This window comes from Actinomyces oricola (genome assembly GCF_004104015.1).
In the GTDB taxonomy this organism is placed as follows: domain Bacteria; phylum Actinomycetota; class Actinomycetes; order Actinomycetales; family Actinomycetaceae; genus Actinomyces; species Actinomyces oricola.
Genome location: NZ_RYFV01000027.1, coordinates 1 through 43602, shown reverse-complemented (window position 1 = coordinate 43602; position 43602 = coordinate 1). Strand labels below are relative to the sequence as shown.

Here is a 43602-nt window from a genome sequence, read left to right as displayed (position 1 = left end):
ACGCAACCAACGCCCAAGCTCCTCACCATCACCATCACGAAGCACAAGACCAGGAGCACCAGGATGAGCCATACCCACATACTCCCAAACACCCAACCGTCTAGACACTAACGACACGCGACACTAGCTCCAGGTCGCAGGAGCCGACGCTGCGGTAGTTCGTGAGCCGGAGGCGCCGGATACGAACGCCTGGAGTCGTTGTCATGGCCTCAGCCTATCGGGCGCCCTCGGCCCGCGGCTGAAGGCGTGGGCGACCCTGGCGCCGTTGACATGGGCGGCGACGGCGTCGACCCTACGGGTCAGCGCGCACCACGGATCGTCCCCGACATCCTCAGCATCGAGTCGTGACCATCTGAGGAACATCTCAGACATCTCAGGGGCATCCGCGGATCACAGCCCCGCGCCCTCAGATACCCAGGCGGCGGCGCAGGTCCTCGGGCAGGGCGGCCATGGCGTCGGCAACCTCGTCACCGCTGTCGGCCCCGCCCATGGCGGGCGCCGCCTTCGGGGCCTTCCCGGCCGGGGCCCCTTGGCCCGGCATAATCCCGTAGTTCGCGACGGGGGCCGGGGAATCTTGGGCGCCCAAGCCGAAGGCGCTTCCGGGCGCGGGGGCACTGGGAGCGGCCTGCGCTCCGCCGGCCCTGGCCTGGCGCGCGGCTTTAGCGGGGTTGCCGCTGCGCCCCTTCCTGCCCCCCTTACGCCGCTTGCCCTTGGGGGCCTGCCGAGCCTTGGAGCGCTTGCCCACCGGGGGCAAGGACCCCATGCCGGCCATGGCGCCACCGGGACCGCCCATCGCTGTCGGGGAACCGCCGGCCGCCATGAGCTCCATCATCTTCTTGGCGGCCTCGAAACGCTCCACCAGCCCGTTGACGGCCTGGACGGTGGTGCCCGAGCCCTTGGCAATGCGGGTGCGGCGCGAGCCGTTGAGAATGGACAGGTCCGCGCGCTCCGCCGGGGTCATGGAGCAGACAATGGCCTCAATGCGGTCCACCTCGCGCTCGTCGAAATTCTCCAGGGCCTCCCGCATCTGCCCCATCCCCGGCATCATGCCCAGGATTTTCTTCATGGAGCCCATCTTGCGCAGCTGGCGCAACTGGGAAAGGAAATCGTCGAGGGTGAACTCGCCGCTGGCGAGTTTGGCGGCCGCATCGGCGGCCTCCTTCTCATCGAAGGTCCGTTCGGCCTGCTCAATGAGGGTCAGCAGGTCACCCATGTCCAGGATGCGCGAGGCCATGCGGTCGGCGTGGAAGCGCTCGAAGTCCTCCAGGCCCTCACCGGTGGAGGAGAAAAGCACCGGCGCCCCGGTCACACCGCGCACCGACAGGGCGGCGCCGCCGCGGGCGTCGCCGTCGAGCTTAGAGAGCACCACGCCGGTGAAGCCCACCCCGTCGCGGAAGGCCACCGAGGTGTTGACGGCGTCCTGGCCGACCATGGCGTCCAGGACGAAAAGAGTCTCGTGGGGGCGCACGGCATCGCGGATACGGATGGCCTGATCCATCATCTCCGCGTCAATGCCCAGGCGCCCGGCGGTGTCAACCACCACCACGTCGTAGCCGTGGGTGCGCGCCTGCTCCACACCGGTGCGAGCCACCCGCACCGGGTCGCCCACACCGTTGCCCGGTTCGGGGGCCCACACGTGGACCCCGGCGCGCTCAGCGATCACGCTCAGCTGGGTGACGGCGTTGGGGCGCTGGAGGTCGGAGGCCACCAGGAGCACCCGCTTGCCCTGGTCGCGCAGCCAGCGGCCGAGTTTGCCGGCCAGGGTGGTTTTACCGGCGCCCTGGAGGCCGGCGAGCATAATGATCGTGGGGCCGTGGGGGGCCCAGTTCAATTCGCGGGCCGCCCCGCCCAGGACCTCGATGAGCTCGTCGTTGACGATCTTGACGATCTGCTGGGAGGGGTTGAGGGCTTGGGAGCGGGCGGCGTCCTTGGCCTTGTCCCGCACTGAGGCGGTGAAGGCGCGCACTACTGGCAGGGCAACGTCGGCTTCAAGGAGGGCGCGACGGATTTCGGAGACAGTGGTGTCAATATCGGCGTCGGTGAGCCGGCCCTTGCCGCGCAGATTGTTGAAGGAAGCGGTGAGGCGGTCAGAAAGGTTGCCGAACACGCGGTGGTCCAATCAAGTCGTTGATGCCTCCCGGAGGTCACCGGGAGAGGTGCCGGCCCCAGAATAGCGGCAGTGCTTGACCGACTCGTGCCGGCTCCGGCCTCATGTGCCGGGCCGGGCGCCCACCGCGGCTCTCATCGCCGCGCCCAGCCGCCCGGCCCAGAACCTCCGAAGACTGAAAAGGCGGGCGGGTCGGTGGGCGGTCATCACCGTGGTGCTCACGCGGCCGCCGCTGCGGTGTGCAGCTCAGGCCAGCTCAGGCCAGCAGGGCGTCGACGAATCCCTCGGGGTCGAAGGGGGCCAGGTCGTCGGCGCCCTCCCCCAGGCCCACGAGCTTGACGGGCACGCCCAACTCCTTCTGGACGGTGACCACAATCCCGCCCTTAGCCGTGCCATCGAGCTTGGTGAGCACAATGCCGGTAATACCGACGGCCTGGGAGAACACCTGGGCCTGGCGCATGCCGTTCTGACCGGTGGTGGCGTCCAGGACCAGGAGGATCTCCCCCACCGGGGCGATCTTCTCCATGACGCGCTTGATCTTGCCCAGCTCGTCCATGAGCCCGGCCTTGGTCTGCAGACGCCCGGCAGTATCGACCACCACGACGTCCACACCCTGAGCGGCGGCCTCGCGCACGGCGTCGTAGGCCACGGAGGCCGGGTCGGCGCCCTCGCGCTCGGAGCGCACCACGCTCACGCCAACCCGCTCGCCCCAGGTGGTCAGCTGCTCGGCGGCGGCGGCGCGGAAGGTGTCGGCGGCCCCCATGAGAACGGTCTTGTCCTGGGCGAGCAGGACACGGGCCAGCTTGCCGCAGGTGGTGGTCTTGCCGGTGCCGTTGACACCGACCATGAGAACCGCCGCCGCTGGGGCGCCGTGGGAGGGGTCCGTGGGCCGGGGGTGGTCCAGATTCAAGGAGCGGTCCAGGCCGGGATCAACTAGGGCCAGCAGCTCGGAGCGCAGGACGGCGCGCACAGCGGCGGGATCCGAGGTGTCCAGGACCTTGGCCTGGGTGCGCAACTCGTCCATGAGGGCGGTCGTCACCTCAATACCCAGGTCCGAGGTCAGAAGGGTGTCCTCGATCTCCTCCCAGTCGGCTTCGGTGAGATCGCCCCGGGACAGGACGGAGAGAATCGCCTTGCCGAAGGCGCCGGAGCCGGCCAGGCGCGCGCGCAGGCGCTGCATGCGGCCGGGGATGGACTCAGGGCGCTCCAGGGTCGGGGTAGGAATCTCGGCGGCGGTCTCAGGCTCGGGCTTGAGCTCGGGTGCGGGTGCGGGCAGGACGTCCTCAACGCTGGTGGGGGCGTGGGCGCTGACGTCGGGGGGGATCTGGCCGCGGCGGCGACCGCCTACGAAGTACCACAGGCCGCCCGCCACGGCGATGACGGCCAGGACGGCGAGGACAATGAGGATCGGCTCCATGGGCACATCATGCCTGATAGCCGCGCGCCCGCCGCGACCTTCGCCTGCGCGGAACCACGTCCGCGGGGCGGGTCGACGACGGGCGCGCTTACCTCGACGACGGGCGCGTTCAGCCCGGTGCCGGGCTCAGCGGGCGTCAGCTGGTGCCGGCCTTGGTGCGGCGCAGGCCGGCGGTTGTGGACTCCGCGGTGTCCATGGCCTTCTCCACAATGTGGACCAGGCCGCTAAAGGAGTCCGTCCCGGTGTAGACGGCGGTGTCGCCCTCGACCATGAGATCGTCGAGGCTGACATCCTGAGGTAGGACCTGAACAGGCTCCTCCTTCTGGCGGGCAGTGGCGCCCAGGGCCCGCAGGCCACCGCTCCAGGTGGAGACGGGGTAGCGCTCGGCGATAATGAGGCCCAGCACGAGGAGTCCAACGATAAGAACAACAGCAAGAGCAAGAATCATGGCTCCCATGGATGTCATTGTGCCCCGCACGGGCAGCACCGTCGCAGCCCGACGCGCCACAGAGCCGCCAAGTGTGACGCATTGACAACGGCGCCTCGCGCCGGCCGCCCGGGGAGCCGAATCGGTTACGAGACGCCCACCACGAGCGCAAACCACGGTGTGCGTCCTGGCCGGTGTGGTACCTGTGGGGTAAGCGGTTTTCACCGCGGGGAACTGGGCGCGGCGCCGTCGGCCCCGGCCCGGGTACGCAGGAGGAAGGAGCGAGGTGTGGCCAAGCCCAAGTACGACTCCATCTTCCATGTGCTCAGCGCGCAGATCGAGTCCGGCCAGTACCGGTTCCAGCAGCGCCTGCCCTCTGAGAACACCCTGGCCGAGGAGTTCGGCTGCACCCGCAACACAGTTCGCAAGGCGCTAGCGCTGCTGGCGGCACGCGGCTATATCCAGACCATGCAGGGGCGCGGGGTCCAGGTGATCTACCGGCGCCGCCGCACCTCGACCTTCCTGTTCGGCACCATTGAGTCCCTGCGCGAGGCCGCTGCCCGCAACGGCTTGTCGGCGCGCACCCGCCTGCTGTCCCTGGAGCAGGGCACGGTCGACGACGAGCTCGCCGAGGCCTCCGGCCTGGAGGCCGGTGCCGCCATCACCATGGTGCATCGCCTGCGCCTGCTCGACGACGTGCCGCTCATCGTGGACACCAGCTGCTTCCTGACCTCGGTGGTGCCCGACCTGACGGCCGAGATCGTGGAATCCTCCATCTACCTCCACCTGGAGGAGGACCTTGGTGTGGGGGTCTCCAGCGCCACCCGGTCCATTACGGTGGAGCGCGCCAATGAGGAGGACCGCAGCCTGCTGCACCTGGAGGGGATGGACTGCGTGGTCGTGGTGCGCAGCTCGACCTTCGACTCGGCGGGCAGCATTTTTGAGTTCACCTGCTCTCGCCATTCCCCGGTGGGCTTCGAGTTCCAGGCCACGGCTCAGCGCCTGCGGCCCCGGCGCTGAGCCGGGCTGTGCGCAGCCCCCGCTCCTCCTGGATGCCCGCCGGGGGAGATGGTGTGAACGCCCGTGCCTCTCACCCCGTGCGGGGTGAGAGGCACGGCTTGGTTGTGGACCCGGGAGCACGAGATATTCATGCCCCAGGTGAACACCAGGTGACCGGGTGCTACTACTGCTGTGGGCCCGGGAGCAGCAGTGGTGGGGCCTCAGTTGGCAACCGGGTCGCGCTTGCCCAGGCGCACCTTCTTGACTTCCTTCTCCTGCCCCTCCTCCAGTTCGGCTTCGTTGAAGCCGAAGAAGTAGGTGCACGCGAAGGCCACAATGAGCGCGGTGAAGGAGGCCACCCAGAAGCCCCAGAAGGAGGAGTCGATTCCCTCAGGGTTGACGAATGAGGGGAAGCCGACGAAAGCGCCGGTAAAACCCCACATATTGACGTCGAAGAGCCCCGTGACCAAACCGCCGGCGGCGCCGCCGATGGAGGCGGTCAGGAAGATGCGGCCGTACTTGAGGTTGAGGCCGTACATGGCCGGCTCGGTGACTCCGCACATGGCGGAGATGGTGGCCGGGCCTGCCATGCGCTTAATGCGCGGGTTCCTGGTCTTGAGCCACACCGCCAGGGCGCCGCCGCCCTGGGCGATCATGGTGGCTGAGACGATCGCGTTGAGCGGGGAGTAGCCGGGATCGGCGATCTGGGCCGAGATAATGGGAATGACCGCCCAGTGCAAACCGAAGATGACCAGGCACTGGTAGAAGCCGCCGATGAGGAGGCCCGCAATCGGGTAGTTCAGGTTCAAGACGGCATTGACGAGGGAAGCGATGCCACCGGAGATGAACATGACGATGGGGCCGAAGACCACCAGGATGAGGGCCGAGACCACGAAGATCTCGATCAGGGGCGCGAAGATCGGGCGCACGACCGCCGGGATGACCTTCTTGAGCCAGGGCTCGATCCGGGCGGCCAACCAGGCGCCCACAATAATGGGGAAGATCGAGTAGGCGTAGGCGTTGCCCTGGGGCAGGGAGACCGGGATGCCGAAGAACTCGGAGTTGAAGACGGTCCGCCCCACCTCGGCGACCACGTGGTAGCCCTCGGCGTCGGGGTTGGACATGGTCACGACCGAGGGGAAGCACAGGACCCCGCCGATAATGGCCACGATAATGGGGTCGGAGCCCAGCCGGCGTGCGGCGGTGAAGCCGATAATAATCGGCAGGAAGTAGAACATTGACGAGCTCATGGCGTCAATGAACTGGTAGGTGTCCGAGGAGCTCTCCACCACATTGAATTGGGTGAGCAGGGCCAGGATGCCCTTGAGGATTCCCGAGGCGGCCAGCATGCCGACCACCGGGATCATGGAGCCGGTGATGACACCGATGAGGGAGGAGAAACCGTACTTGATCCAGCCCAGGACCGTGGTGGGGCGCTCCACCGGCTCAGCGGCCTCCTCGTCGCCCCCGACGGCGTCCGAGGGCAGTTGGCGCACAATGGCGTCGTAGACGTCCCCGACCTCGGCGCCAATGACGACCTGGTACTGGCCCCCCGCCTTGGCAATGTCAATGACGCCGTCGAGGCCGGCGACCATTGCGTCATTGGCCAGGTCCTGGTCCTTGAGGTAGAAGCGCACGCGGGTAATGCAGTGGATGACCGAGCGGACATTGTCCGCCCCGCCAATCCCGGCAATGATGTCGGCGGCCGTCGCGTCATGGCCGCTGAGGCCGTCGGTGCGCGGGCCCCCGGCCGCGGGCACGGCTGAGGCCGGGGCCGTGCCCGCGGCCGGGGCGTCAGCGCCCTTGGCGATGGCGGTGGCCACCTGGTTGCCGGCGGCCGCCGGACCGGTGGTCACGCTCAAGCCGGCCAGGGCGGCGGCGGTATTGGTTACGACCACAATGGCGGTGGTGTCTTTACCGGCTGCGGCAATGGCGTTAACGTCCATGGACCCCAGGTCGTCCCCCGCCTCGACGCGGTCGCCCACGCGCACGGTCAGGGAGAAGGGTCCGCCATTGAGTTCGACTGTGTCGACGCCCAGGTGGAGGAGTACTTCCAGGCCGGAGTCGGTCTTAAAACCGAGGGCGTGCCCGGTGGCGGCCACCATGGTGACCGCGCCGGTCACCGGGGCCACTACACGGCCATTGTCGGGCTGGACTCCCAGGCCGTCGCCGACCGCCTGAGAAGAGAAGACGGGATCGGGGACGTCGGCCAGGGCGATGACGGTTCCCGTCACCGGTGAGGCAATAGGGACCTCATGGTCCTGTTTCGGTTGGGGCATGTGTCTTCCTCTCGGGAACGGGACTGATACTCAGTTACTCAGTGTCGACGTGTCTGCTCAGTGTCGGGTGGTGGGCGCCGCGGTGGCGGCGGTGGAGAGCACGGCGAGCGCCTCGTAGGGCCGCAGGTCCGCGAGAGTGCCCCCTGGCGCCGGGGCCGGGTAGTTGCCTATGAGGACCTCGCCCCCGACGAACTCGTTCGGGATCTCAATGCTGGTGTCATGGCCGCGGAAGTTGCACAGAACCAGCAGGCGCGTGCCCTCGTGTTCGCGAACGTAGGCCAGGACGTCGGGGTGATCCAGGCCGTAGCCCTCGTAGCGGCCGGCGGAGATGACGGCGAGTTCTTTGCGCAAGGCGATGAGGCGCCGGTAGTAGGGCAGAATGCGGCCCTCCCGCTCCTCGCGCTCGACATTAATGGCCTCCTGGTTGGTGGGGCGCAGCCAGGGTGCGGAGTCGGTGAAGCCGGCCTGCGCGGAGGCGTCCCACTGCATGGGGGTCCGGGCGTTGTCACGGGCCTTGGAGTGGACAATGGCGAAGGCTTCCTCGGGGCTCTTGCCCGTGGAGACGAGTTCGTTGAAAGCATTGCGGGCCTCGACGTCCACGTAGTCCGCAATGGAGGTGTAGGCGGGGTCGGTCATGCCGATCTCCTCGCCCATGTAAACGTAGGGGGTGCCGCGCAGGAGGTGGATGGCGGTGGCCAGCATGGTGGCGGATTCGGTGCGGAAGCGCTCGACGTCGCCGAAGCGGTTAATGGCGCGCGGCTGGTCGTGGTTGTTCCAGAACAGTGCGTTCCAGCCGCCACCGGCCTGCATGCCCGCGGCCCACTGGTCGATAATGCGTTTGAGGGCGGCCAGGTCGAAGGGCATGAGAGTCCACTTCTGGCCGTCAGCGTAGTCGACTTTGAGGTGGTGGAAGCTGAAGACCATGGACAGCTCAGCATTGTCCGGGTTGGAATAGCCCACGCAGGCCTCCACCGAGGTCGAGGACATTTCCCCGACGGTGACGGCGTCCGGGTCCTGTCCGAAACTCGCGGCGGCCAGTTCGCGCAGGTAGGTGTGAACGTCTGGGCCGTCGGTGTACATGCGGCGGTCGTCGGTGCCGGCGGGGGCGTCGCGCAGGATCTCATCCTTGCCAATGAGGTTAATAACGTCGAAACGGAATCCTTTAACGCCCCGGGCCCGCCAGAAATTAACGATCTTGGCGGCCTCGGCGCGCACCGCCGGATTGTGCCAGTTCAGATCCGCCTGGGTGGGGTCGAAGAGGTGGAGGTAGTACAGGTCGGTGTCGCCGAAGGGCGCCCAGGCGGGACCACCGAACTTCGAGACCCAGTTAGTGGGCAGGGAGCCGTCCGCCTGAGCGGGGCGCAGGTAGTAGTAGTCCTGGTAGACGGGGTCTCCGGCCAGGGCCCGCTGGAACCACTCGTGGTCGGTGGAGGTGTGATTGAGGACCATGTCGAGCATGACGTCAATGCCGCGCTCGGCGAGGGCGGCGACAAGCTCATCAAAGTCCTCCATGGTGCCCATGGACGGATCAATGGCGCAGTAGTCGGAGATGTCGTAGCCGTTATCGCGCTGGGGCGACGGGAAGAACGGGTTGAACCAAATGCAGTCCACGCCCAGAGAGGCAATGTAGTCGACCTTCTCAATGACGCCACGCAGGTCGCCGACGCCCGAGCCCGTGGAGTCGCGGAATGACTTGGGGTAGATCTGATAGATGACGCTGTCCTGGAAGGACATGGCGCACTCCTTCTGCACGATGTAGTGGGAGGTGCGGCGCCCGACGACAGCACCGTCGCCGGGCGGGCAAGACGAACACGGGCGAGACGGGGAACGCCCGAGAACAGCACCTGGCCAGCTTGTGCACACAAGTATGGACTTGTGTGCACAAGCAAACGCGGATACTCCAAGTGTTCTACATCACATATGAGGGCTCTGGGTTCTTGCTCCTCGCCGCGGTCCGGGGCGGTGCCGGCGCGCCGGCCGCGTCCTCCACGGATCCGCCCGCCCCAATGCCGGGGTGCCGGCGGGCGGTTCTTAGCGCCGCGCGAGCCTTTGGCTGACCGCCCGGGTGACGCCGTCGCGCATAGTGATGCCGTACAGGGCGTCGGCCACTTCCATGGTGCGCTTTTGGTGGGTGACGATAATGAGCTGGCTCGTCTGGCGCAGCTCGGTGAAGATCTCCAGCAGGCGCCCCAAGTTGGTGTCGTCCAGGGCCGCCTCAACCTCGTCCATGACGTAGAAGGGCGAGGGGCGGGCCTTGAAGATCGCCACCAGGAGCGCCACCGCGGCGAGCGATCTTTCCCCGCCTGAGAGCAGGGAGAGGCGCTTGACTTTCTTGCCCGCCGGGCGCGCCTCGATCTCTATGCCGGTGGTGAGCATGTCATCCGGGTCGGTGAGCACCAGGCGCCCCTGGCCGCCCGGGAAGAGCCGGTCGAAGACGGTCGTGAACTCCCGGGCAGTGTCCTGGAATGCGCTGGCGAAGACCTCCTGGACCCGGGCGTCAACCTCCTTAACGATGGTCAGCAGGTCGGCCCGCGAGCGCTTGAGGTCGGCGAGCTGGGCGGCGAGGAACTGGTGGCGCTGCTCCAGGGCGGCGTGCTCCTCCAAGGCCAGGGGGTTGATCTTGCCGAGCCTGGCCAGGTCGCGCCTGGCCCGAACCAGGCGCTTCTCCTGCTCCACGCGCACGTAGGGGCGTGCGGCCGGCGGCGGCTCCTGGCCGCCACCATTCGCCTCGGGCCCGGCGCCGTCCTCACCGGGCGACTCGGCCCCCTCCCCCGGTGGCGACGTCGGGCCCCCGGGGGCGTCAATGGCCGGCGCCTCATCGTCCTGGCCGACCTCGGGCACGGGCATGTGGGGGCCGTACTCCTCGACCAGGGGGCCGAGCTCCAGGCCGAGCTCGTTCAGGGCGCGCTCCGCCAGGGCCTCCAGGCGCATGCGCTGCTCGGCGCGAGCGATCTCCTCGCGATGGGCGGCGTCGGTCAATGCGGCGGCCTCCTTGGCGAGACGGTCGAGTTCATGGCGCACCTTTGCGGCGGATTCGGCCGCCTGGGCGCGCTCGGTCTCAATGGCGGCGCGTTCAGCCTGCGCCGTGGCGACGGCCCGGCGGGCGGCCTTGGTTGCGGCCCGGGCCTGATCGCGCACATGAATGGCGACCTCCAGGCGTCTGGCGCGGCGGGCCTGGGCCTGTGCCTCGGCCGCGCGCTGCTCGCGCTCACGGCGTGCGGCGGCGCGCAGGGAGTCGGCTCTGCCCCGACCTGAGCGCTCGCGCTCCTCGGCGGTGCGCAGGGCTAGACGGGCCTCGGTTTCTTCCTCGCGGGCCTGGCGGGAGGCCGCTTCGGCGGCCTCCCGCCGGCTCCTGGCTGCGGCTAGGGCCTGCTCCATGTCGGCTGGTCCGGCCTGGGCCGTGTCCTGTTCCGTGGCGGCCACGGCAACGGTAGCGGCAGCCAGCTCGGCAGTGCGCTGGGCGGCTTCCGACTCGGCGCGTTCCAGGATGTGGCGGGCGCGGCCCGCTTCGTCCTCGGCGGCGCGGGCGGCGGAGGCCAGGCGCGCGCGGGCCTCTGCTCGACTGGCGGCCCGGGCGTCGGCGCGCCGCAGATCGTCCAAGGCGCGGCTGACCGTGGAGCGGACCGCTTCCTCCCGGCGTCGGGCGGCCTTCAGGGCGCTGGTGGCGGCGGTCTCGGCCCGGGCCGCCGCCTCGGCCCGGGCGGTGGCCTCCTCGTGGGCGGCTGCGAGTTCAAGCACCGAGGAGGAGCCTCCTCCGGCGCCCCTGACCCATCCGGGCCCCAGCACGTCCCCCTGTCTGGTGGCCACAACCGCGTCGGGCCGCTGGGCCCGCACCGCCTGGGCGGCGTCGAGGTCCGCCACTGCCCAGGCCCCGTCCAGGAGGCGCCTGAGGAGGCGGGTCAGCCCCGGCCGAGTGCTGGCCACCAGGGCGGAGGCGGCCAGGGCGCCGGAGGCGGGCGGGTCGGGACACGGGGGCGCGTCCACCGGCTCCTTGGTCGACGGCTCGGTGGGTACGAGCAGGCGGATGGCGCCCAGGTCCTGGCCGTGGGAGTGCTCCAGGGCCCCCAGGGCGGTGGCGTCGTCCCGGGCGAGCGCGGCGCCGGTGAGCTCGCCCAACAGTGCGGCCACGGCGGCCTCCCAGCCGTGCTCAACACTGAGATGGTCGGCTAGGAGCCCGATCACACCGTCCAGGCCCGCCGCGGCCAAGGCGGCGGTGCCGTCCTGAGCGTGTAAGGACAGGGCCAGGGTGTCGCGGCGGGCAGCCCAGGTGGCGTGCTCGGAGACGGCTTCGCGGTGGGCCTTGGCGGCGGCGGCCACGGCGGTGCGGGCCCGGGTCAAGGCGGCGCGGGCCTCCTGGTGGGCTTTGGCCGCCCTGTCCTGTTCACCGGTGTGGTCCTGCTCGTCGGCCGTGCTCCTGGGCTCGGCGTCGGCCAGGGCACTGCGGGCCGCCCGGGTGCGCTCACCGGCGGCGTTCATGGCGGCCCGTGCCTGGGCCAGGGCGGCCTCGGCCGCCTCGTGACGGGTGCGGGCCGAGGCCAGGCGGCCGCCCACGCGGGCCACGGTCTCGCGGTGTTCAGCCTGGCGGCGCTGAAGGGCGCTCAGGGCGGCCTCGGCGTCGGCCTCGGTGCTCTCGGCGTCGGCGCGGGCGCGGGTGGCCTCATCCAATGTGGAGCGGGCCGCCTCAATGGCCTTGGCGAGTTCGGCCTCCTGGGCGGCGGCCCTCTGGGCGCGCCGCTCCAGTTCTTCGGGGTCGGTGCGCGGGGCGGGGGCGGGGGCCGTGGACAGTCCGCGGGCGCGCTCAGCGGCGACGTCGGCCAGGGAGGCGAGCGACTGGGCGACGCCGGTGAGGTCCTCCCACACGTCGGTGGCACGGGCTAGGCGCCGCCCGGAGGCGGCCTCGACGTCGGCGAGCTCATCGAGGCGCCGGCGGGCCCGCCGCTCGGCCTCCTCGGTGCGGGCGCGGCGCTGCTCCAGGGCGAGAGCATCCTCCTGCCCGGTCTCCATGAGTGCCTGGGCCTGGACGACGTCGTCGGCCAGCAGGCGGGCGGTGGCGTCGCGAACTTCGATCTGGATGGTGCGGGCACGGCGCGCTACGGCCGCCTGGCGGGCCAGGGGGCCCAGGCGGCGGCGCAGCTCGGCGGCCAGGTCGGTCACACGGGTCAGGTCGGCGGCCATGGAGTCGAGTTTGCGCAGGGCCCGCTCCTTGCGGCGCCGGTGCTTGAGGACTCCGGCGGCCTCCTCGATAAAGCCGCGCCGCTCCTCGGGGGTGGCGCTGAGCACCGTGTCAATCCTCCCCTGGCCGACAACGACGTGCATTTGACGGCCCAGGCCGGTGTCGCTCAATAGTTCGGCGACGTCCAGAAGCCGGCAGGCCGAGCCATTGATCTGATACTCCGAGCCGCCCCCGCGGAAGAGGGTGCGGGTAATGGTGACCTCGGTGTAGTCAATGGGCAGGGCGCCATCGGTGTTGTCAATGGTCAAGGAGACCTCGGCGCGCCCGAGCGCCGGACGCGAGCCGGCCCCGGCGAAGATGACATCAGCCATGGAGCCGCCGCGCAGATTCTTGGCGCCCTGCTCCCCCATCACCCAGGTCAGGGCGTCCACAATGTTGGATTTTCCCGACCCGTTGGGGCCCACCACAGCGGTAATGCCGGGCTCCAGGCGCAGAGTCGTTGACGAGGCGAAGGACTTGAAGCCCTTGAGTGTCAACGTTTTGAGGTGCACTCGCCCACGATACCGGGGCGGAGTGCGCCACCGTCGGCGGCCGGCCGCGTGCCGGCCCGTCCTTGGGGCCGCACCCGCCCGCTCCTGGGGCCTCATGGCGGTGGCCACAGGGGCGCTGGACGCTGCCGGGACCGGCCTGCCGGCGCGGCCTGGTGGGCCGCGGCCGGTATGGGCCGGCAGGGGCTACTGAAGAGCTACTGGGGAGCTGCTCCGGCGGTGGAGTCCTTGGCCCCGGTGGGGTCCGCGCCGCCCGGCCCACCGGTCAGGAGCCGCTCAAAACCGGCCTCGTCGAGGATCGGCAGTCCCAGCTGGCGGGCCTTGGCCTCTTTGGACCCGGCACCGGCGCCGACGACAACATAGTTGGTCCGCTTGGACACGCTTCCCGCCGCCCTGCCGCCCCGGGCGGTAATGGCCTCCTTGGCGCTCTCACGGGTGAAGCGCTCCAAAGTACCGGTGACCACCACTGTGAGCCCGCTCAGGGTCCGTTCAACGGCCTCCTGCCCGGCGGGGTCGGCCATGCGCACGCCGGCGGCCCGCCAGCGCTGGAGTATCTGGGCATGCCAGTCCACGGCGAGCCATTCCAGCCAGGAGGCGGCTATGGTCGGGCCCACGCCGTCGACCTCGCTGAGCTCCTCCAGGCTGGCCGCGCACAGGGCGTCCATGGTGGCGAAACGGCCGGCCAGGGCCCTGGCGGCAGTGGGGCCCACGTGGCGCACGGATAGAGCCACCAGGACCCGCCACAGGGGGCGGTCCTTGACCACCTGCAGTTGGGTGAGCATGGCAGTGGCGTTCTTCCCCGGGACGGTGGCCTTCTTGACCTCGCCGTCGGGGGTGTAGGTCTGCTTGGACCAGAAGAAACGGGTCAGACGCCAATCGCCGGTGGGCGCGCCGCGCCGCGCCACGGGCCGCCACACCCGGATCTCACGCAGGTCCTCCACACCCAGGTCGAACAACCCGGCCTCCCCGGTGAGTACTGGCGTCTGCTCGGTGATGCCGCGCTCAGCCAGAAGGGCCTCGGCGGCACCGACGCGCTCAGAGGGGTGGAGGGCTTGAAGTTCCTCGGCTTTCATGCGCAAAGTGCCGCGCTCGGTGATCAGGCTGTTACCGGCGGCCAGGGCGGCCAGGGCGTCGGCGCGCCCGGCGTCGGGCTGGGTCAGGGCGGTGGCGGCCTCCTCGCCCAGGCCCTCAATGTCCAGGGCCCCCCGTGAACCGATGTGGGAGACGCGCTCGGTGAGTTGGGCGGGACAGGAACGGGTGTTGGGGCAGCGCACGTCCACGTCCCCCTCCTTGGCGGGGGCCAGAGGGGTGGAGCAGGAGGGGCAGGAGCAGGGCATGGTGAAGGGGCGTTCAGAGCCGTCGCGGGCTTCGACCACGGGCCCCAGGATCTCGGGGATGACATCCCCGGCCTTGCGCAGGACCACCATGTCCCCAATGCGCACGCCCTTGCGGGCAACCTCAGTGGCGTTGTGAAGGGTGGCGCGCGACACCGTCGACCCGGCCACGAGTACCGGCTCCATAATGCCGAAGGGGGTGACCCTCCCAGTGCGCCCCACCTGCACATCAATGTTGAGCAGACGAGTGTGAACCTGCTCAGGCGGGTACTTGTAGGCGGTCGCCCAGCGCGGAACGCGGGAGGTGTAACCCAGTTCGGCCTGCAGGGGCCGAGAGTCGAGCTTGAAGACTATGCCGTCGATCTCGTGGAGAAGATCGTGGCGGTGCTCGGCGTAGCGGGCAATGTACGCCTCTCGCTGACGACGGCCGCGCACCACGGCGGTGTATGGGGAGACGGGCAGGCCCCAGCCGGCCAGCAGCTCATACCACTGGTGTTGCTCATTGGGCAGCTCCTCGCCCGGGGCCGGGGTAATGGCCCCCACCCCGTGGGCGATCAGGGACAGGGGGCGGGAGGCGGTAATGGCCGGGTCCTTCTGGCGCAATGACCCGGCAGCGGCGTTGCGGGGGTTGGCGAAGACCTGGAGCAGGTGGCGGCCCTGGGCCTGGCGGGCGAGGTTCTCCTCGCGGCGGGCCTCATTGAAGCTGCGGAAGGCCCGAGTGGGGAAGTAGACCTCGCCGCGCACCTCCAGCAGGGCCGGGTGACGGTCACCGGCCAGGACCAGCGGCACGCAGTCAATGGTGCGCACATTGGGGGTGACATCCTCGCCGGTGGTGCCGTCTCCGCGCGTGGCGGCCCGCACCAGGACGCCATTGGCGTAGGTCAAAGCTACAGCCAACCCGTCAACCTTGACCTCGGCGGTCATGGGCAGGTCGCCGTCGGCGACACCGGTCTCGGCACTCATCCGTTCTGCCCACTCCTGGACCGCGTCCACGGAGAAGACGTCCTGGAGGGAGTACATGCGCTCGTGGTGAGCGGCGGGGGCGAAGCCGGTCATGGCCCGCCCGCCCACAGACCTGGTGGGCGAGGAGTCCAGGGCCAGGTCGGGGTGGGTGGCCTCCAGGTCCTCCAGCTCGCGGTAGAGGGTGTCGTATTCGGCGTCGGACATGGCGCTCTGGGCGTCGAGGGCGTCGTAGTAGGCGGCGCGAGCGCGCTCAATGAGGCGGACGAGCTCGCTCCAGCGGGCGCGGGCCGGCGCCGGGACCGCGGCCAGGCCACGAATACCGGGGGCGGGGGCAGACGGCATTGCGGCCTCAGAGGCCTCGGCGGGCGCGGCGGGCGCGGCGGGCTCAGTGGGCGCGGCGGGCTCAGTGGGGGTCATGGCGCTCATCCTCCCCCATGAGGCGGCGGCAGGCCCGCCATGGGCCCACCGCGAGCCCTTGGGCCGGAGCGGCGCGGGTCAGTGCCCTTAGGGCCCTAAGGGCCCTAAGGAGGGGCCGGCGCCACCAGCCGGCTCAAGGAGTTGGGGGCCTTGGGAATGAACGGAGCCCACAGCCGGGTCGACCTCGTGCCAGGCCAGGGCGGGGCGGGGCCCGCCCAGCAGCCCGGCGGCGCCGTGGCCGTCGGTCAGACCCGGATCGAGCCAGGCGCCCACGTCCTGGGGGCGCAGGACCACCGGCTCACGGTGGTGCAACCAGGCCAGATCGGGGCCGGCGGCGCGGGTGACAATGGCGCAGGTCAACAGCCACTGCCCGTGCCGGGCCGGCCCCGGCCGGTCCACTGGCCCCCGCCACCACGAGCACAGGCCCGCCAGCGCCAGGGGGGCGCCGTCGGCGGCCCGCAAGGCGAAGGGCCGCGGCGGCGCCCCCCTGGCGCTGCTTCCGGCGCTGGGACCGGCAATGTCAGCGCGCTGCCACTCGTACCAGCAGTCGGCGGGGACCACGGCGCGGAAGGAGGTCATGGCGTCGCGGAAGAAGGGCTTGGTGGCGGCGCTCTCGGCGCGGGCGTTAATGGCGCGGCGGGCCATTGCCGGATCCTTGGCCCAGGAGGGCAGCAGACCCCAGCGGGCCACCCGCAACTGCCTCGTGGCCACGGCGCGATCCCGGTCCCCGGCCGCGCGCTCGACGACGACGCGCACATCCGCGCCGGGGGCCACATTCCACGAGGGCCCCAGAAGAGCGGCCTCCTCGGTGAGCACAGCATCGAAGACCCCGGCCAGCACCGTGCCTGAACTCCACGACCCGTAGCGTCCGCACATGCCCCAAGCCTTCCACAGGCCGCATCGGGGCGCGGGCGCACCACCCGGCGAGTGCACCGCCCGGCCGGCGCACCACCCGGCCGGAAAGACACCCGGAAAACACCGATCGGCGTGATCTAGCAACAACCCGGGAACCACAGGCGTCCTCCTGGGCCTCCAGCGGCAACGCCCTCACAGGCGCCCGGCGGGAGGCGAGCCGCACCGGCCACCCTGGAGAGGTGCTCGCCCCCACCGTCCTGGTTCCGCCCCCCGACCCGCCCGACCGGCCGTCCCCTGTCACGGCGCCCACCCACCGGGGAGGCACTACCTCCGCCCCCATGGCCGACCCGCCCGGGACGGCCCCGCAAACACGGGCGCCCCAGGACCCGGGAGCCAAGGCGCCCGCGACCTCCGCAACCCCGGCCAACAAGACCACCTCCATCCTCTCGACCACGCCCGCCTCCGCATCCCCGGCCCATCACGCCACCCGGGCGGCACAGGAGGCCCTGGCCTCCCACTGGCACCTGGCGGTGCTACGCGGGCCGGAGGCGGGCCTGGTCGTACCCCTGCCCCGCTCCGGGGCGGTGGGACGGGGCCGGATCCTGAGCGACCCGGAGATCTCCCGCACCCACCTGCACGTCAGGGTCCGCACCGGACGCGTCCTGCTCACAGACCCCGGATCAACCAACGGCACCCGGGTGCGCCGGCGCCGGGGTCCGTGGCGCAGACTTGGACGGAAACCTCGGTCCTGTGGCGCGGGCACCCGCCTGAGGATGGGCTCAACCCTTTTGGAGTTGCGCTCGCGCCCCACCTGCCTGGAGGTGGCTGCGCCCCCCGGCCCCAGGAGGACGGCCTGGATAGCCCTCATGTCCCTGGCTGCGGTGCTGGTCATGGTCGTGGTGGGGGTGGTGGCCCTGCGCACCGGCAACCGCAGCACCATGGGGGCGGTCGCCATGATCCCCATGCTGCTCATGGTCGGCATGCGAGTAGTGCCCTTGCTGGGCGGCAAACGCCCGGAGTCGCGCAGCCGCACGGGCTGGCGCGGCCGGCGTGGACGGCGCCCCGACCCGGCCGCCATGCTGCTGGCGGTCACCGCCCGCACCCGGGGGTCCTCTCCGGCGCCGCGTGCACCGACCGCCGCTGAGGCGCTACGGGCCTGGAGCGGCAGGCGCAGGAGGCGCTCGGTGCTCACCGTCAATGACGGCGAGCACCTGGCCCTCACCGGCCCCAGGGCCCCGGAGGTCCTGGCCTGGTGGGTCGCCCAGGTCCTGGCCCGCGGTGCCGCCACCCTGTCCCCCACCGAGTCGGGGGCCGCATTGGAGTGGGGGGAGCCCTCCCGCCCCTGCCGGGCCGAGCTCATCGCTGTGAGTGCAGGGCCCGCCCCGTCCCGGGCCCTGCGCGTCCGCCCGGCGCCCCGGGGCGCCCCGGCACTGGGCCGGCAATGGTGGCAGGCCGTCCTGGCGGCCTGCGGGCAGGACGGCAGCGCTACCGCCGCCCACGGCAAGCCCCCTGCTCAGGTCCTCATTGAGGAGGTGGCCGGGGAACCGGACCGGGAGGTCATTGCCCGGCGGTGGGCGGACTCGCAGCCCGGGACCCTGCCGGCCACCTTGGGGGTGGGCGGCGATGGCCCGCTTCGCGCCGACCTCGTGGCGGACGGCCCCCACGCCCTGCTGGCGGGGACCACGGGTTCAGGGAAGTCCGAGCTGCTCACCGCCTGGCTGCTCCAGTTGGCCCTGGGCCTGCCCCCGCAGCGGCTGAGCCTGGTGCTGGTGGACTACAAGGGCGGAGCCGCCTTCGGCCCCCTGGCCGCCCTGCCCCATACCGCCGGGGTACTGACCGACCTGGATCCCGCCGCCACGCAGCGGGCCCTGTCCTCTCTGGAGGCCGAGGTCCATCGCCGCGAGCGCCTGCTGCTGGCCCATGGGGCCAAGGACCTGGCCTCTTTGCCCGAGCGCCTGGCGCTCCCGCGCCTAGTGGTGGTGGTCGACGAGTTCGCGACCCTGGCCGTGGAGCACTCCGATGTCCTGGAGACCCTGGTGCGTGTGGCCGCACAGGGGCGCAGCCTGGGCATCCACCTGGTCCTGGCCACTCAGCGTCCCAGTGGCGTGGTCTCCCCGGCCATTCGCGCCAATACGACGCTGCGCGTGTGCCTGCGGGTCCTGGACGCCGCCGACTCCCGTGACGTGCTGGGCCACAATGGCGCCGCCCACCTGGAGCGCCATCCCGGCCGGGTGCTGGTCACCGGCGCGGGCCAGGCCGACCCGGGGCCCCTGCAGGCGCCCTGGTGCTCCAGCCCCGAGCACCTGACGTGGATCGTTGAGGAGATCCAGGCCGCCGCCCAGGGCGCCCAGCGCCCCTGGCGCCCATGGGCCGAGCCGCTGCCCGGCCATATTGGGCGCGACGAGGCGCTGGCGCTCCCCGACCTTCTGGCCCCTCCCGGGCCGACCACGGGCGTCCTCCTGGGGCTCACGGACCTACCCGAGCGCCAAGGGCTGGGCACGTGGTGGTGGGATCCCGCCGAGCCCCTGCTGGTGCTGGGGGCAGCGGCCTCGGGGCGTACAACGACGCTGGATTCGGCTTGCCTGGGGGCCGCTGCCGCCGGCTGGGGCGTCCACCTGTGCGGGGCCGCCAGTGCCATGTCCGCCCTTAAGGAGGGGGCGCCGGGGATGGGGACGATCGTGGGTGCAGAGGACCCCCGGCGCCTGGCGCGCCTGTGGCGCCTGGCGGCGGCCGGGCAACTGCGCGGCTGCGTGCTGCGCCTGGATGACGTTGACGCGCTCCTGCCGGCCGTCGACGAGGCCCTGGGGCCCGGGGAGGGCATGATGCTGCTGGAGGCCCTGGTGCGGGCCGCCCCGGCCACCGGCACCGCCCTGGTCGTGGGGGGTCCGCTGGCGCTGGCCAGTGCCCGCTGGGGCACGCCCATGCGCCGTCGTCTTGTCTTGGGCGCCTCGCAACCCACCCAGGCGGCATTGGCGGGCCTGCCCCGGGGCGTGGTCACCGGGGCGGGGCCGGGGCGGGGCGTCCTGCTGACCGGGGCCGAGACGACCGCCTGCCAGGTGCTGCTCCCCGCAGCCCGGGAGGCCGGCATCGGAGCGGCCAGGGGCCCGCTCCTGCGAAGGCTGCCTCGTCGTGTGGAGCCCGCGGATCTGCTCCAGGGCGCCTGGGCCGTCGGCGGGGACGGGGCTGAGCCCATACCCGCCCCCTCGGGCTGTGTCCTGGTGGTTGGCCCACCGGGCTCAGGCCGATCCACGGCGCTGCGGGCCCTGAGCTCCGCATTGGGCCGTGGCCCTGGCGGGGCCAACGACGGGCCCCTGGTGGTGGACGACCTGGATCGGGCCGGAGCTCCAGTCCAGGCGCGGGTTGAGCAGGCGGTGGCCCAAGGGCGCCAGGTGTTGGCCAGCGCGACTACAGAGCGCGTGGCGGCCACCTACCGTGGGGCGCTGGCAGTGCTGCGTGAGCGCGGGGACAGGCTGGTGCTTTGGCCGGGGCTGGGGCCGGCGGCCCAGGTGGCGGGCATGAGCCTGAAGGAGGCCACTGACCCGCGGGCACTGGTCCTTCCGGGCCGTGGAGCGCTGGTCGCCAGGGGCGCCGTCGTCCCGGTGCAGGTGGTCGACGCGCCGGCCGCCCAATCGCCCCCGCGAGACGGGCGGGAATGCTCGACATAGGGATCTCGGCACAGGGATGTGGGGGCGACCGGCCCCACCGCCGGGGCGCCCTCGTAGGAGCGGCGGACTGCATGCGTCATCCACGTGCGCACCACCATTGAGAAAACCGTCCGCGGGCGGCGGACGGCGCCGGTCGCTTATGCGGCCCGGCCGCAGGTGGGCGGAAACCCTTCTGAGCATTGTTAACGGGGATCGCCCTGGATGTTGTTAATGAGTCCGGTCCAGCTGGAGGCCGGGGGTAAGGATTCCGGCCTCATTGTGAGAATTATGACAGGGCTCCGACGCAGGTCTCACCGCTGATCTCTTGCCCCTCCCGGGCCCGCATGTGAGGGTTTTCCCAGGAAGCGGGCCCGAGTTGCCACACAACAGCTGACGGTGCCGCAGCATTGACGCCTTGACGATAGGGGGCCCTCATGGACTGGCGCAGCCAAGCCGCATGTCTCACCGTCGACCCGGAGCTTTTCTTCCCCGTGGGCAACACTGGTCCTGCCATCGCCCAGATCGCGGAGGCCAAGGAGGTGTGCGCCCGCTGCGAGGTGGTCGACACCTGCTTGAAGTGGGCCCTGGAGAATGGCCAGGATGCCGGGGTGTGGGGCGGCATGAGCGAGGACGAGCGCCGCTCCCTGAAGCGTCGAGCCGCCCGGGCCCGCCGCTCCTCCTAGGGCGCCGCCAGAGGGCAAGAGCGCCCGCCCGGCCGTAGAGCCGCGGCGGGCGTCTTCGTCCCCGCCCCGGGATCCCTGCCCCCGCCCCGGGCTGAATCACCTGCTCCCCGGGCCGGGGAAACGCCCCTCCCCCGCCTGCCCGGCCCACTTCGGCCGGCCCGTCCCCGCACGGCCGCAAGGCTTCGCGCCCAGGCGCCAGGAGCCTCATGGCCTGCCCCATCCCGAGGGCCGGATCGGCCACCCCGGGGGCCTCGCGCCCGCCCGGGTGCGGCCGGCCCGTCTCCTTGGCGATGAACACGTTGGAGGCGTTCTCATCAGCCCCGGTTAAGGCGGGCGCGCACTACCACGTCGGTGCCGCACCCCTGGGGCACCGGACGCCACGAGATGGAGCCCCCCAGGTCACCGCGCACCAGCGTGGTGACGATCTGGGTGCCCAACCCGGACATAATGGTGTCCGGCGCCACCCCCTGGCCATCGTCAATAACGTGGACCGTCAGCTCGTTCCCCTCCCGCTCGACGCGCACCGTCACTGTTCCATCACAGTCCTCCAGACCGTGCTCCACGGCATTAGTGACCAGTTCGGCCAGGACTGTGGCCAGGGCCTGGGCGGTGTGGGCGTCAACCACCCCGAAGCTGCCCTCCAGGCGGGTGGTCACCTGGCTTGAGGGTGTGGCCACGACGGCGGCGCCCCGCAGGATGGAGGCGAAGACGGCGTCGAAGTCCACCCTCTCGTCGACGTTGTAGCTCAGTGCCTCATGGACGGTGGCGATTGTCGCCACCCGGCGCCCGGCCTCGCTCAGCGCCTGGCGCGTCTCGTCGTTGGTGGCGCGCCGCCCTTGCATGCGCAGCAGGGCGGAGACGGTCTGAAGGTTGTTCTTTACCCGGTGGTGAATTTCCCGGATGGTGGCGTCCTTGGTCATGAGCACCTGCTCGCGGCGGCGCACCTCGGTGACATCGCGCACCAGCAGCAGTGCGCCGGCGCGTCGCCCCTCCGAGCGCAGCGGAATGGAGCGCAGCGACAAGAAGACCCCGCCCGCCTCGACCTCGGTCAGCCAGGCCTGGCGCCCCATGAGGACGACCGCCATGGTCTCGTCCACGGGGGTGCGCTCGGGGATGATGTCGGCCACCGAGCTGGCCAGCTGGATGCCCTCGATCTCTCCCTCAATGCCCAGGCGGTGGAAGCAGGAGGAGGCGTTGGGGCTGGCGTAGACAATGACACCGTCCGTGTCTAAGCGCAGCACGCCGTCGGCGACCCGGGGGGTGCCGAAGCGCAGCCCAATGGCGGCTCCCCTAATGGGGTACTCGCCCTCAGCGATCATGGCGCACAGGGCGTCAGCCAGGTCCTCTTCGGGACGGTGAGTAATCCTGCCGCCGCGCACGACGCCCACGGAGGTCTCGCGGGTGACGACGGCGATGGCCCGTCCCTGGCTGACCACTGGCACGTACTCCTCGCGCACCGCCGTCGCCCCGGTCCACAGGGGTTCGGCGGCGACCTGAATCTGCCCGCTCATGAGGGTCTCCAGGACTACCGCCTCACGCGAGGAGGGCATGCGCAGGCCCACGACATCCTCGTGATGGACCGTCGACCCCGTCGAGGGCCGGCAGTGGGCGACGGCCACGAAGCGCCCGGAGGTGGTGCGGGCCCACAGGACCAGGTCGGAGACGGACAGGTCGGCAATCACCTGCCAGTCGGCGGCCAGCTGGTGGAGCCAGTCAATATCGGACTCCGACAGATCGACCAGAGCACGGACTGCGGAGGGCAGGAGTGTGGACATCCCTGCACCCTACCCGTCAGAGGACCATGGGCCGCGCCGCCCGTGCCTTGAGGCCATGGCGGGCGCCCGCCATGGCAGGATCGGGCGCATGAGGAAGACAGCAACCTTGACCTACCCCGCCGACCCGGCGCGTGTCGCAGCCATGCTCGCCAATACCGGCTACCAGCACGAGCGGGTAGCGCGCCTGGCCCTGGAGGACGCCTCGGTGGACGTCGAGGCCCGCGGCCAGGGTTTTGTGGTGACCTTCTCAGGTCTGGTGCCCCCCTCGCGACTGCCCGCAGCCGCCTCTCGGTTCGTCCGCTCAGCGGTTCGCGTCCTGGTCACCGAGTCTTGGGGCGAGCCCGCCGCCGATGGTGCGCGCTCCGGCTCCCTGGAGATCGCCGTCAAGGGCGCACCGGTGCGTGCCGGGGCAACCACCTCACTGCGCCCTGAGGGCGAGACCACCCGCGTAGACCTGGACTTGGATCTGAGAGTGCACGTGCCCCTGGTGGGGCCTTCTTTGGAAGAGCGCGCTCTGGGGATGCTCGGGCAGGCCCTGGCGGATGAGGAGCGCCGCGCCACCGCCTGGCTGGCCGGGCATTGACAGCCGGCACCATGCGCGCTCAACTGCCGACGCCGGCGGCTGGCTTCAATGGGGCGCACGCCGCACTATCCTCATCCTCGCAATCCTCGCGCCCGGCTGCTCGGCGCGGTGGTGGCCCGGCCCTGCAGGCCCATGACACGATCACCCCATGAGCGAGCAGACCGCCCCGATCACCCCCACCCCCACGAACTCGGTGTGGGCCGAACGCACCGGAACCCGCCAGTACCTCGGGCATAATGCCAATGGCGCCCAGGTGCGCATTGGCACTGGGCCCGGCGAGTTCTCCCCTGGAGAGCTCGTCAAGCTCGCCCTGGCCACCTGCAACAGCCTGTCCGCCGACCACCGCCTGGCCAAGGCCCTGGGCGCGGACTTCGACGCCAACGTCATCTGCGCCACCGTCAAGAACGACGATGAGGAGCGCTACGAGGCTTTTGACGTCCAGATCGTCGCCGACCTTTCCGCCCTGAGCCCCGAGCAGCTCGCCGTGCTCCGCCAGCGCGTGGACCGGGCCATTGACCGCACCTGCACGGTGGGCCACACCCTGGAGAAGGGCGCCGCCATCTCCCTGCACCTCGTGAATGACATCGAATAGCACGCCCGGGCTCCCGCCGACACCCCTCAGGAGGTCCTATGGCACACCGCCCCACCTGGCTGGAGAACGCCCTGGACAGGGCTATTGCCGTTCCCGCCACTCGGATTGAGGAGCGGGTCGCTGTCATGCGCCGTGACCGGCCCGGCGCTGACACCGCTGAGCTCGTCGAGCTGGCGGCCTCCCGCTTCCGCACCGAGGCCGCCCTGTCCTCGGGGATCGTGGGCGCCGCCGCAGCCCTGCCCGCGATTGGCACCGGCACCGCGGTGGCCCTGACCGCGGGCCAGGCCGCAGTGTTCATCACCTCGGCGGTCACCTACGTGCTCACTGTCGCCGAGCTTCACGGCCTGCGCGTGGTCGACGCCGAAAGACGACGGGCACTGGTGCTCTCCGCCCTATTGGGACGTGAGGGCTCTGAGGTGGTCCAGGGCCAGTTGGGGCTGTCCACCCTGTTCTGGGCGGCTCAGGTGCTCACGCAGATGCCCACGCCCACGGTGCGCTCCGTTAACGCCCAGCTCGCCAAACGGGCCGCCAAGCGCACTGCCGCCAAGAGCGGGGCCCTGGCGCTGGGAAGGCTGGTGCCCTTCGGCATTGGGGCGGCCATTGGCTGGACCGGGGGCCGCGCCCTGGCCGGGCAGGTCATTGAGGGCGCCAAGGCGGCCCTGGGACCGGCCACGGTGCACTTGGAGGACGCCGAGGTGATCGAGGGGTGAGCACCTCGCACTACCCCCACCTGGAGCGCATGGGGCTGGTGGCCCCTCGGGGCGTGGACGTCGCCTATGAGGAGCTTGTGGCCGAGGTGCTCATGGACGGGGTTGCGAAGGCCGACCGTACCGGCACCGGCACCCGTTCCCTGTTCGCCCGCCAGTTGCGCTATGACCTGGCGGCCGGTTTCCCGCGGATCACCACGAAGTTCGTGGCCATGAAGGCCGTCAAGGGCGAGTTGCTGTGGTTCCTTCAGGGCGCTACGAATGTGCGCTGGCTCCAGGAGCGCGGCATCACCATCTGGGATGAGTGGGCCAACGCCGACGGCGAGCTTGGCCCCGTCTACGGATCCCAGTGGCGCTCCTGGCCCTCGCGCGAGGGCGGTGCCATTGACCAGATCGCAGAACTCGTGACAACGCTGCGGCACGACCCGGACTCCCGGCGCATGCTGGTGTCGGCCTGGAATGTCTCAGAGTTGGACCGCATGGCGCTGGCCCCCTGCCACGCCTTCTTCCAGTGCTATGCGGCTGGCGGACGCCTGAGCCTACAGGTCTACCAGCGCAGTGCGGACCTGTTCTTGGGGGTGCCCTTCAATATCGCCTCCTACGCCCTGCTCACTCACATGCTCGCCCAGCAGGCGAATATGGAGGCGGGTGAACTCATCTGGACCGGCGGGGACTGTCACATCTACAACAACCATGTCGAGCAGGTGCGCACTCAGCTCTCCCGGGTCCCTGCCGCCCACCCCTTCCCGGTGCTGCGCCTAGAGCGGGCCGCGTCCATTGACGCCTACACCATGGCGGATATTGACGCCTCGACCGGCTACACGTACCACCCGGCCATTAAGGCGCCCGTGGCCGTGTAGGCCCCTGCACGCGCAGGCCCTCGCACCAGGCGGGGCATTGTGCGTTTCGAACCTGTCAGGCCCCGGCCGCGGGCCTGCCCGAATCCGACCCGGTGCGGGCGCGGTGGTCCGCATCCGCCATCCCCTGCCCGGCCCTCTGCGCCTCACCGCCCGCCAGAAGCGGCGCGAGGACTTTTTCACCACATGACCAACCACCGCCAAACCCCCACCCAAAAGCCCGAAACCTTCTAACGAAGAACCAATACCCCTCTTTAGCAACCGCATTGGTTCCGCACACTTGTGTTCACCAGCCCACCGCATAGAGTAAGAGGCATGCGCACCATGGCCGCACGCCAAATGGCGATCCTGGAGACCGTCACTCGCGACGGCAAGGCGTCCGTCGCCGCCCTGGCCAAGGCCCTATCAGTCTCTCAGGTCACGATCCGCAAGGATCTGGACGCATTGGAGGAGCAGGGCCTGGTACGCCGGGAACGGGGAATCGCCACACCAGTGTCCAGCGACGACCCCGCAAGTAGGATCGCCCACCACTACGCGGCCAAACTCCGCATCGCGCGGGCGGCAGCGGACTCCGTCTCCGAGGGGGAGACAGTCATGATCGAGGCCGGATCATGCTGCTCGCTTCTGGCCGGGGAGATCGCCCGCACCAAGCGCTCCTGCACCATTGTGACCAACTCGGCCTTCATCGCCGAGCACATCAGACGCCAACCGCACGCTTCGACCATCCTGCTCGGCGGCAACTACCAGAACGACTCCCAGGTGATGGTGGGTCCCATGATCCGCCAGGCCGTCAGTCAGTTCCTCGTCGACAAACTGTTCATAGGAACCGACGGATTCTCCCCCCGTGTCGGCTTCACCGGCAGGGATCAGCTCAGGACGGAGGCCGTGCGCACCATGGCCGAGCACGCCGAGCACGTCATCATCCTCACCGAGTCCGACAAGTTCGGCTCCCACGGCCCAGTCCCCCTTCTAGAAGCCTCCGCCGTGACCCGGGTATGGACCGATGCAGCGATCACCGACCACACGATCGAAGAACTAACCACCGCCGGCGTTAACGTCTCCACGGTCGCACCCGATGGAACCATAAACAACCACGCGGCGAGGACACCGCTGCCTCAGGCGCTTGAGGCCGGGCAGGGCAGTGGCGGGGCGGCCCGGGGCTGAGAGCAGAGGCCTAGAAGTAGGCGGCGACGCCGTCGCCGACCAGGGTGCGGCGGAAGTCCTCCAGGTCCTCCTCGTGGAGGGCCGGCACCCCCGAGAAGCGGTACTCCCAGTCCAGCAGCTCGTACTTGCGCTCCCCGAACTGGTGGAAGGGCAGGAGCTGGACCTCCTCGACCCCCAGGCCCCGCAGGACCCGGGCGAAGCCGTGGGCGTCGTCCAGCGTGATATTGACCCCGGGGATGCAGGGGATGCGCACCACGGTGGGCACGCCCTGCTCAAGGGCGCGGCGCAGGTTCGCCTTGGGCAGCGCGTCGTCGACGCCGGTCCACGTGCGGTGCGCGGCGGCGTCCCAGTGCTTGACGTCGATGAGGAGGGTGTCGATGCGGTCCAGGACCTTCTCGAAGATGGCGGGGGCGCAGTACCCGGTGGTCTCGATGGCGGTGTCCAGGCCCTCGGCGCGGAAGGCGTCCAGCAGGGCGATGGCGAAGCGGTGCTGGACGAGGGCCTCCCCTCCGGACAGGGTGACCCCGCCGCCGGAGTCCTCGTAGAAGGGCTTGTCCTGCATGACGACGTCGAGGACCTCCTGGACCGTCCACTGCCTGGAGTCCGGCACGAGGACCCCGGGCCGAGCGGGGTCGTGGACCTGAAGGACCTGGAGCTTGCGGGATCCCGGGTTGGCGCACCAGGGGCAGCTCATGGGGCAGCCCTTGAGGAAGACGACGGTGCGGATGCCCGGCCCGTCGTGGATGGAGAACTTCTGGATGTTGAGGACCTGCCCCCTGTCAGCCGGCACCGGGACTCCTTCACAAACACTTGCATCTTTCGTTCGTAAGTGTATATGCTTTCTCTTGAAGCGGGCAAGAGATCCGACGAAACTCCCGCCCCGGGGCTCCGCCGCCCCCGCTCGCAGCAGCCGACCGCCCCCAACGAGAGACGCAGCAATGACCATCCTCCAGTCCCCCGCACCCACCCGCAGCGCCGACGCCGCCCCGGCGGGCCCCGAGCCGCACTTCGGCGCCCTCACCCCGCGCATGGCCGCCTGGCGCGACCGCCTCCTGGAGACCACGCCGTCGGTCTGCGCAGAGCGGGCCGTCATCACCACCCGCGTCTACCGGGAGTATGCGGCCGACCCCGTTGTCCTCAAGCGCGCCCACATGCTGCGCTCCGTCCTGGAGTCCATGAGCATCTACATCGAGCCCGAAACCCTCATCGCGGGCAACCTGGCCTCCGCCAACCGGGCCAGCGCCATCATGCCCGAGTACGCCATGGACTGGGTCATCGAGGAGCTCGACGAGTTCGACAAGCGCCCCGGCGACCGCTACACCATCACCGAGGAGACCAAGCAGGTCCTGCGGGACATCGCCCCCTTCTGGGAGGGGCGGACCCTCAAGGAGCACGGGCTGGCGAACATGCCGCCGCAGGCGCGCGTCTTCTACGACCTGGGCATCATCCATCCCGAGGGCAATATCACCTCCGGCGACGCCCACATCGCGGTCAACTACCCGCGGCTCCTGGCCGAGGGCCTGGTCACCTACAGGAGGCGGACCCAGGAGGCGCTCGACGCTCTGGACGCCACCGACGCCGAGGGCCTGAGGAAGTCCTACTTCTACCGCGCGATCCTCATTGTCATCGATGCCGTCGTCGCCTTCGCCCACCGCTACGCCGACCTGGCCGAGGGCATGGCCGCTGCCGAGCCGACCGCCGAGCGCCGCGCCGAACTGACCGAGATGGCGCGGATCCTGCGCCGCGTGCCCGAGCACCCGGCCACCACCCTCCACGAGGCCGTTCAGGCGGTCTGGCTCATCCAGGCGGTCCTGCAGATCGAGTCCAACGGCCACTCGCTGAGCTTCGGGCGCTTCGACCAGTACATGGGCCCCTTCTACGATGCCGACCTGGCCGCCGGCCGCATTACCCGGGACTCGGCCACCGAGCTGCTGACCAACCTGTGGCTCAAGGTCATCACCGTGGCCAAGTTGCGCAGCTGGTCCCACACCCGCTTCTCCGCCGGCGGCCCGCTCTACCAGAATGTCACTGTCGGCGGGCAGACCCGGGACGGGAAAGACGCGGTCAATGCCTTCTCCTATGTGGTGCTGCGCGCCGTCGCCCAGGCCCACCTGCCCCAGCCCAACCTGACGGTGCGCTACCACAGGGCGATGAGCGAGGAGTTCCTCTCCGAGTGCATCGAGGTCATGCGCCTGGGCTTCGGGATGCCGGCCTTCAACTCCGACGAGGTCATCATCCCCTCGCTCGTCGAGAAGGGGGTCGCCCCCGCCGACGCCCGCGACTTCTCCGCCATTGGCTGCGTGGAGGTGGCCGTACCCGGCAAGTGGGGCTACCGCTGCACCGGCATGAGTTTCCTCAACTTCCCCAAGACGCTGCTGGTGGCCCTCAACGACGGCCTCGACCCGACCACGGGCACGCGCCTGGCCCCGCCCTGCGGGCACCTGGAGGACATGACCTCTTTCGATGAGGTCATGCGCGCCTGGGACACGACCGTGCGCGCCTTCCAGCGCGCCGCCGTCACCCTGGACTCGGCCTGCGACCTGGCACTGGAGGAGCTGGTGCCGGACATCCTGTGCTCGGCCCTGGTGGAGGACTGCATCGGTCGCGGCAAGCCCCTGAAGGAGGGCGGCGCCGTCTACGACTACATCTCCGGCCTCCAGGTGGGCATCGCCAACCTCGGCGACTCCCTGGCCGCCATCAAGAAGTGCGTCTTCGAGGACCGCAGCGTGGGGGCCGGCGAGCTGTGGGCGGCCCTTCAGTCCGACTTCGCCGGCGAGCGCGGCGAGGAGATCCGCGAGCTGCTCGTGGCGGCCCCCAAGTACGGCAACGACGACGACTACGTCGACGACCTGCTCGTGGAGGCCTACAACGACTGCATTGACGAGATCCGCAAGGGCCGCAACACCCGCTACGGCCGCGGCCCCATCGGCGGCGTCTACTACGCCGGCACCTCCTCGATCTCGGCCAACGTCCCCCAGGGCGCCGGCACCGCCGCCACGCCCGACGGCCGCCGCGCCGGCGAGCCGCTCGCCGAGGGCTGCTCGCCCAGCCACGGCGCCGACGTCAACGGCCCCACCGCCGTGTTCAAATCCGTGGGCAAGCTGCCCACGCACGACATCACCGGAGGGGTTCTGCTCAACCAGAAGGTCAACCCCTCCATGCTGCGCAAGCCGGAGGACCGTGCCAAGCTCATGATGATGCTGCGGACCTTCTTCAACCGCCTGGAGGGGTTCCACGTCCAGTACAACGTGGTCTCCCGCGAGACTCTCCTGGACGCCCAGGCACACCCGGAGAAGCACCGCGATCTCATCGTCCGCGTGGCCGGCTACTCCGCCTTCTTCAACGTCCTGTCCAAGGCCACGCAGGACGACATTATCGCCCGCACAGAGCAGAGCCTCTGAACCGGGTGGACGGGACGAGGAGCAGGAGCGCACGAATATGACCACCACGGGACTGGAGATCCTCTTCGACACCGCCGACCTCGCTCAGGTCGAGGCCGGCACGGACATCTACCCCCTGACGGGGATCACATGCAACCCCAGCATTATCAAGAAGGAGGGTGCGGTGGACCTGCTGGATCACCTGCGCGCCATCCGGGGCATCATCGGCGCCGAGCACGACCTGCACGTGCAGGTGATCGCCCCGAATGCCGACGGAATGCTGGCCGAGGCCCGCGCCCTCCTCAAGGGCGTGGACGAGGGGGTGTACGTCAAGGTCCCGGTGACCGAGGAGGGCCTGCGCGCCATCAAGGCGCTCAAGGCCGACGGCGTGCGCGTGACCGCCACCGCCATCTACACCCGCCTGCAGGGCACCATGGCCATCGCGGCAGGGGCGGACTACCTGGCCCCCTACGTCAACCGCATGGCCAACCTGGATGTGGACCCCTACGCGGTGGTGGCTCACCTGGCGGCCATGGCCGACCGGGCCGGCACGGGCTCGAAGGTCCTGGCGGCGAGCTTCAAGAACGCCGGACAGGTCAACCACGCCCTGGCCGCCGGGGCCCACGCCGTGACTGCGGCCCCCGAGGTGGTGCGCGGCGCCCTGGAGTCCGCCGACGTCACCGCCGCCCTGGCCGGCTTCACCCGGGACTGGGCGGGCACTTTCGGGCGCAATACCCTGCTGTAGTCGGGCCGACAGGCCCGGAGCCTGGCAGGATGGGCGTGTGGACGTCGCGCGCACGGGGATGATCTGGGCCCAGGACCACCACGGGATCCTGGGCGGTGGAGGCCGCATGCTGTGGCGCGTACCGGCGGACTTCGCTCACTTCCGGGCAACGACCATGGGCTGTGGCCTGGTTATGGGGCGCACCACCTGGGAGTCCTTGGGCGGGGCACTGCGCGGTCGCCGCAATGTGGTTCTCACCCACAGGGCGCAGTGGTCGGCGCCCGGTGCGGTGCGCGCCTCGGGACTGTCGGAAGCCCTGGCGTTGGCGGGCAGGGACCTGGAGGCCGAGCTCGGCCCGGAGGCGCGCGAGGGCCTGGCCGCCGCGCTCCCGCGGGTGTGGATCATTGGCGGCGCCAGCGTCTACGCCGAGGCTATGAGGGCCGCCGTCGGCAATGTCCTGGTGGTGAGCACCATTGACGTGGACGCCTCGGAGTACGCCCGCCGGCGCGGCCTGGCGGACTCGGCCCTGGTGCACGCGCCGCGCATCGACCCGACGATTTGGTGCTTGGACGACGCCGGCAGCGACAAACCGGGGACCTGGCGATCGCGCTCCGGGGATGCCGCCTGGCGGGTGGAGACCTGGCTGCGCCAGTGACCCCGCCGGCGACCGCCCCGCACCACCCTCCCCTCCAACCCCCTCCCTTCCAACAAAATCCTCACAGCACAACGTCCGTGGGCGTTGTGCTGTGAGGATTTCGTTGGAGGGGAGGGGAGGGAGGGAGAGCCTTGGAGCCTTAGACCAGGCCCGCCGTGGCCAACCAGTCGGCGGCAATGGTCGCTGAGTCGGCCTGCTCATCGGTGGAGCGGGCGTTCATGGCGCGCAGCGCCTCAGGCGTGAGCACTGCAGAGACGGCGTCGAGAGCCTGTACGGCGCGAACATTGAGGGTCACAGCCACCAGGGGCGTCAGGTTCTGGGGCTGGATGAGCCCCTTGGGGTCCTGGAGAGCGACCAAGTCATTATTCTCAATGGCAAGGTTGGAGCTGTAGATGTCTGCCACTTCCACGTCCCCGTCGGTCAGGGCCTTGACCGTCAGCGGCCCGCCGGAGTCCTCCACGGGAGTGACCTTGGCGTCAACGCCGTAGGTGGCCATGAGGCCCTGGGGTCCGTAGGGGCGAGTAGCGAGCTCGGAGTTCGCAGCTATCCGCACCGTGCCGCCCAGGCGCGTCAGGTCGCCAATGGAGGTCAGCCCGTGTTCTTCCGCCAGGGCACGAGTGACCACATAGGTGTCCTGGTCGGTGGCCGGAGCCTGGTCCAAGACGGCCAAGGAGGCGGGCAGGGCGTCGAGCAGGGCTGCTTGGATGGCGGCGGCGTCCACGGCGGTAGCGGAGGCGTCGTAGTACCGCAGGAGGTTGCCGGAGTACTCCGGGATGACGTCAATGCGCCCGGCCTCGAGCTCGGGCAGGTAGACCTCGCGCTGGCCGATCTGGAACTGGCGCTCGGCCTTCAGACCCACACCCTCAATGACTTGGGCGTAGATCTCAGCAATGATCTCGTTGGAGTAGTACTGCTGGCTGCCCACGACTACGGTGCCGCCCACAGCCCCACCCCCGCCGTCCTGGGCGAAGGGATCGGCATTGGAGCAGGCGGCCAGCGCGGTGGCCATGGTCAGGGCGCCGGAGCCGGCCAGGAGCTCTCGACGACTGAGACGACTGATTCGTCGGGCAGCGGTCATCAGGTGTCCTTTCGGGTGCGGCGTGAGCCGGCCGGGGCGCACAGGCGCTGAAGTGTGGCAAAGACGAGTTCGGAGGCCAGGGCCAGGGCGATGACCAGCAGGCTGGAGGCGAGCATGCGCGCGTAATCCTGGGTCTTGAGCCCCAGGAACATGAGCCGCCCTAGTCCTCCAGCACCGGTGTAAGCGGCCAGTGTGGCGGTGGCGATCACCTGGAGGCTGGCAGCGCGCAGCCCGCCCAGGAGCAGTGGGGCGCCCAGGGGGACTTCGACGCGCATAAGGACCTGCCAAGGGCTCATGCCGCAGGCCCGAGCGCCATCGACCGCCTCGGGGTCGGCGGAGGCCACACCGGTGTAGGCGCCGGCCAGAACACTGGGCAGGGCCAGGATGACGAAGGCGAGTAGCGGGGCCTGCAACCCGATCCCCAGCGCCAGGCCGAATAGGGTGATGAGCCCCAGGGTGGGCACGGCGCGAGCGGTGGTGGAGGCCGCTACGGCAAGTCCTCGGCCGCGACCGGTGTGCCCGACCCACCACCCTAGCGGCACGCCCACGACGGCGGCCGCCGCCACACCCGCCAGGGAGTACCCCAGGTGTTGGGCCAGTAGCACACCTATCCCCTGCGATCCGCCCCAGGAAGCGGGGTTGAGTATGTAGGCCAGGGCGGCTACGAGGAATCTCATGGATGCCTCCCTCCTCTTGTCCAGGGCATGGCCAGCCGGCCGCCGAGCACGACGAGCCCGTCGAGCAGCAGGGCCAGGGTCGCCGAGAGCACCAGCCCAGTGATGATCTCCGCAGCAATGTTGCGCTGAAAGCCGTCCACGAAAAGGCTTCCCAGGCTGGGCACGCCCAGGACGGCTCCCACTGTGGTCAGGGCGATGGTGGACACTGTGACAACCCGCAGACCCGCCAGGATGGTGGGGCCGGCCAGGGGCAGCTCGACGGTCAGGAAGCGGCGCACCCTCCCCATGCCCACGGCGGAGGCGGCGTCCAGGGCGGCGGGGTCGACGGCGTCAAGGGCCTCAACGGTCACGGGCAGCAGTAGTGCAATCCCGTAGAGGGTCAGAGCGACCACGACGTTGATGACGTCACGGATGCCGGTGCCCAGGATAATCGGCAGGATGACGAAGAGCGCCAGGGAGGGCACCGCATACAGCAGGGAGGAGCCGGTGGTCAGGACGGCGCGCAGCGGGCGCGCACCCTGGGCGAGTCGGGCCACCGGGATGGTCAGCAGGAGGGACGCCGCAATGGCGGGCAGCGCCTGGGCCAGGTGGGCCAAAAGCCGCAGGCCCACCAGGGGCAGGTTCGCTATGAGCCAGCTCATTGGCTTCGCCTCGGTTTGGCGCCACTGCCGGGCGCTGTGAGGTCTGGCCCGCTGGCAGGTTGGGTGCCCTGTCTCCGATGTGCGCCGCGGACTGTCGTACTTGCCGCGGTGGCATGCGGTGCGCCGGCGGCCGGCTCGCCGGCGGGGTTGCTGCCGACGGCATCGAGGCGGCCCACAGCGCGCCCCGAGGAGTCAACAACGACCCTTTGGCCGGCGAGCTCGCGGAGCCCCAAGCTGCGTCCGGCGTCATCCAGAGCGAGGAAGCGTGAGACAAATCCGTCCGCCGGTGCGGCCAGGAGCTCGGCGCCGCTGCCGTGCTGGGCGATCTGGGCTCCTTCGCGCAGCAGGATGATCTCGTCCCCCAGGGCCAGGGCTTCTTCGACGTCGTGAGTGACCAGGACGATGGTTTTGCCGAGCTCGGCCTGGATGCGGGTCAGCTCACCTTGCAGTTCGCGGCGCACCAGTGGGTCCACCGCACCAAAAGGTTCATCCATGAGCAGGATGCCCGGGTCTCCGGCCAGTGCCCGCGCCACCCCGACGCGTTGGGCCTGTCCTCCGGAGAGCTGGTGGGGGTAGCGGCGAGCCAGGGCGCGGTCCAGACCCAGGAGCTCCATGAGCTCGTAGGCGCGCCCGTGGGCGTCGGTCTTCTTAGCACCCTCCAGCCGTGGGATGAGCGCAATGTTGTCAATGACTCGCCGGTGGGGCAGGAGGCCGGCGTTCTGCATGACATAGCCAATGGAGCGGCGCAAGCGCACCGGGTCCCGGGCGGAGACGTCCTCGCCGTCAATGAGCACGCGCCCATCGTCGGGCTCAACCATGCGGTTAACCATGCGCAGCAGCGTGGTCTTGCCGCACCCTGACGAGCCCAGCAGGACGGTAGTGGTTCCGGCCTGGACGCGCGCGGAGAAGGCATCCACAGCAGGGCCCCGGTCCGCTGAGGACTCGGCCTTATAGCGTTTTGTGACGGCGTCGAACTCAATGGTGTTGCTCATGCGCCCAACCTTCTTCCAGGCGACTCGGGCGTGGACACGGACCCACGCTAACAGCAACACCCACGTTATGTCGATTCGATGCAAATTTGCGGGGTAGCATACCTGGTGTGCTCGACCTGCAGATCCTCGGTCTCCTGGATGACGGCCCCCTCCACGGATACGAGCTGCGCCGCCGCATCACCGCGCTCAGCGGCCCCGGCTCCCACGTGAGTGAGGGGAGCCTTTACCCGGCACTGGCGCGCATGGAACGGGCCGGGCTCCTGACCCGCCACGACGAGCCCGGGGCGCGCGGACGGGCACGACGCGTCGTAAGAATCACTGAAGCCGGACGTCAACGCCTTCACCAGTTGCTGCGCGGGGCGCAGGGGGCGGATATCGAGTCAATGCCGCGCTTTATGAACGTGCTGGCCTTCTTGTCCCACCTCCCGCAGGCCCACGAGCGGGAGGCGGTGCTGCGCCGTCGTCTAAAGGTGCTCCTCTCCCCTCCCCCCGCCTTCTTCTACGACGACGGCGCTCCACGACGCGGCCGGGACGAGCCCGACCCCTACCGGCGCGGCATGACATGCGTGGCCGCAGCCGCCCGCCGCGCTGAAATCGCCTGGTTGCGCGAGACTCTTGACCACGAGCCCACTCCTCCGCAGCCCCCTGCCCTGCAAGGCACCCCGCCTGACACGCCTGCCCGCACCGGCTGCTCTCAACCGCAGGAGCCCCTATGAGCACCACGCCCCCTACCATGCGCGCCGCCCAGCTCACCGCGCCCGGCATAGAGAACCTCCGTGTCCTCGATCTGCCGGTCCCCGAGCCCGCCCCCGGCTGGGTGCGGCTCAAGGTCATGGCCTTCGGCCTCAACCGCAGCGAGTACCACTCAGTGACAAGACTCGCCGAGGGCATGGACCTGCCACGCGTGCTGGGCATTGAGGCCGGCGCCCGCCCCGGCCCTCACCGGCATTCCAAGGCAGGAACAAGACAGAAAGCTAATGGATGGAGTCAGCCACGGGCCGCATAGTCCTCGGAGACGATCTCCACCCGGTTGCCTTCGGGGTCCAGTAGGGCCAACTCGTAGTAACCGTCGCCAGTGCGGCGCGGGCCGTCAACCACATCGACTCCGCAGTCCGTTAGGCGGGCGGCCAGCGCATCCACAGCGGCTGTGCTCGGGACGGCGAAGGACAGGTGCGCCCATCCAAAGCGATCTCCCGCCCCGGTGTCGACGACGTCGGGGCGGGTCATGAGTTCCAGGCGGGCCCCGTCATCGAAGGTGAGGATGTAGGTCCGCAGTCCGGTGCGGGGGTTGTGGTAGAGGTCTCCGGCGGCGCCCGCGAACCACTTGGTGTAGAAGTCCCGGGCGATCTCGAGATCACGGACCCAGAGGGCGGCGTGGTCAATGCGGGTCATGGCGTCTTCTCCTGATTACGGCGGGTCAGTGGGCCTGTTCGAACTCTCTCAGACGGGCCTGGATCCTTTCGCTCCTCTTCTCGCTCCTCTTCTCGGGCGGCGCTCTCCTGGGCGATGGCTTCTGAGAGCGTCCAGCGGTTGAACAGCCCGTGGAGGCGTTTGCCATTGAGGTATATCACGGGTTCGCCGGGCTCCTCGGTCAGCCCGTCTACCTCCAGGCTGTCGCGCAGAACCTTGGACTCGTCAACCGCGCTGCCAATGCGCTCCCACATGGCGTGCGCGTCCAGGCCCGTGTCATGGGCCGCCCGGGTGATGGACTTCTCTGTGACGCGACCGCGCAGATTAGCAATGGCGTCGTGGAGCGGGAAGGCCAGTTCCTGTCCCGAGGCCGAGGTCTTCTGCTCGTTCCACGCCGCCTCTAGGGCCAGGGCCGCCAGGAGGGAGTCGGGGCCGGTTACCTTATGCCGCATGGCCATGAGGAGTTCGCCGGACGCCACCAGCGGCTCAATGGCCTGGAGGGCCTCCATGAGCCTCCAGCGCTCCTCGTAGGCCATGTCGGCGTAGTTCACCAGGACATTGGGGGCGTCCGGCGACCCAACGATGAGGTCCGTCTCCCGGTCGAGGGGGCGGCACATGGTCTCGCCCTTGGCCTTCGGCAGGGGGAAGTAGCGGTCGCCCAGGCGGAAGATAACAGCGGCCAGGACGAGGGCCAGCAATGAGGCGCACAGCACGCCTATGCGAGCCTGGTCGCGGGAGGCTTCGTCGTTGAGGGCCAAGCCCACTACCAGCAGGGAGATGGTGAAGCCCATGCCGGACAGGGCGCCCAGCCCCATGATCCGGAACATGTCCAGCCCGGGGAGCCGCGAACTGGGGACAAGGTGGAGCACGATTCCCGCCCCCAGCGAGACCCCCACAAGCTTGCCCAGGACCAGACCGGTGATGACCGCCCAGGTGATCCGGGAGGAGAGGGCCGCGCCAATGGTCTGCCCCGATAGGGCCACACCGGCGTTGGCCAGGGCGAAGAGTGGCACCACCACGTAGTTGACGTATGGGGGCAGGAGGAAGGACAGGCGTTGGTTGAGCGGCATGGAGTAGGACAGGGCCTCGCGCAGTGCCGCTGCCGTAGCCGGTGCGGGCGCCTGGCGGTAGAGACTCGCAACCTCCACGGCCCCGTCCACGTCGCGGCTGCGCACGCTGTAGACGGGCATGAGCAGGGCAATGAGCACGCCGGCCAAAGTGGCGTGGACCCCGGAGCGGTAGAGGGCGTACCAGATGGCAACGCCCAGGGCGAGGTAGGGCGGCACCCGCCACACCCCGCGTTGCGCCAGGAGCCAGACAGCCACCAAACCCAGGGCCGCCAGGCCCAGGGCTACGAGGTCAATGGAGGAGGAGTAGAAGACGGCAATGACCAGTAGCGCACCAATGTCGTCAATCACTGCGAAGGCCAGCAGGAAGAGCCGCAGCCGCGGGGCCCGTTTGGGGCCGATGAGCGCGAGCATCCCCAGGGCGAAGGCCGTGTCGGTGGAAATGACTGAGCCCCAGGCGTGGGCGCCATTGGACCCTCCTGCCACCAGGAGGTAGACGCCCGCTGGAACTACGAGTCCGCCAACGGAGGCCGCTGCGGGAAGCAGGGCGTGTCCGGGCATCCGCAGCTCCCCCAGGGTGAGATCGTGGCGCACATCGAGACCCACCATGAAGAAGAAGACCGCCATAAGGCCCTCATCAACCCACTCGTGCAAGGTCAGCTCAATGCTGAAGGGCCCTGCCGCCAGGGACGTCTGGGTGTCCCAGAAGTCGTGGTAGCTGTGGCCGATGTTCGCCCAGATGAGTGCCACGAGGGTGGCCGCCGCCAGGGCGATCGCGGCGTAGGTCTCATTGGTTTGGAAGTCTCGTTGACGCCTGCGGCGCCGCAAATAAGTATCGACGGTCTCGCGAAGCTGATGGGAGGCTTCCGCGTGACTGTTCACTGTGTCTCCTTGAATGGGGCCGGCAGGCACTCGCGCATGATGGCGTCGGTGCAGGTGGGGCCTGCCCAAGACTACCGGCACCAGGAGTGGCCGTGTGCGCAGTCACGGCGGAAGCACGACGGCGCCGCCCAGGACCCCAGAACGGGCGGCGCCGTCGTGCAGAGAAGGGGCCGCTCAAGAGGCGGCCTGCTGGGAGACCCAGGCGATGAAATTGTCCTCGCCGCTGCCAGTGGACTCGGCCATGGTGTGCCCCTGCCCCCAGACCGTGGCGAAGTCGACGCTGCCCACCTGAGCCTGTTTTAGCGCCAGGGCCAGGTTGATCTCCACAGTGGAGGCGGTGTCGCCCTGAGTGATGCCGGTGCGAATGCGCCAGGAGGGCGCCACCACGGAGGTGCCCGCGTACCGGGAGCCCGCCACCAGGTAGGACAAGGGGTCGTACATGTCCACGCGCGTGGGCACGGTGGTGCCCACCGAGTCCGTGATGGCCAGGTCCGTGTCGTAGGTTGAGGACCCGTAGTCATCGTTCCACCCGCTCAGAGCGGCGTAGGCGGGCTCGCCGGCGGCAATGACATCGCGGCTCATGGTCGAGAAGTGCAGGCCGCTGCTGCCCCGGCCGAAGACGACGTTCTCGGTTTGGCCGCGGTCGACGCCGTCGAAGGCGCCAACGTCCTTGGTGGCGCTCTTCTGGGAGGTGACGAACCCGGCCAGGTCGGCAATGGCGGCGGTGTTGGTGGCCGCATCGTAGGTGACCCATTCGGAGTCGGAGTTAAGGGAGGCGATGTACTCCTCGACTGTGCTGTAAGTGGTGGACTCGCCCACGCTGTCCGTGCCCCCGCTGGCGGGCGCCTGCCCCGAGGGGGGTGCACCGCCCGCTGCGGTTCCGGCGTCCGCTGGAGGCCGTCCGGAAGGAGCACCGCCCGAGTCTCCCGAGGGGCCGCCCCCCATGCCCGCCATCTGCTCGGAGGAAGGCGTATAGGGGAAGGTGGTCACGGCCAGGAATTCGTTGAGGGAGTCCTCGATAACGCCGAGGAGATGGTCGTAGTAGGTGCCTGCCAGAAAGGTGCCCTCGCTGCTGCCCTCCAGGGTGAGCGCCTGCCCTGAGGAGTCGGTGAGGCCCAGGCTATTGAGATGGTTGGCGTAGGCGGCGGCCAGGTCCTGGGAGTAGGCGCGCGTCCAGGTGCCCTCGGCGCGGGTACCGGTGGTGGCGAACTGTCCCATGTTCCACTCGTAGGCGGCGTTGGCGCTGTCCAGGCTGGTAATGGGGCACCAGCACATGGCACCGGCCACCGCGTCGGACAGCACCGTCCCGTCGCTGCCGGTGCTTGCGGCGCCGACCGCCTGGAGGTAGGGGGTGAAAAGATCAGAGTCGCCCGAGGCGCCCATGATGGCGCTTTGGGCACCGCCCCCGGAGTGGCCGAAGACATAGACTCGGGCTGCGCCCCCGGGGATGAGGGCGGCGTTGTAGCGCAGGTAGCGGACGGCCGCCTTGAGGTCAGTCACACCCCAGGGAGCGCCGCCCGAGTAGGAGTCGGTGTTGGAGTCCTTGCCGCGCAGCCCGGCGTGAACATAGATGAGGCCCGCCTCCATATAGGCCTTGATGGTGTCGTAGGAGTACTCGTTCAGCGGACTCTGGGCGGAGTAGCCCGGGGTGTTGACGGGACAGACGACCGGTGCGGCAGGGGCGGTCAAAGGGCCCACGACACCGGAAGGGTTCACGCTGGCGGTATAGGTGCCCCCGCCGTTGTCCGTGGCAGACATGTACGCGCCCGGGACGAAGATCGCCAAGGTTTGGTAGTCGGGAGCCTGTGGCGCCGAGACGTAGGTGACGCCGAGCTGGTAGTAGACGTCTCCTTCGGGGTCATAGCTCCACGACGCAGGGTCCAGGGTGAGGGATGCCGCGGTTGTGCTGGGGCCATCGGCGGGCTCGCCCGGCGAGGTGCAAGCCACCAGGCCCGTTCCCAGGACGGCGAGGGGGAGAGCCCCGAGGACGGAACGTCGTGAGACAGCCATGATTCTCTCCTTCCTTGCGCCTTCCTTGCGCCGGCGCCTTCAGCAGTAAGCCCAGCCGCTGCAGTGAGGAGCCCGAAAAGAAACACCTGTGCTCAACCTGTGAAATACACCGGCCCCGCCCGAGGCCGCTCAGGGGTCGGTCAGGGGTCGGTCGGGGCAATGGTCTTGCCCGGCCGCAAGGCCCGCCCCACTCTTCCATTAGGATTCCGCGCTGCCCCGACCGGCCAGACGTGCGGCGGCGCCCCGATCCACCAGGATCCCGGGCGCCGCCACGTGCCATTACGGACCCGCATTCAGTCCTTGGCGGCGCTGGGGTGCGTCATGTCAACGGGCACCACCCAGGCATCGAACTCCGCCTCGGTGACGAAGCCGAGCTCCAGGGCGGACTCGCGCAGGGACAAACCCTTGTGATGGGCGTTCTTGGCGATCTTGGAAGCCTTGTCGTATCCAATGTGCCGGTTGAGCGCCGTGACCTGCATGAGGTTGGTTTCCAGGTTGTGGGCGATCCTCTCCCGGTTGGGCTCAATGCCGTAGGCGCAGTGGATGTCGAAGGAGACGCAGGCGTCGCCCAGGAGACGAATGGACTCCAAGACGTTCCAGGCCATGACGGGCTTGAAGACATTGAGCTGGAAATTGCCCTGGGAGCCGGCGAAGCCGACGGTGGCGTCATTGCCGAAGACCTGCGTGGCCACCATGGTCATGGCCTCGCACTGGGTGGGGTTGACCTTGCCGGGCATAATGGAGCTGCCGGGCTCGTTCTCCGGGATGAGGAGCTCACCAATGCCGTTGCGCGGACCGGAGGCGTACCAACGCACATCGTTGGCGATCTTCATGAGGGCGTCAGCCAGGACGCGCAGGGCCCCCGAAACCAGGACGAGGGCGTCGTGAGCACCCAGGGCCGCGAAAAGGTTACCGGCCTGCGTGAACTCAATGCCGGTCTCCTGGCTAATCTTGGCCGCGCACAAGGTCCCGAACTTCGGGTGGGCGTTGAGGCCCGTGCCCACCGCGGTGCCGCCGATGGCGAGCTCGCGGGCCCGGGAGTCGGCGTAGCGAATGCCGTCCAGGGCGAAGTCGATCTGGGCGACCCAGCCGCTGAAAACCTGCCCCAGGGTGATGGGGGTGGCGTCCTGGAGGTGGGTGCGGCCCACCATGACCACGTCGCCGAACTCTTCGGCCTTGGCGTCCAGGGTGTTGCGCAACTGGAGGACGCGCGGGTAGAAGGCGGCCAACTCCTGAACGACCGCAATGTGCATGGCTGTGGGGAAGGTGTCGTTGGAGGACTGTCCGCGGTTGACGTGGTCGTTGGGGTGGACGGGGGTTTTGGTGCCCATGGTCCCGCCGGCCAGCTCAATGGCGCGGTTGGAAATGACCTCGTTGGAGTTCATATTGGACTGCGTGCCCGAGCCGGTCTGGAAGACGACCAGGGGGAACTCGTCGTCGAGCGCGCCGGAAATGACCTCGTCGCCCGCCCTGGCAATGAGGTCGGCAATGTCCTGCGGGAGTTCGCCGAGCTCAGCGTTGGCCAGGGCCGCTGATTTCTTGAGGATGCCCAGGGCCTTGATCATGGGACGGCCCCACACGAACGTGTTGCGGCCAATGTCGAAGTTGTGCAGGGATCGCTCGGTCTGGGCGCCCCAGTAGTGGTTCGCGGGGACCTCGATAGTCCCCATGGAGTCGGACTCGGTGCGCGTGGTCGCGCTGGTACTGGTCTCGGGTGCCATGCGGCCAAGGCTACCGTTCGTCCCCCGGGCGCGCCCCGCCCCGGACGCCGCGGCTACAGCGGCCACAGCAGCGGCATACGACGCGCCCACTGCCGTTGGACCGGCCCCTGGCGATCCCGCCCTACTGCGGCGACCCCGGCCCTACCGGCTCCACGGAGCTGGCCTGACCGCTACTGGGCCAGGCCGGCGGCATGCGCGTAGAGCAGGGGGTCCACGGGTCTGCGAGCCCTGGGCAGGGCGGCAACAACCAACAGATAGGAACCAATGATGAGCTCGCGGAGGAGAATCGGGTCGGTCTCCTCCCCTGGCGTCATGGTGATCCAGTGGCGCTTATTCATGTGATAGCCCGGCGCAATCCAGTCGTGCGCGGCCCGCAGCGCCCGCGCCTCCTCCGGGTCGCACTTGACGTTAACCATCTCGGGGCTGGCGGCCTCGTTGATCGCCAGGAACATCTTGCCGCGCACCTTGTAGACCTCCCAGCTCGGCCCGAAGGGCCGCTCCAGTGTGCTGCCGGGCAGCTCCTGGGCCACCTGATGGCTGCGCGCCATAATCTCCTCGCCGTTCACGGGGACACACTATGGCGACACGGCCCCCTCCCCACCTGTTTCCCACCCGTGTGCGCCACGAGGTGGGGCTGCGAGACGCCACGGTCCGGACGCCCTTCACCCACCCTGTCTGCGTTCTCCTGGCGCCAGGAGAACGCAGACAGATGGAGGCGTCGACCTCACAGCGCGCCCAGGACCGCCTCGACGCCGGTGGCCAGCGTCCGGTGAGCCGCGCCGGCCAGGCGCACGACCTCCTGCGGATCAGTGGGCTGCTCGGCAAAGGACAGATCAGAGACGACACTCATTCCGGCCACCCGCACCCCCAGTTGATGCAGGGCAATGGCCTCCAGGACCGTGGACATGCCCACGCAGTCCGCCCCCAGAAGCGCCAGCATCCGGGTCTCGGCCCCGGTCTGGTACTCCGGGCCGCGCAGCGCCGCATAAGTACCCTCGCGCTGGGTCACGTCCCGCAGCACTGCCACGAGCCCCTCGTCCCACACGCCGCGCACATCCACAAACACCGTGCCCTCAAAGGGTGAGGCCCCGGTGAGGTTGAGATGGTCGGTAATGGTCACAACCTCCCCCAGACCCCACTTGCGCAGGCAGCCATTGGCGTTGACCAGCACTGCGCCACGCACGCCCGACGCCGCGGCCGCCCGGGCCAAGGCCACCACCGCAGCCGGACCATGCCCCTCATAGAGGTGGGTGCGGCCCTGGGCGACGAGCACCCTCCTACCGGTCCGCTCATAGGAGTCGAGCCGGTCCTCATGCCCGGGGGCCGACGGCGCCCGCACCCCCGGCAGGTCGGACAGCGGCAGGCTCGCAGCCGGCTCGCCCCACCCGCGCAAGGCATTGGCGGCGCCCGAGCCCAGGACCACGAGCAGATCGTGGGACGCAGCCCCGGTGCGCCGGGCAATCTGGTGAGCCCCCTCCATGGCGGCCCCTGGCCCCGCCGCTCCCCCGGACTCGGCTAAGGCGGCCAGCAGCCCCGGGCCGGGGATGTCCACGCTCATGCCCCAGCCTCCTCAACCGTAGAAACCGTAGAAGCAGCCGCCTCCTGGGCAGTTACACGGGCCCGCCCTAAGAGCAGGTGGCCCAGGAAGCCAATAAGGAGGGCCGCCAAGACCCCGAGGTTGGCGAAGGCCCAGGCACCCGTCTTACCCCCCAGGTGTCAAGCCCTGGGTTTTGTGGAGGGTGTTTTATCTGGAGCCGGTGGTTGCCGGCTGGGGTTCGTCGATTGTCTGGCTGGTGCTCTGGTTGTCGGCTTGGTCGGTGTCGTCTGGTGGTGGGGTGTAG

33 protein-coding genes are annotated in these 43602 nt (G+C 69.7%); 13 read left to right on the top strand and 20 right to left on the bottom strand.

What is annotated here, in order from left to right:
- Positions 1–406: 406 nt before the first annotated feature.
- From ffh to EUC46_RS10425, 3 genes are all read right to left on the bottom strand, one after another.
- Positions 407–2107, bottom strand: coding sequence for a signal recognition particle protein (ffh, locus tag EUC46_RS10435; protein WP_128774095.1), 1701 nt, complete (start codon positions 2105–2107; stop codon positions 407–409).
- 256 nt (positions 2108–2363) lie between these two features.
- Positions 2364–3524 carry a signal recognition particle-docking protein FtsY gene (gene ftsY / locus EUC46_RS10430; protein ID WP_128774094.1) on the bottom strand — a complete coding sequence of 387 codons (1161 nt, stop codon included), beginning with the start codon at positions 3522–3524 and terminating at the stop codon, positions 2364–2366.
- Between the two features lie 136 nt (positions 3525–3660).
- Complete coding sequence (locus tag EUC46_RS10425; protein WP_128774093.1) at positions 3661–3981, bottom strand: hypothetical protein; 321 nt, start codon at positions 3979–3981, stop codon at positions 3661–3663.
- A gap of 258 nt (positions 3982–4239) precedes the next feature.
- On the opposite strand from EUC46_RS10425, the gene EUC46_RS10420 reads away from it, so the two are divergent.
- Entirely contained in the window at positions 4240–4971 is a 732-nt protein-coding gene (locus tag EUC46_RS10420; RefSeq protein ID WP_128774092.1) for a UTRA domain-containing protein, read from the top strand.
- Positions 4972–5171: 200 nt separating this feature from the next.
- Here the strand turns inward: EUC46_RS10420 and EUC46_RS10415 are convergent, their stop codons facing one another.
- The 5 genes from EUC46_RS10415 to EUC46_RS10395 all read right to left on the bottom strand — a co-directional run bounded on the left by EUC46_RS10415 (position 5172) and on the right by EUC46_RS10395 (position 16540).
- Positions 5172–7229 (bottom strand): PTS sugar transporter subunit IIABC, encoded by a 2058-nt coding sequence (locus tag EUC46_RS10415; RefSeq protein ID WP_128774091.1) that lies wholly within the window; start codon positions 7227–7229, stop codon positions 5172–5174.
- Between the two features lie 57 nt (positions 7230–7286).
- Entirely contained in the window at positions 7287–8963 is a 1677-nt protein-coding gene (treC, locus tag EUC46_RS10410; RefSeq protein ID WP_128774090.1) for an alpha,alpha-phosphotrehalase, read from the bottom strand.
- 297 nt (positions 8964–9260) lie between these two features.
- The gene (gene smc / locus EUC46_RS10405; protein WP_128774089.1) at positions 9261–12953 is read right to left on the bottom strand and encodes a chromosome segregation protein SMC; all 3693 of its coding nucleotides are present in this window, start codon (positions 12951–12953) and stop codon (positions 9261–9263) included.
- 194 nt (positions 12954–13147) lie between these two features.
- Positions 13148–15589, bottom strand: a complete 2442-nt coding sequence (gene ligA / locus EUC46_RS10400) for an NAD-dependent DNA ligase LigA (protein WP_421701719.1) — start codon at positions 15587–15589, stop codon at positions 13148–13150.
- A 162-nt stretch (positions 15590–15751) separates the two neighbouring features.
- Complete coding sequence (locus EUC46_RS10395) at positions 15752–16540, bottom strand: SOS response-associated peptidase (RefSeq protein ID WP_128774087.1); 789 nt, start codon at positions 16538–16540, stop codon at positions 15752–15754.
- 218 nt (positions 16541–16758) lie between these two features.
- On the opposite strand from EUC46_RS10395, the gene EUC46_RS10390 reads away from it, so the two are divergent.
- Positions 16759–20184 carry an FtsK/SpoIIIE domain-containing protein gene (locus EUC46_RS10390; RefSeq protein WP_128774086.1) on the top strand — a complete coding sequence of 1142 codons (3426 nt, stop codon included), beginning with the start codon at positions 16759–16761 and terminating at the stop codon, positions 20182–20184.
- A 413-nt stretch (positions 20185–20597) separates the two neighbouring features.
- Positions 20598–20846 (top strand): WhiB family transcriptional regulator, encoded by a 249-nt coding sequence (locus EUC46_RS10385; RefSeq protein ID WP_008729815.1) that lies wholly within the window; start codon positions 20598–20600, stop codon positions 20844–20846.
- 314 nt (positions 20847–21160) lie between these two features.
- Here EUC46_RS10385 and EUC46_RS10380 read toward each other — a convergent pair whose 3' ends face one another.
- Positions 21161–22621, bottom strand: coding sequence for a sensor histidine kinase (locus tag EUC46_RS10380; RefSeq protein ID WP_128774085.1), 1461 nt, complete (start codon positions 22619–22621; stop codon positions 21161–21163).
- A gap of 88 nt (positions 22622–22709) precedes the next feature.
- Between EUC46_RS10380 and EUC46_RS10375 the strand changes: the two genes are divergently transcribed.
- The 5 genes from EUC46_RS10375 (at position 22710) to EUC46_RS10355 (ending at position 26524) form a co-directional block, all read left to right on the top strand.
- Positions 22710–23204 carry a DUF2505 domain-containing protein gene (locus tag EUC46_RS10375; protein ID WP_128774084.1) on the top strand — a complete coding sequence of 165 codons (495 nt, stop codon included), beginning with the start codon at positions 22710–22712 and terminating at the stop codon, positions 23202–23204.
- Between the two features lie 148 nt (positions 23205–23352).
- The gene (locus EUC46_RS10370) at positions 23353–23796 is read left to right on the top strand and encodes an OsmC family protein (protein WP_128774083.1); all 444 of its coding nucleotides are present in this window, start codon (positions 23353–23355) and stop codon (positions 23794–23796) included.
- Positions 23797–23834: 38 nt separating this feature from the next.
- Complete coding sequence (locus EUC46_RS10365) at positions 23835–24506, top strand: hypothetical protein (protein ID WP_128774082.1); 672 nt, start codon at positions 23835–23837, stop codon at positions 24504–24506.
- A gap of 29 nt (positions 24507–24535) precedes the next feature.
- The gene (locus tag EUC46_RS10360; RefSeq protein ID WP_128774101.1) at positions 24536–25363 is read left to right on the top strand and encodes a thymidylate synthase; all 828 of its coding nucleotides are present in this window, start codon (positions 24536–24538) and stop codon (positions 25361–25363) included.
- A gap of 312 nt (positions 25364–25675) precedes the next feature.
- Positions 25676–26524, top strand: a complete 849-nt coding sequence (locus EUC46_RS10355; RefSeq protein ID WP_206645971.1) for a DeoR/GlpR family DNA-binding transcription regulator — start codon at positions 25676–25678, stop codon at positions 26522–26524.
- A gap of 10 nt (positions 26525–26534) precedes the next feature.
- Here EUC46_RS10355 and EUC46_RS13325 read toward each other — a convergent pair whose 3' ends face one another.
- Positions 26535–27314 carry a 4Fe-4S cluster-binding domain-containing protein gene (locus EUC46_RS13325; RefSeq protein ID WP_206645970.1) on the bottom strand — a complete coding sequence of 260 codons (780 nt, stop codon included), beginning with the start codon at positions 27312–27314 and terminating at the stop codon, positions 26535–26537.
- 148 nt (positions 27315–27462) lie between these two features.
- On the opposite strand from EUC46_RS13325, the gene EUC46_RS10345 reads away from it, so the two are divergent.
- Genes EUC46_RS10345 through EUC46_RS10335 form a run of 3 tightly spaced genes read left to right on the top strand, consistent with a single transcriptional unit; the run spans position 27463 to position 31283 of the window.
- Complete coding sequence (locus EUC46_RS10345) at positions 27463–29925, top strand: glycyl radical protein (protein ID WP_128774080.1); 2463 nt, start codon at positions 27463–27465, stop codon at positions 29923–29925.
- A 37-nt stretch (positions 29926–29962) separates the two neighbouring features.
- Positions 29963–30649 (top strand): fructose-6-phosphate aldolase, encoded by a 687-nt coding sequence (locus EUC46_RS10340; RefSeq protein ID WP_206645969.1) that lies wholly within the window; start codon positions 29963–29965, stop codon positions 30647–30649.
- A 58-nt stretch (positions 30650–30707) separates the two neighbouring features.
- On the top strand, positions 30708–31283 hold the full coding sequence (locus tag EUC46_RS10335) for a dihydrofolate reductase (protein WP_128774098.1): 576 nt from the start codon (positions 30708–30710) through the stop codon (positions 31281–31283).
- A 139-nt stretch (positions 31284–31422) separates the two neighbouring features.
- On the opposite strand, the gene EUC46_RS10330 is transcribed toward EUC46_RS10335, so the two are convergent.
- The 4 genes from EUC46_RS10330 to EUC46_RS10315 are packed head-to-tail and all read right to left on the bottom strand — an operon-like array spanning position 31423 to position 34671.
- Positions 31423–32361, bottom strand: a complete 939-nt coding sequence (locus EUC46_RS10330) for an ABC transporter substrate-binding protein (protein ID WP_206645968.1) — start codon at positions 32359–32361, stop codon at positions 31423–31425.
- Positions 32361–33038: an ABC transporter permease gene (locus EUC46_RS10325; RefSeq protein WP_128774079.1), complete on the bottom strand. Its 678-nt coding sequence runs from the start codon at positions 33036–33038 to the stop codon at positions 32361–32363. The genes EUC46_RS10330 and EUC46_RS10325 overlap by 1 nt, the downstream gene beginning before the upstream one ends.
- The gene (locus EUC46_RS10320; RefSeq protein WP_128774078.1) at positions 33035–33679 is read right to left on the bottom strand and encodes an ABC transporter permease; all 645 of its coding nucleotides are present in this window, start codon (positions 33677–33679) and stop codon (positions 33035–33037) included. Before EUC46_RS10320 ends, EUC46_RS10325 begins: the two co-directional genes overlap by 4 nt.
- Positions 33676–34671 (bottom strand): ABC transporter ATP-binding protein, encoded by a 996-nt coding sequence (locus EUC46_RS10315; RefSeq protein WP_128774077.1) that lies wholly within the window; start codon positions 34669–34671, stop codon positions 33676–33678. The genes EUC46_RS10320 and EUC46_RS10315 overlap by 4 nt, the downstream gene beginning before the upstream one ends.
- 107 nt (positions 34672–34778) lie before the next feature.
- On the opposite strand from EUC46_RS10315, the gene EUC46_RS10310 reads away from it, so the two are divergent.
- Both EUC46_RS10310 and EUC46_RS10305 read left to right on the top strand, forming a co-directional pair.
- Positions 34779–35387, top strand: coding sequence for a PadR family transcriptional regulator (locus tag EUC46_RS10310; protein WP_128774076.1), 609 nt, complete (start codon positions 34779–34781; stop codon positions 35385–35387).
- Positions 35384–35677 (top strand): hypothetical protein, encoded by a 294-nt coding sequence (locus EUC46_RS10305; RefSeq protein ID WP_241655527.1) that lies wholly within the window; start codon positions 35384–35386, stop codon positions 35675–35677. The genes EUC46_RS10310 and EUC46_RS10305 overlap by 4 nt, the downstream gene beginning before the upstream one ends.
- Here the strand turns inward: EUC46_RS10305 and EUC46_RS10300 are convergent.
- The 6 genes from EUC46_RS10300 to EUC46_RS10275 form a co-directional block, all read right to left on the bottom strand.
- Positions 35659–36063 (bottom strand): VOC family protein, encoded by a 405-nt coding sequence (locus EUC46_RS10300; protein WP_128774075.1) that lies wholly within the window; start codon positions 36061–36063, stop codon positions 35659–35661. The genes EUC46_RS10305 and EUC46_RS10300 overlap by 19 nt on opposite strands.
- Positions 36060–38030 carry a Na+/H+ antiporter NhaA gene (gene nhaA, locus EUC46_RS10295; RefSeq protein WP_206645967.1) on the bottom strand — a complete coding sequence of 657 codons (1971 nt, stop codon included), beginning with the start codon at positions 38028–38030 and terminating at the stop codon, positions 36060–36062. Before nhaA ends, EUC46_RS10300 begins: the two co-directional genes overlap by 4 nt.
- A gap of 174 nt (positions 38031–38204) precedes the next feature.
- Positions 38205–40040, bottom strand: coding sequence for a subtype A tannase (locus tag EUC46_RS10290; RefSeq protein ID WP_128774073.1), 1836 nt, complete (start codon positions 40038–40040; stop codon positions 38205–38207).
- A 293-nt stretch (positions 40041–40333) separates the two neighbouring features.
- Positions 40334–41761 (bottom strand): class II fumarate hydratase, encoded by a 1428-nt coding sequence (gene fumC / locus EUC46_RS10285; RefSeq protein ID WP_128774072.1) that lies wholly within the window; start codon positions 41759–41761, stop codon positions 40334–40336.
- 170 nt (positions 41762–41931) lie between these two features.
- Positions 41932–42327 carry an MmcQ/YjbR family DNA-binding protein gene (locus tag EUC46_RS10280; protein WP_241655526.1) on the bottom strand — a complete coding sequence of 132 codons (396 nt, stop codon included), beginning with the start codon at positions 42325–42327 and terminating at the stop codon, positions 41932–41934.
- A 158-nt stretch (positions 42328–42485) separates the two neighbouring features.
- Positions 42486–43319, bottom strand: coding sequence for a purine-nucleoside phosphorylase (locus tag EUC46_RS10275; RefSeq protein WP_128774071.1), 834 nt, complete (start codon positions 43317–43319; stop codon positions 42486–42488).
- Positions 43320–43602 lie beyond the last annotated feature (283 nt).

Coding starts and splice junctions, on each gene's coding strand:
- EUC46_RS10335 (WP_128774098.1), top strand. CDS start 30,708: ATGATCTGGGCCCAGGACCACCACGGGATCCTGGGCGGTGGAGGCCGC.
- EUC46_RS10275 (WP_128774071.1), bottom strand. CDS start 43,319: ATGAGCGTGGACATCCCCGGCCCGGGGCTGCTGGCCGCCTTAGCCGAG.
- EUC46_RS10415 (WP_128774091.1), bottom strand. CDS start 7,229: ATGCCCCAACCGAAACAGGACCATGAGGTCCCTATTGCCTCACCGGTG.
- EUC46_RS10290 (WP_128774073.1), bottom strand. CDS start 40,040: ATGGCTGTCTCACGACGTTCCGTCCTCGGGGCTCTCCCCCTCGCCGTC.
- EUC46_RS10315 (WP_128774077.1), bottom strand. CDS start 34,671: ATGAGCAACACCATTGAGTTCGACGCCGTCACAAAACGCTATAAGGCC.
- EUC46_RS10380 (WP_128774085.1), bottom strand. CDS start 22,621: ATGTCCACACTCCTGCCCTCCGCAGTCCGTGCTCTGGTCGATCTGTCG.
- EUC46_RS10325 (WP_128774079.1), bottom strand. CDS start 33,038: ATGAGATTCCTCGTAGCCGCCCTGGCCTACATACTCAACCCCGCTTCC.
- EUC46_RS10355 (WP_206645971.1), top strand. CDS start 25,676: ATGCGCACCATGGCCGCACGCCAAATGGCGATCCTGGAGACCGTCACT.
- EUC46_RS10340 (WP_206645969.1), top strand. CDS start 29,963: ATGACCACCACGGGACTGGAGATCCTCTTCGACACCGCCGACCTCGCT.
- EUC46_RS10320 (WP_128774078.1), bottom strand. CDS start 33,679: ATGAGCTGGCTCATAGCGAACCTGCCCCTGGTGGGCCTGCGGCTTTTG.
- EUC46_RS10365 (WP_128774082.1), top strand. CDS start 23,835: ATGGCACACCGCCCCACCTGGCTGGAGAACGCCCTGGACAGGGCTATT.
- ligA (WP_421701719.1), bottom strand. CDS start 15,589: ATGCCGTCTGCCCCCGCCCCCGGTATTCGTGGCCTGGCCGCGGTCCCG.
- EUC46_RS10330 (WP_206645968.1), bottom strand. CDS start 32,361: ATGACCGCTGCCCGACGAATCAGTCGTCTCAGTCGTCGAGAGCTCCTG.
- treC (WP_128774090.1), bottom strand. CDS start 8,963: ATGTCCTTCCAGGACAGCGTCATCTATCAGATCTACCCCAAGTCATTC.
- fumC (WP_128774072.1), bottom strand. CDS start 41,761: ATGGCACCCGAGACCAGTACCAGCGCGACCACGCGCACCGAGTCCGAC.
- EUC46_RS10305 (WP_241655527.1), top strand. CDS start 35,384: ATGAGCACCACGCCCCCTACCATGCGCGCCGCCCAGCTCACCGCGCCC.
- EUC46_RS10385 (WP_008729815.1), top strand. CDS start 20,598: ATGGACTGGCGCAGCCAAGCCGCATGTCTCACCGTCGACCCGGAGCTT.
- ftsY (WP_128774094.1), bottom strand. CDS start 3,524: ATGGAGCCGATCCTCATTGTCCTCGCCGTCCTGGCCGTCATCGCCGTG.
- EUC46_RS10345 (WP_128774080.1), top strand. CDS start 27,463: ATGACCATCCTCCAGTCCCCCGCACCCACCCGCAGCGCCGACGCCGCC.
- EUC46_RS10370 (WP_128774083.1), top strand. CDS start 23,353: ATGAGCGAGCAGACCGCCCCGATCACCCCCACCCCCACGAACTCGGTG.
- EUC46_RS10300 (WP_128774075.1), bottom strand. CDS start 36,063: ATGACCCGCATTGACCACGCCGCCCTCTGGGTCCGTGATCTCGAGATC.
- EUC46_RS10425 (WP_128774093.1), bottom strand. CDS start 3,981: ATGGGAGCCATGATTCTTGCTCTTGCTGTTGTTCTTATCGTTGGACTC.
- EUC46_RS10395 (WP_128774087.1), bottom strand. CDS start 16,540: ATGTGCGGACGCTACGGGTCGTGGAGTTCAGGCACGGTGCTGGCCGGG.
- EUC46_RS10375 (WP_128774084.1), top strand. CDS start 22,710: ATGAGGAAGACAGCAACCTTGACCTACCCCGCCGACCCGGCGCGTGTC.
- EUC46_RS10360 (WP_128774101.1), top strand. CDS start 24,536: ATGGGGCTGGTGGCCCCTCGGGGCGTGGACGTCGCCTATGAGGAGCTT.